The sequence below is a fragment of the Micromonospora craterilacus genome (assembly GCF_003236315.1).
Classification (GTDB): domain Bacteria; phylum Actinomycetota; class Actinomycetes; order Mycobacteriales; family Micromonosporaceae; genus Micromonospora; species Micromonospora craterilacus.
In genome coordinates, this window is sequence record NZ_POTY01000017.1 from 1 (window position 1) to 46,443 (window position 46,443).

37 protein-coding genes and 2 pseudogenes are annotated in these 46,443 nt (G+C 69.1%); 17 read left to right on the forward strand and 22 right to left on the reverse strand.

Going from position 1 to position 46,443, the window contains the following annotated elements:
- Positions 1-1,114, forward strand: a 1,114-nt coding sequence (locus tag C1I95_RS04865) for a ferritin family protein (RefSeq protein WP_199523609.1), incomplete at its 5' end; no start/stop codon positions are given.
- Positions 1,115-1,163: 49 nt separating this feature from the next.
- Here the strand turns inward: C1I95_RS04865 and C1I95_RS04870 are convergent.
- A complete protein-coding gene (locus C1I95_RS04870; RefSeq protein ID WP_111212559.1) occupies positions 1,164-3,290 on the reverse strand; it encodes an MMPL family transporter in 2,127 nt (708 codons plus the stop codon).
- A gap of 97 nt (positions 3,291-3,387) precedes the next feature.
- Positions 3,388-5,253 carry a class I adenylate-forming enzyme family protein gene (locus C1I95_RS04875; RefSeq protein ID WP_199523610.1) on the reverse strand — a complete coding sequence of 622 codons (1,866 nt, stop codon included), beginning with the start codon at positions 5,251-5,253 and terminating at the stop codon, positions 3,388-3,390.
- 315 nt (positions 5,254-5,568) lie between these two features.
- On the opposite strand from C1I95_RS04875, the gene C1I95_RS04880 reads away from it, so the two are divergent.
- The 6 genes from C1I95_RS04880 (at position 5,569) to C1I95_RS04905 (ending at position 12,098) form a co-directional block, all read left to right on the forward strand.
- Positions 5,569-7,119 (forward strand): ISL3 family transposase, encoded by a 1,551-nt coding sequence (locus C1I95_RS04880; protein ID WP_111212561.1) that lies wholly within the window; start codon positions 5,569-5,571, stop codon positions 7,117-7,119.
- Positions 7,120-7,295: 176 nt separating this feature from the next.
- Entirely contained in the window at positions 7,296-7,862 is a 567-nt protein-coding gene (locus C1I95_RS04885; RefSeq protein WP_158566288.1) for an RNA polymerase sigma factor, read from the forward strand.
- An 89-nt stretch (positions 7,863-7,951) separates the two neighbouring features.
- Positions 7,952-8,425, forward strand: coding sequence for a hypothetical protein (locus tag C1I95_RS04890; protein ID WP_146605630.1), 474 nt, complete (start codon positions 7,952-7,954; stop codon positions 8,423-8,425).
- Between the two features lie 93 nt (positions 8,426-8,518).
- Positions 8,519-9,289 (forward strand): P-loop NTPase family protein, encoded by a 771-nt coding sequence (locus C1I95_RS04895; protein WP_111212564.1) that lies wholly within the window; start codon positions 8,519-8,521, stop codon positions 9,287-9,289.
- Positions 9,290-9,720: 431 nt separating this feature from the next.
- Positions 9,721-10,923 (forward strand): hypothetical protein, encoded by a 1,203-nt coding sequence (locus tag C1I95_RS04900; RefSeq protein WP_233513367.1) that lies wholly within the window; start codon positions 9,721-9,723, stop codon positions 10,921-10,923.
- Entirely contained in the window at positions 10,920-12,098 is a 1,179-nt protein-coding gene (locus tag C1I95_RS04905; RefSeq protein WP_111212565.1) for an ankyrin repeat domain-containing protein, read from the forward strand. Before C1I95_RS04900 ends, C1I95_RS04905 begins: the two co-directional genes overlap by 4 nt.
- 120 nt (positions 12,099-12,218) lie before the next feature.
- Here C1I95_RS04905 and C1I95_RS04910 read toward each other — a convergent pair whose 3' ends face one another.
- Positions 12,219-13,679 carry an SDR family NAD(P)-dependent oxidoreductase gene (locus tag C1I95_RS04910; protein ID WP_111212566.1) on the reverse strand — a complete coding sequence of 487 codons (1,461 nt, stop codon included), beginning with the start codon at positions 13,677-13,679 and terminating at the stop codon, positions 12,219-12,221.
- A 795-nt stretch (positions 13,680-14,474) separates the two neighbouring features.
- Here C1I95_RS04910 and C1I95_RS35695 point away from each other — a divergent pair.
- On the forward strand, positions 14,475-14,786 hold the full coding sequence (locus tag C1I95_RS35695) for a hypothetical protein (protein ID WP_199523611.1): 312 nt from the start codon (positions 14,475-14,477) through the stop codon (positions 14,784-14,786).
- 338 nt (positions 14,787-15,124) lie between these two features.
- Here C1I95_RS35695 and C1I95_RS04920 read toward each other — a convergent pair whose 3' ends face one another.
- Positions 15,125-16,915, reverse strand: a complete 1,791-nt coding sequence (locus C1I95_RS04920; RefSeq protein WP_111212567.1) for an RNA polymerase sigma factor — start codon at positions 16,913-16,915, stop codon at positions 15,125-15,127.
- 66 nt (positions 16,916-16,981) lie between these two features.
- On the opposite strand from C1I95_RS04920, the gene C1I95_RS04925 reads away from it, so the two are divergent.
- Positions 16,982-17,926: a hypothetical protein gene (locus C1I95_RS04925; protein WP_146605631.1), complete on the forward strand. Its 945-nt coding sequence runs from the start codon at positions 16,982-16,984 to the stop codon at positions 17,924-17,926.
- A 431-nt stretch (positions 17,927-18,357) separates the two neighbouring features.
- Positions 18,358-19,207 (forward strand): annotated as a pseudogene (gene istA, locus C1I95_RS04930) (IS21 family transposase); the annotation flags it as partial.
- Positions 19,208-19,849: 642 nt separating this feature from the next.
- On the opposite strand, the gene C1I95_RS04935 reads toward istA, so the two are convergent.
- The 11 genes from C1I95_RS04935 to C1I95_RS35705 all read right to left on the reverse strand — a co-directional run bounded on the left by C1I95_RS04935 (position 19,850) and on the right by C1I95_RS35705 (position 29,815).
- Complete coding sequence (locus C1I95_RS04935) at positions 19,850-21,343, reverse strand: glycoside hydrolase family 130 protein (RefSeq protein WP_111212589.1); 1,494 nt, start codon at positions 21,341-21,343, stop codon at positions 19,850-19,852.
- A complete protein-coding gene (locus C1I95_RS04940; protein ID WP_438941284.1) occupies positions 21,340-22,392 on the reverse strand; it encodes a glycosyltransferase in 1,053 nt (350 codons plus the stop codon). The genes C1I95_RS04935 and C1I95_RS04940 overlap by 4 nt, the downstream gene beginning before the upstream one ends.
- Positions 22,389-23,525 (reverse strand): glycosyltransferase, encoded by a 1,137-nt coding sequence (locus C1I95_RS04945; protein ID WP_111212569.1) that lies wholly within the window; start codon positions 23,523-23,525, stop codon positions 22,389-22,391. The genes C1I95_RS04940 and C1I95_RS04945 overlap by 4 nt, the downstream gene beginning before the upstream one ends.
- Before the next feature lie 151 nt (positions 23,526-23,676).
- Positions 23,677-24,681, reverse strand: a complete 1,005-nt coding sequence (locus C1I95_RS04950) for a glycosyltransferase family 4 protein (protein WP_111212570.1) — start codon at positions 24,679-24,681, stop codon at positions 23,677-23,679.
- Positions 24,678-24,851 (reverse strand): hypothetical protein, encoded by a 174-nt coding sequence (locus tag C1I95_RS35700; RefSeq protein ID WP_199523612.1) that lies wholly within the window; start codon positions 24,849-24,851, stop codon positions 24,678-24,680. The genes C1I95_RS04950 and C1I95_RS35700 overlap by 4 nt, the downstream gene beginning before the upstream one ends.
- 232 nt (positions 24,852-25,083) lie before the next feature.
- Positions 25,084-25,584 carry an inorganic diphosphatase gene (locus C1I95_RS04960; protein WP_111212572.1) on the reverse strand — a complete coding sequence of 167 codons (501 nt, stop codon included), beginning with the start codon at positions 25,582-25,584 and terminating at the stop codon, positions 25,084-25,086.
- A gap of 316 nt (positions 25,585-25,900) precedes the next feature.
- Entirely contained in the window at positions 25,901-26,458 is a 558-nt protein-coding gene (locus tag C1I95_RS04965) for a DUF5994 family protein (protein ID WP_111212573.1), read from the reverse strand.
- A complete protein-coding gene (locus C1I95_RS04970; protein ID WP_111212574.1) occupies positions 26,455-26,865 on the reverse strand; it encodes a lipopolysaccharide assembly protein LapA domain-containing protein in 411 nt (136 codons plus the stop codon). Before C1I95_RS04970 ends, C1I95_RS04965 begins: the two co-directional genes overlap by 4 nt.
- Before the next feature lie 249 nt (positions 26,866-27,114).
- Positions 27,115-27,846, reverse strand: a complete 732-nt coding sequence (locus C1I95_RS04975; RefSeq protein ID WP_111212591.1) for a GAF and ANTAR domain-containing protein — start codon at positions 27,844-27,846, stop codon at positions 27,115-27,117.
- A 377-nt stretch (positions 27,847-28,223) separates the two neighbouring features.
- Positions 28,224-29,267 carry a fatty acid desaturase family protein gene (locus C1I95_RS04980; RefSeq protein WP_111212575.1) on the reverse strand — a complete coding sequence of 348 codons (1,044 nt, stop codon included), beginning with the start codon at positions 29,265-29,267 and terminating at the stop codon, positions 28,224-28,226.
- Between the two features lie 374 nt (positions 29,268-29,641).
- On the reverse strand, positions 29,642-29,815 hold the full coding sequence (locus C1I95_RS35705; protein WP_199523613.1) for a hypothetical protein: 174 nt from the start codon (positions 29,813-29,815) through the stop codon (positions 29,642-29,644).
- Positions 29,816-30,388: 573 nt separating this feature from the next.
- On the opposite strand from C1I95_RS35705, the gene C1I95_RS04985 reads away from it, so the two are divergent.
- Entirely contained in the window at positions 30,389-31,570 is a 1,182-nt protein-coding gene (locus tag C1I95_RS04985) for a low temperature requirement protein A (RefSeq protein WP_111212576.1), read from the forward strand.
- A gap of 710 nt (positions 31,571-32,280) precedes the next feature.
- Here the strand turns inward: C1I95_RS04985 and C1I95_RS04990 are convergent.
- The 3 genes from C1I95_RS04990 to C1I95_RS05000 all read right to left on the reverse strand — a co-directional run bounded on the left by C1I95_RS04990 (position 32,281) and on the right by C1I95_RS05000 (position 35,076).
- Positions 32,281-33,069: a hypothetical protein gene (locus C1I95_RS04990; RefSeq protein WP_146605632.1), complete on the reverse strand. Its 789-nt coding sequence runs from the start codon at positions 33,067-33,069 to the stop codon at positions 32,281-32,283.
- Between the two features lie 8 nt (positions 33,070-33,077).
- The gene (locus C1I95_RS04995; RefSeq protein ID WP_111212578.1) at positions 33,078-33,833 is read right to left on the reverse strand and encodes a hypothetical protein; all 756 of its coding nucleotides are present in this window, start codon (positions 33,831-33,833) and stop codon (positions 33,078-33,080) included.
- A gap of 97 nt (positions 33,834-33,930) precedes the next feature.
- Positions 33,931-35,076: a PucR family transcriptional regulator gene (locus C1I95_RS05000; RefSeq protein WP_158566290.1), complete on the reverse strand. Its 1,146-nt coding sequence runs from the start codon at positions 35,074-35,076 to the stop codon at positions 33,931-33,933.
- 49 nt (positions 35,077-35,125) lie between these two features.
- On the opposite strand from C1I95_RS05000, the gene C1I95_RS35130 reads away from it, so the two are divergent.
- Complete coding sequence (locus C1I95_RS35130) at positions 35,126-35,398, forward strand: hypothetical protein (RefSeq protein WP_158566292.1); 273 nt, start codon at positions 35,126-35,128, stop codon at positions 35,396-35,398.
- Positions 35,399-35,613: 215 nt separating this feature from the next.
- Positions 35,614-36,030, forward strand: a complete 417-nt coding sequence (locus C1I95_RS34725; protein ID WP_146605633.1) for a hypothetical protein — start codon at positions 35,614-35,616, stop codon at positions 36,028-36,030.
- Between the two features lie 841 nt (positions 36,031-36,871).
- Here C1I95_RS34725 and C1I95_RS05010 read toward each other — a convergent pair.
- Complete coding sequence (locus C1I95_RS05010; protein WP_146605634.1) at positions 36,872-37,576, reverse strand: hypothetical protein; 705 nt, start codon at positions 37,574-37,576, stop codon at positions 36,872-36,874.
- 320 nt (positions 37,577-37,896) lie between these two features.
- Here C1I95_RS05010 and C1I95_RS36160 point away from each other — a divergent pair, with 320 nt between their 5' ends.
- Positions 37,897-38,220 carry a hypothetical protein gene (locus C1I95_RS36160; RefSeq protein ID WP_233513368.1) on the forward strand — a complete coding sequence of 108 codons (324 nt, stop codon included), beginning with the start codon at positions 37,897-37,899 and terminating at the stop codon, positions 38,218-38,220.
- 179 nt (positions 38,221-38,399) lie between these two features.
- Here the strand turns inward: C1I95_RS36160 and C1I95_RS37195 are convergent.
- Positions 38,400-38,501, reverse strand: a pseudogene (locus C1I95_RS37195) (hypothetical protein); the annotation flags it as partial.
- A gap of 532 nt (positions 38,502-39,033) precedes the next feature.
- Here C1I95_RS37195 and C1I95_RS05020 point away from each other — a divergent pair.
- Entirely contained in the window at positions 39,034-40,968 is a 1,935-nt protein-coding gene (locus C1I95_RS05020; RefSeq protein ID WP_111212582.1) for a plant Invertase/pectin methylesterase inhibitor family protein, read from the forward strand.
- A gap of 534 nt (positions 40,969-41,502) precedes the next feature.
- On the opposite strand, the gene C1I95_RS05025 is transcribed toward C1I95_RS05020, so the two are convergent.
- Positions 41,503-42,588, reverse strand: a complete 1,086-nt coding sequence (locus C1I95_RS05025; RefSeq protein ID WP_111212583.1) for a sensor histidine kinase — start codon at positions 42,586-42,588, stop codon at positions 41,503-41,505.
- Positions 42,588-43,250 (reverse strand): response regulator transcription factor, encoded by a 663-nt coding sequence (locus tag C1I95_RS05030; RefSeq protein ID WP_111212584.1) that lies wholly within the window; start codon positions 43,248-43,250, stop codon positions 42,588-42,590. The genes C1I95_RS05025 and C1I95_RS05030 overlap by 1 nt, the downstream gene beginning before the upstream one ends.
- Before the next feature lie 120 nt (positions 43,251-43,370).
- Between C1I95_RS05030 and C1I95_RS05035 the strand changes: the two genes are divergently transcribed.
- Both C1I95_RS05035 and C1I95_RS05040 read left to right on the forward strand, forming a co-directional pair.
- Positions 43,371-44,258, forward strand: coding sequence for an ABC transporter ATP-binding protein (locus C1I95_RS05035; RefSeq protein ID WP_111212585.1), 888 nt, complete (start codon positions 43,371-43,373; stop codon positions 44,256-44,258).
- Complete coding sequence (locus C1I95_RS05040) at positions 44,255-45,244, forward strand: ABC-2 membrane transporter-related protein (protein ID WP_111212592.1); 990 nt, start codon at positions 44,255-44,257, stop codon at positions 45,242-45,244. Before C1I95_RS05035 ends, C1I95_RS05040 begins: the two co-directional genes overlap by 4 nt.
- Positions 45,245-46,443 lie beyond the last annotated feature (1,199 nt).

The following is a 46,443-nucleotide window of genomic DNA, read 5'->3' on the forward strand; positions in this document are numbered from 1 at the left end:
ACCCACCCCCGAGGCAGAGAACCCGGTCGGCGCCCCGACGCCCGTCGTCAGCCCCGCCCGGGACACCGTGCCCGCGCCTCGGCAGACCGCGCAGCGGACAGTCGTGTCGTACGACCCGCGGCCCGTCGAACCGCGCCCGGCCGGGCGGACCTCAACGGCGACCGCGAACGACGCGGCCGACTGGGACCAGGCCATGTCGCTCTTCGACGGGGCCGAGGGGGTCCGCCTGACCCCGGCCGACTGCGACCTACGCTACTGGTTCGCCAACGTGCCGCAGCGCACCCTGCGCGGCAACATCGTCGGCTATGGCCCCGAACTGGTCACGCCGGACTTCCTCCGCGAGCCAGGGCCGCTGCGCGAGGCGCTCGTTCAGGAGGTCGCGTTCCGCGCGCTGGCCGAGGAGCGGGCCGCCCGAGCGATCGGCTACCTGGTGGCCTGCGCGCCGGACTCCGCCACAGTCGAGTTCTACGCGACCCAACTTCTCGACGAGACCCGGCACGCCATGATCTTCCGCAACCACCTGTGCAACCTCGGCGTGGACCCGAGCGACGTGGATGCCGTCATCGCCCGGGAGACCGCAACGGACCGGGCGACGATCCTCGACCCCTTGGAGGAACTGGGCATCCCCATCGTCCGGGACCGGCGGGACTTCCTCGGTGGCGTGGTCCTGCTGACAATCCTGATCGAGGGGTTCCTCGCCCCGTCGTTCGAACTGAGCGAGCGCAAGTGGCGGCCGATCGACCCGCGGATGGCCGACATGGAGAAAGGCGCCGGGATCGACGAGGTACGGCACCTCGCGGTCGGCACGTCGATCATCCGCGACCACATCCAGCAGCACCCGGACGAGCGTGACCGGCTCGTGGAGATCATTCGCGACGGGATGCGGCTGTGGGAGCGGCTGCCGGTCGGCGACCAGCTGACCCGGTGGGAGACCTGGTTCCAGGAGGGCATCGCCGCGCACCACGACCTGATCGGCGACTACGAGGCATGGGATGGCCGCCGGCTGATCGACACGACGGCGCAGGAGCGAATCCAGAAGGCGCTCGAGGTGACCAGCACCGTGCACTCGACCCGGCTCACCGACATGGGGCTCGGCCGGGCACTCATCTTCTGAGCCTGGACACAGGCCGCCGAAGCGCTCCCGGAACCGGCTTCGGCGGCCCTCAACCGTTCTCGCGGATGCCCCAGCGACGGTAGAACGGGCGCAGCGGTCCCGGTAGCCACCAGTTGAGATCGCCGAGCAGCCGCATGGTCGCCGGCATCAGCAGCGCCCGGACGATCGTGGCGTCGACGATGACCGCGATCGCCAGCCCCACTCCAATGATCTTCACGACCAGCACGCTGGACGTCGCGAACGACGCGATGACCACCACGAGCAGCAGGGCGGCGCTGGTGATGATCCGGCCCGAGCGTTGCAGTCCGATCGCCACCGCCTCGGTGTTGTCGCCGGTCAGGTCGTACTGCTCGCGGATTCGGGACAGCAGGAACACCTCGTAGTCCATGGAGAGCCCGAACGCCACCGCGAAGATTAGGATCGGTTGTACGACGTCGATGTTGCCGGTGGAGGTGAACCGGAACAGCTCGACGAGGTGACCGTCCTGGAAGATCCACACCACCGCGCCGAACGCCGCGGTCAGGCTGAGGATGTTCATCAGAATCGCCTTGACCGGCAGGACCAGGGAGCCGAAAGAGAAGAACAGCAGCACGAAGGTGCTGACAATGACCAGCAGCGCCATCCAGGGCAGCCGCTCCGCGAGCATGTCCATCAGGTCGGCGAAACCGGCCGCCTCGCCGCCGACCAACACCACGCCGCCCGGGGGTGCCTCGACTTCCCGGACCGCGTCGACCAGCTCCCGCCCCTCGGCGGAAATCGGCTCAACATCGGACCGGATGGTGATCCGAGCCGTGTCACCGTCGGCACCGGTCACCTCGGCCCGCCCGACACCGGGCACGGCGGTCACCCGCTCCAGGTAGCCGGCGACCTGCCGCTGTCCGGCCGGCTCGCCAACGGGCACGGCCAGCGTGACGATCGCGTCGATCGGGCGGGTGACGCTGTCCGGGAAGGACTCCTCAAGCGCGACCTGGACCTGCCGGCTCTCGGCGCCGGTCGGCAGCACACGGGTGTCCAGCCAGCCATACGAGATCCGCAGGAACGGCAGGCCGAGCAGCACCAGGAGGGTGACGACCGTCGTGGCCACCAGGATCGGCCGGCGCATCACGGTCCGGGCGATCCTGGCCCAGGCGCCCGCATCGGGGTCGCGCACGGCGGTCGTACGGCGACGGCGTTCCCGCAGCCGCGGGCCGAGCAGGGCAAGCATGGCAGCCATCGCGGTCAGCGCGAAGAAGCCAGCGAGCAGCACCGCCGCCACCCCACCGATGGCGATGGAGCGCAAAAAGACCTGGGGAAAAACGGCGAGGCTCGCCAGGGCGAGGGCAACCGTGACCGCGGAGACCACGATGGTCCGGCCGGCGGTGACCATGGTGCGGCGCAGGGCCTGCGGGACCGGCTGTCCCGCGCCGAGTTCCTCTCGGAACCGGCTGACCATGAACAGGCTGTAGTCGACGGCGAGGCCGAGGCCGAGCAGCGTGACCACGTTGACGGCGAAGATCGAGACATCGGTGAACTGGGCCAGCAAGCGCAGACCGGCCAGCGATCCGACGATCGCGAGCACCCCGACGAGCACGGGCAGCAGCGCGGCCAGCAGGCTGCGGAAAATCAGGACGAGCAACAGGAACAGCACCGGGACGGCCAGCGCCTCGGCGCGGATCAGGTCGGTGCGGCTCTGCGTGTTGACGTCGTCGAAGACGGCGAGCGGCCCGCCGACCGAGACGTAAAGGTCGGGACTGGTCAACTGCTCCTTGATGGCCAGAAAGTTGGTCAACCGGTCGTTCTCGGTCTCGCCGGCGACCTGCACCGCCGCGATCATCGACCGCCGGTCGGTGCCGACCAGGGCGCTCTCGCCGGTCCGCCAGTAGTCCGCCACCCCCTCGATCCGGTCCGCCGGAAGCCGGTCGAGGACGTCGCGAACCGCGGCACGGTACGCCGGGTCCGTGACGCTCCAGCGGTCACTGCGGAAGAGCACCACCACGTCTGCGTCGTTGCGGCCGAGCCGATCCCGTTCGACGTCGGCGGCCCGCGAACTCTCGCTGGCGGCGTAGGTGAAGCCACCACCGGCCAGATCGTCGAACGCGTTCGCTCCCCAGGCGCCGGCGGCGACCAGGAAGACGGCCGAGGTGCCGATCACCCACCAGCGCGCCTGGTGCGCGAGCCGCCCGAGCAGATCCAACACGGATGTTCCCTTCGCTCGACCGGCTACGGTCGCCGGAACGCTGTGGCACCGGCCATACCGACCGGCGCCACGGCGATGTCTCGATGTTCGGCGGTGCTCAGGTCCAGCGGCCGATGCCGATCGCCTGGGAGCCGGAGAACAGCCGCTCCCGCAACGCCACCCGGCGGATCTTCCACGTTCCGGTGCGCGGGAACTCGTCCCACCGGATCTGGATCGGCTCGGCCATCGGGCTGAGGTCCGCGACCGCCCGCGTCCAGTCCTCCTTCGATAGCGGCACGTCGTCGAGGGTGCTGACCACCGGCACCGGCAGTTCGCCGGCGCGGGGCAGAACGACGACCTCGGTCGTGTAGTCGATCCGGTCCAGGATCAGGTCCTCGAACTCGATCGCGCTGCCGCCGGGAATCCGGTCGATCTCCCGATCCACGATCCGCACGGCGCCCCACTTGTTGATGATCCCGAGGTCGCCGGTGTTCCACCAGGAGCCGTTGACCTTAAGGTCGTGCCGGTCCTGCTCGCCGACGTAGGCGAGGCACCGGCCCGGCTGGTCGATCTCGATCAGGCCGACCTCGCCACGCGGCACCTCCTTGCCGGTCACCGGGTCGATCGCCCGCATCTTGGCGTGGAACGGCATCGGCCAACCGATCAGCTGGGTCGGCGGCGGCCGGTGCCCCTTGCGCCTGACTACGAAGCGGAAGAACGGCCGGATCGCCAGTGCGCCGTTCTCGGTCTGGCTCCACGACTGGACCCAGATCGGGAACCTGCGCTTGGTCGCCGCCATGAAGGTTCGGATGGTCCGGGTGTGGATGGCGTCGAATGAGTTGACGTACTCCCGGACGTTGCTGAACAGGCCGGCGGGATCCCGGGCCAGCGGCTCCCAGGCAAGGTAGATGTTCGGCAACGCCTCGACCAGGGTCGGCCGGTGTTCCGCGATCAGTTCCCTGACCCGCGGTGAAAGCGGATCGGACAGGAAGATCACCTTGGGTCCGATCGCCGCCATCGCAAGCTGCATCGTCGCCAGCCGCTCATGCGTGTACGGGTCGCAGAACGCCACCGTGTCGCTGCGCTTGAGCGCGAACCCCGGCCACCGCTCGACCTCGAGGATCGCCAGCGAATAGATGGACTCGGCGGAGTGCATGACCAGCTTCGGGATGCCGGTGGTGCCGGAGGTGTGTGTGATGACCATCGGCTCGGAGAACTCGCGCATGTTCGGCTGGACCGGCGGCGCGTCCTTGAAGTCGTCGAGCTGCACGACGTCCGGCCGATCGGCGACCGGGTCCACGCTGATCGTGCGCACCGTCAGGTCCGCCGTCACCTCGGCAGTTATCCCACACTTGTCGATATGATGCCGGTCAGTGATCAGGAACGCCCGCTCCAGCCGCTTCAGCATCGGAATCATCGCCTCCGGACCGTACGATCCGGAGAACATGCACGGGATGGCGCCGATCCGGGCGATGGCGCACTCGAGGATGACGATGTCCATGTGGTTGGCCTTGAGGACCGCCACCCGGTCCCACGGCCGTACACCAGCATGGTGCAGCCAGGCCGCGACCCGGTCGACGAGCGCGGCCCATTCGGTGTAGGTGCGGCTCGCCGGCCCGTCCCGGTCGATGTCGAGGGCGCGGTCGGCGATGACGAGCTCGTCCGGGGCGGTCTTGGCCGCCACGTGCCAGGTCTCGCCTATCTTGGAGTGCTTTGGCAGCCGGGAGAAAGGACTTAGCCGGCGGCGGTAGCGGGTCGGCGTGAAGTGCGTGAGGAAGCGGGGTATCGGCCGTTGCGACTCGACGTCGTCACCGGCGGCTGCCTTCTCGGCAGATGAAGTCACGGGATCCTCCGTTCTGCGGGGGCAGAGGAATGCCGGCGGCCCGTCGGTTTCACCGGCAGCCAACTTGCCGGTAACCATATCGATATAGTCCTGTGTAGACCACGGCTGGCCGGCGACATTCCTGGCCCGGCCATCGAACAACGAGCACCAATGTAGACAATTGATCGCAGCTGGAAGTCGGCGGAGCCCGGCCGAGGCACGCCTTCGTCGCCTGCGGGGACACACTGCCGCGCTCGTTGCGGTAGCTGGCGAGGTGGGCGAGCTTCGTGCCGAACGCTGGGCCGAGAGCTCATCCCCGCACGCGCTGATCCCGTTGCACCCGAACAAGGTCGCCATGATCCTCGGGATTGTGCGGGCTCTGGCACGAAGTTGGTGAATCGGCCCTGACCCCGGTCTCCGGGGGGCATCCGATGTGGATGATCATCTCCGCGGTGTGATGATCGTGGCCTCGAAGGATTGCTGCCCCATCTTGCGGCCCTGCGGATCGGGCACGTACGGGCCGATGGACGGTCGGTCCGGCTGGATGCCGATGTTTCGGCTGATGATGCGCGGTGTCCCGGCCGCGGGTCCAAGTCGGCGCGGGTGCATAGTCGGTACCAGCGGACCCTGGCGGACCCGGCGATCGGTGGCAGGCAGACCCTGCTACGGATGCGTATCCGGCGGTTCTTCTGCGACAACACCGCCTGTTACCGGCGGACCTTCGCCGAGCAGGTGCCGGATCTGACCGCACCATATGCCCGCCGCACCCCGTTGCTGCGCGGCATCCTGGAGAAGGTCGCCCTGGCTCTGGGTGGCCGGCCGGGTGCACGGATGACGCGTCTGCTGGCCGTGGAGGTGTCCCGCACGACCCTGTTACGGCTGGTCCGGGCGCTGCCGGTGCCCGAGGTCGGCACGGTGGCGGTGCTCGGCGTCGACGATTTCGCGTTCCGCAAGGGCCGTGACTACGGCAGCATCGTGGTCGACATGCACACCGGCCGGCCCGTCGACCTGCTGCCCGACCGCCGCTGCGACACCTTCGCCAACTGGCTGCGCGCCCACCCGGGTACCGAGGTGGTCTGCCGCGACCGGGCCAGCGGCTACGCCGAAGGCGCCAGGCTGGGCGCGCCGGACGCGATCCAGGTCGCCGACCGGTTCCACCTGCTCTACAACCTCACCCAAGCCGCCGACCGGGTCGTCCCCGCCCACCGTAAGTGTCTCAAGGACCGGCCCGAAGCCGAAGCCGTCGCGCAACCGCGCCCGTCAACCGATGGCGAGCAGGGCCGCCGCGCCGAGGTGACCCGGCAACGGCACGCCGAGATCCATGCCCTGCACGTCAAGGGCATCGGCACCACCGCGATCAGCACAACGTTGAACCTCGACGGCAAGACCGTGCGCCGCTACCTACGCGCGGCGACCACCGACGAACTGCTCACCGAGACCGTCCCCCGAGCGCGTGAACTCGACCAACACGCCGCTTACCTCGCCGAGCGCTGGGAGCAGGGCTGTACCAACGCGGCCTGGCTGACCACGGAACTCCGCGACCGCGGCTACCGGGGCAGCGAACGTTCCGTGCGCCGGCTGCTGCATACGTGGCGGGACGGCACGATCAAGCCGGCCGCCATGACGGCAGTCGCGCCGAAGCCCCGGGAGGTGACCGGCTGGATCATCCGGCCCGCCGCCGAGCGGACCGAACGTGAACACGCTGACCTGGCTCGCATCCTGCAGCGATGTGAAAGCCTACGCACCGTCGACCGCCTGGTCAGCGACTTCGCCGGCATGCTGCGCCAACGCCAAGGCCAGCACCTGGACACCTGGATCACCCAAGCCCAGGCCAGCGGAGTCGCACAGCTCGCCGGCTTCGCCGCCGGCCTGCTCAAGGACTACGACGCTGTCCGCAACGGGCTCACCCTGCCCTGGAGCAGCGGAGCGGTCGAAGGCAACGTCTGCAAGCTGAAAGCGATCAAAAGGCAGATGTACGGCCGAGCGAACTTCGACCTCCTCCGCCGCCGCGTCATCCTCGCCGAGTAACCGCCACGTGGCAGCAGCGATCACGAACTTCGTGCCAGAGCCACGTCCCAATGACCGTTGACATTCACTCTGTGGGAGCCCAGGGGTGAATCCCCCGGACGACCCGACCTAGGTGGCGGTAATGATTTCGTCGTCTGGCGACAAGTGTGGGTGTGAAACCACCATCTGGAGGTTCGGTGCAGGACGATCAAGGGGCGGCCGCAGACCGTCAGCGCCTGACCGAGGTGTTTCGGCGGCATGGCGATGCGGTCTTGGCCTACACCAGTGCTCGGTTGGACCGGGAAGATGCCCAGGATCTGGTGGCCGAGGTGTTCACCGTGGCGTGGCGGCGGCTGAGGAGCATCAGGGAAGGCCAGGAGCGGCCGTGGCTGTTCGGGGTCGCCCGGCGGCTCATGATGCAACACCAGCGAACCCGCGGAACTGCTGCGGCGCTGCGGGATCGGCTGCGCGCGTACGCCGATCGTGACGACGACCCTCTCGGCCAGGTCGCCGCACAGCGGGTAGACGTTCTCGCGGCCTTGGCGGCCCTGAACGAGGGGGACCGTGAGGTGCTGCTGCTGCGCTACTGGTACGACTTCAGCGGCCGTGACGCAGCTTCCGTGCTGGGCTGCTCTCCCGCGGCCTTCGCCGTCCGGCTGCATCGAGCCCACCGCCGCTTCAAGGCGGTCCACGACGAGAAGCCAGTGGCTCAGCAATCGCCATCCGCGGCAAGCCTGACGGCATACATGAGGGGGCTTCAGTGAAGCGACACGACAGCGACGCCGGCCAGTTGATCCGGGGCGTCCGCCCCGAGAGCCAGGCCGGCTTCCCGGCCAGCCGGCAAGGAGAAACGATGCTCGCTCGGATCCTCGACACGCCACGGCAGCCCCAACGGCGGTCACGACGTACGGCAGCGCGCGTTGCGGGCGCGGTGGTGCTGGGCGCCCTTTTCGCTGGTGGCGCGACCGCCGCGATCGGCGCCTACAACGCGCCCACCGCTCCCTTCGAAGCGCTGCCCGCCAACGGCGACGCCTTCGTGTGCGCCACGGCCAACCTGCAAAGGATGGGCGACGCCGCGTCGACCGCAGGCGAGTCCCCGGTCGACGCGTGCCGCAGGTCGTGGAGCCGAATCTTCGGCGACGAGGCACCCAATCATCTGTACCCGTGCGTGAAGGCCGAGGACGCCAGCCCTTCTCCCGGCGCCAGCGCCTCCCCGTCCTCGACCCAGTGGAACGGACTGATCTACGTTCTCGACGGCCAGCAGTTCAAGAACGCGCCGGAGACCTGCGGATCCGTTGGGATGTTGGTAGCTCCTACCGTCGACTGACACGCGTGATCTGGGAGAAGGATCTCCCTTCTCCCAGATCTCCGCGCCGACGCTGCGGCCAGAATCAACTCCCAGCTGAACGGCCGAGTCGAGGTGGCTATCGTCGCGCACGGCGACCGGCACCGATTCATCGAAGACCTACGCCACCTGCTGCAGGGCAGCGGCGCCAACGGCGCCGCGATCGAAGCGATCGCCATGACAGACGGAGTCGACGGCAGCACCATCGCGTCGGCAGTCACCGCAGGCCCAGCCGAGCTGAGCCAGCAGTTCGATGTGACCACCGCGCAGGCAAACAAGATCTGGACCTGGCTGACCGACGAGAACGCTGACCGCACCAGGGAGCTCGAGATCCTCGCACCCCGTGACCGAGTCGACATCCGGCTGCGCGTCGATGGCGAGGTCAAGACCCTCGACCGCCTATCGGCTGGCCAGCGCGCTACCGCGATCCTGCTGCTCATCTTCGCGATCGACGGCCGATGCATGATCCTCGACCAGCCCGAAGACGACCTCGACAATCGGTTCATCTTTGACGACGTGGTCCAAATGATCCGTAGCCAAAAGGCCATCTCTCCCAGCGGAGGCAGCCGGCAGATCATCGCCGCCACGCACAACCCGAACATCCCTGTGCTCGGGGACGCCGAACTCGTCGTCGTTCTCGACGCAGGCAACGACCAAGTACGAGTGCTTGCCCAGGGTTCGATCGACGCCGAGGACATCCGCACGCACATCCGACAGGTGCTCGAAGGCGGCGAAGAGGCGTTCCTCCGCCGGTACACCAAGTACGGCGGCATCCGCCTAAGTCTGCCGTCTTCGCGTACCGCTCTGGTAGCCATTGCGGAGCAGCCGGTGGCGTTGGCGTCGTAGACACCTCATGACCCGACAGGCGGGTCAGCTATGGGAGTACCGGGTCAAGGCGGGCCCCGGCGGCCAGCCCGGGACCCGCCTTGACCAGCTTTAGTGGCTATCCGCCGAGCGCGATGGCGCCCCGTAGGCACAGGCCGCGTTGGAAATTGGTTCGTGTTGATCCCGACACACGCCGGAACCCAACACCCCAGGTCAAGCCTCGTTTCGAGGAGTTGAATTCCGAAGCGACTCGAACCCAACAGGCTCTTCCTGCGTCGTGTACGAACGGCGACTGGACTGGTTGCCGCTCGTGGCCCTGTCCGCCGGGGTGTGTTGCCATCTTGTCGAGTGGGTCGTCAGGCCGGCGCCGCAGCTCCGCCTCGATCGGCTCGATCTTGTGTTCGGCCCGTTTGCTCGCTCTCCTCTGAGGCAGTTCGCTGGAGGCGGAGTGCTTGACGCGGCGTGCGCTGCTTGCCTTGGCGAGTCCGGGCTGGCATTATCCCGGCCATGATCGAGAGAATCGAGTCTTCCGTCCGCCGGTGAGCGTGACGACCGAGCCTGGATCGCTCGGACCCCGGACCGGCCTGTTCGAACACGCTCTGCGCCTGCATCAGCGCTATCCGGACTCTCCTCTTCCGCGTGACGGTGAGCCGTATCCGGACGGCGACCTTCATCGCCGACGTCAGCGACCGCGGACCCGGAAAGACCAGCGGCTCAGGGGTTCTGATGTTGCCGTCATCCTCGACGTGCACTTCGGCAAGGCCGATGCGCCACCGAGCAAACTCGCCGACGCGTTTCACGATGTCGAGGTTCCGATCCACTACAACGAGCACATCGCCGCTGCGGCGCTGCGCGCGGACCGGCAGCGGGTGCGGCAGACCGGCCGGTGGCTGGTGCGGCACAGCACGGATCGATGCTCCGCGACGGTGGGGCTGGCGCTGCTCGCCACGGATTGGGCGGAGGAAGACATTCCGCTGATCCAAACCATCGGCCTGCTGTCGGACCGGTTCGGGGCGTTGGCCGCCGAGGCGCTGCGGCGGCGCCGCGGAGGCGAGGAAGCGTTGTTGTGGCTGGCTCAGCGTGTTGAAGGTTGGGGACGAGTTTACCTCATCGAGGCGCTGTGCCGAGGCGGTGTCCACGCCTCCCGCCGGTGGCTGCTGCGCCATGCCTGCGACGGCGACTTCCTCAACGGCTACTTCGCCGGCAAGGTGGCCACCGCAGCCCACCTGCACGAGGCGATCGTCGGGACCGAGGTCGACGATGACCTGGTCGATCACACCGGCCGGCTACTGAAGATCATGGCTGGCTGCGGTGGCATGGGCATGACCCTTGAGCACTATCCGCCGGCGCCTGTCGTCCTCGCCGCGCATGTCGCTCACCTCGATCGGCAAACACCGACCGTGAACAGGTACGTAGACGCCGCGGTCATCGCCGACCACCTGGCGAGCGACAAGCCGGAGCGATCTGGATGCACCACCGAGCAGCGAGACCAACTGGTACGGCAGTACCTCGCGGTGCTCGACCGGCAGGACTGGTGTGACGAAGTCCGTGCGGGCCTCGATGAAGACGGCGAGTTCTTCGCCTGGTTCACCGCGAACGTGGCAGCGCGACTGCACCTGCGGGCGTTCACCGACGTGACGGGTGGTGATCGATGACCGAGGCTGCCGATCAGCGCCTGGTCGAGGCGGTGCACGCTGGTGACGAGGTGGCTGTCGGGCAGGCCCTGGCCGACGGCGCGGACCCGGACGTCACGGTAGGCCGGTTCCGGGGGTCGGTCCTGGCCGGCGCTGCGGGCAGCGGCTGGCTGGGAATCGTGGGCCTGCTGGTGGATGCCGGCGCGCGCATCGGTCCCGCCGATCCCTACACGGGCTCGCCGCTGCGTGCCGCGGTGATCGAGGCGCGTGCGGATGTGGTGCAGTTCCTGGTCGGCCGTGGGGCGCTCGCGGTGGAGCCCGCCACCAGGTCGAGCGTGCTGGCCGAGGCGGTGTCCTGCGCCTCGTTCCGCCCGACGCCGGCTGCTCGTGCGACGCTCCGGGTCCTGCTGGAAGCGCAGGCGGCCCCAGGTCCGAGCGAGGAAGCACCTCTGATCACCGCGGTGATGCGACCTGCCGCACCGGCAGTGCTGCGCCTTCTCCTCGCCTACGGTGCGGACGCCAACCATGAGCGTTCCGATGCGACACCGGCGATCGTCGTGGCCGCCCGGCGAGGCGATCACGCCGCGGTGGACGTGCTTCTGCAGGCCGGCGCCGATGTGGACGCCGCCGACGGGCGAGGGCGGACAGCGTTGATGCACGCGGTCGAACGCAACGAACGACGTGTCATTGCGGCCCTGTTGCTGGCCGGCGCCGCGATCGACGCCGTCAGCGCCGACGGCATGACCGCGTTGCGACTGGCCCGAGGGTGGCAGCGCCAGAACGTCCAGTTCATGCTGGGGGAGCGCCACGTCGGCCTGGACGATGTGCCGATCACTCGCACCGTTGTGCGGGCCGTCCCGACCGGCGTCCGGCTCGCCGGCGACCCGCAGATGCTCCACCTGCTGGCGAACGTCATCGACATCGCCCTCGACGACCTGGGCGACGACGAATGGAACACTCGGACGGGTACGCACGCCGACACGGCACGTGCCATGGCCGTGCGGCTGCGCAACGAGATCGTCCCAGCAGCCAACGCATCCTGGCATCAACTGGACGCCACCGCAGACGAACTCGCCGCCGCGCGTTCCGCTCTGGTCGAACTCGCCTACGGCACCACGCGCACCATGCCGACCGGCACCAGCAGGCTGAAGATCATCGACGTGCTTGAAGAACTCAACCGACAGCTCGGCCGCTAGATGATCTATTCCGGACCAACTCCCGCCTTGCCGGATCGCCGCCTGGACTCCGCCTCGGCTCGACCGAGGACTTCGACAGAGGGCCTAGCGCGGATGAGGTTTCGGCAGGGACAGCGCCGATCACCAGGCGCAGGGTGTGTAGTCCTTGAGGAAGCAGCCGTACAGGTCTTCGCCCTGTTCGCCGCGGACGATCGGGTCGTAGACCCGGGCCGCGCCGTCGACCAGGTCCAGCGGGGCGTGGAAGCCGGCGTCCGCCAGCCGCATCTTCGTCGGGTGAGGCCGCTCGTCGGTGATCCAGCCGGTGTCGACGCTGGTCATGAGGATGCCGTCGGCCAGCATCTCCTGGGCGCTGGTCCTGGTCAGCATGTTCAGCGCGGCCTTGGCCATGTTGGTGTGCGGATGCCCTGGCCCCTTGTAGCCGCGGGCGAACTGGCCCTCCATCGCCGACACGTTCACCACGTACTTGCGGCGGGCGGTCGCGGCGGCCATCGCCGGTCGCAGCTGGCTGACCAGCACGAACGGCGCGGTCACGTTGCACAGCTGCACTTCGAGCAGCTCGACCGGGTCCACCTCGTGCACCCGCTGCACCCAACTGTTGACCGGGTCGAGGTCCGGCACCAGACCGCCCGCGTCGATGGCGCTGGCTGTCGCGATCCGTTCCGGCGAGGCGGAGCCGCTGGTCAGCGCCAGCGCGGTGAGCGCGTGCGGGGTGAGCGCGGGCGAGTTCAGTGGGGCGATCAGGCTGCCCGCCGGGTCGCCCCGGCCGGCCGGTTTGGCGAACGTGATCATCTCCGGCAGCGGGCCGTCCGGCAGGGCAGCCGCCTCCGCGGCGACGAGCTGCGCGTACGCCGCGGGCGTGCGGCGGACGGTCTGCGCCGCGTTGTTGATCAGGATGTCGAGTGGTCCCTGGCCGCTGACCGAGTCAGCGAGGGCGATCACCTGGGCGGGGTCGCGCAGATCGATCCCGACGATCCGCAGGCGGTGGAGCCAGTCCCCGCTGTCGGACATCGCGGCGAATCGGCGGACCGCGTCGTGGGGAAACCGTGTGGTCACCGTGGTGTGCGCGCCGTCGCGCAGCAGCCGCAGCGCGATGTACATGCCGATCTTCGCCCGGCCGCCGGTGAGCAGCGCGCGCCGACCGGTCAGATCGGTGCGGGCGTTCCGGCGCTCCCGGTTGAGCGCGGCGCAGGGCGGACAGAGCTGATGGTAGAAGGCGTCCACATCGCGGTAGCGCTGCTTGCAGACGTAGCAGCCGCGCGGCTTGTGCAGGAAGCCGGCCGTGGCACCCACGGTGGGGGAGGCGAGCGGGTTGCCCTGGGTCTCATCGTCGATCCGGCCCGGGGCGCCGGTGGCGGTGGCCGCCGTCACCGCGCGGTCGGCCGCCGCGATGGCATCCCGCCGTTCCTCGCGTCGCCGCTGCTTGATCACCTTGTAGAGCTTCGCGGTGGCCCGCTGCACCCGCACCACGTCGGGATGATCGGGGGGCAGGTCCTCCAACGCCTCAAAGACGCTGAGACAGGTCTCCAGCCGGGTCGGGTCAATGCCGTATTGACCGGTTTCCGCAATGTTGTCCGCCGTCATGCCGTCGCTGTCTCGTCCCGTTCCCTGCGCCGGATCTACCCGGCCCACCCCAAGTCCGACCCGGAACTGTACGCACCGCACGGCCTCCGACGCATCCCGCGCCTGTTCATCAGCCCGAAGACCGTCGAGGCCAACCTCGCCCGGGTCTATATGTTCAGGCCAGAAGCCCGTAGCCGGTACGCCGGTAACGGGCTTCTTGCCGTTTGCCCCGCCAGACCTGGTGCGTCACCCGACCAGCCATCGGCACCCTGATTACTCCGACGGGCAGTGGGTTCCACTTGATCAAGTACGAGCGAACCGCGAGGGGGTTGGAGCCGAAAAGCACTCTGCCCCGGGCGGCCGACGAACGGGCGGCTGCCCGGAAGGTCGAGCCCCCACAGGGGGTCTGTCAAGTTAACTTGACAGACCCGATCCGGATTCCTCCATGCAGCAGTGAACAGGCCTCTGGAATCATGGCAGCGTGGCCGGGTTCGGTTATAAGACGTCGTGGCTGGCGGTCCGAGACCGAACCCCTGACGAGGTCGCGGATGCGCTTGAGCTGCACGGCCGGGAGGTCCTCGATTGGGCCGCCGGCACCGACCGGGCATATCGGCACGGCGTGTATGTGGCCGCGCCGGTACCAGGCTGGACCCTCGCCCACGGCCGGCTGCACTGCCGACGGGGTTCGACGCGACCGAGCCGCCCTTCCCCGACTGGCTTAGGAGACTGAGCCGCGATCTGGGCGAGGTGTAGTTCTTCGCCAACGAGCGAGTCCCGGACTATCACGCCTGGGCCCGGGCGCTGGATGGTGAGCTGTTGCGTGCGTACTGCTTTATCGGAGAGCGGGGCGAGGTGCCGCTGTTCCTCGGTAATCCGACAGCCGGTGAGGTCGAGTTGGGTATCGGCATACGCGGTATGGAGCCCGGGTGGGAACACTGGTCGGACGAGGAATGGGCGGCCTGGTACGCCACGACGCCGTCCGAGTCCGACGTGATGGCGATGGCCGGTCGCTGGAGCATCGATCCCACCACGATCAACGATGCCGCCGTGGCCACTGCTGGCATTCACGGGCTACCACCATCGGCCTCCGGCGAGTGCGGGCATCGCCCTACCTCCCATTGGCTATGACCGGGTAGCTTCGGCGCCGCGCCCGGTTGCTAGGCGTGGCGCCCGACCCGCGGCAGAAGAGTGGTCCGTCAGAACCCCATGCAACTTTGATCTACCGCTTCTTATGGCCACCGAGTTGATAAAGCGCAAGGTCGATCGAGGTGGACCGTGTTCCCGAGCAAACCGACCTCGACCTGTTAATCCCGATGGCCGCACGGACGGCGAACGCGAGTTGAAGCAGTGCGTCCATTTGCGCGGCGGCGGCCCGCGTCCTGCCTTGACCCTGCCAACGCAGCGCCTCAGCCTGACCGCCGCCAGCCTCTTCAACCTGCGCCGCAGACCGCCCACGGCCGTCCTGGCTATCCCGGCTGGACGCAAGGGTCGGTGACCGGGTAGCTCGGGCTCTGCGCCGTGCGGCCGTCCACAGCCGTCGCCCGCACCGACCAGGTCAGCGCCGGCGCGCGTAACTGCCAGACGGTCACCCGCGCGGCCGATCCGTCCACAGTCAGGGCCCGGGCCGACGTCCTGCCCCCGGTGGGTGTCCAGCGAACCTCGGCGCCGCCGAGTGCGGCACTGCCGGTGGCCTGCACTACGAGGCTGTACATGTCCAAGCCGCACCGCACGTGAGCGGTGGCGGAGACCGTGAACGGCGCGGCGATCTGCGTCGCGGCCGTCGGCCGGGGCGCGGTCGGAGGTCTGGTCGGTGCCACGGTCGGTGCCGGTGCGGCGCCACCGGGCACGACAGCCCTGGTCGCATCGGCCCGGGTGGCGCCGGCGCCATCCGCCGGCACGATCCCGGTTCCGGACGTCGGACCGGCGGCAGCGGTCGGTGGCGGATCGGCAGCCAGCGTGCCGGCTCCCGTGGCCGCGGCGGACGGCGGCGCGGAGGCGGGTGCCACCTTGCCGGCCGGTGATCCGAGCGTCTCGGACGCCGGTTTGCCGGATCCGTCCGGCGCGGCGGTCGAGCGTTCCGATAGCAGTGCCCAGGTGCCGAACGCGGCGAGAAGGGTCAACAGGGCTGCCGCCCCGGCCAGCCGCCGACGGCGCCGGTCGCGCTTCGCCGACGAGGTCGCCCATACTGGGTGCGCCGCACCACGCGGCACCGCCGCACCGTCCGAGGCCCCCACCACATCTTCCGGCACGACCGCCGCACCTTCCGCGGCCACCGCCCCGCCGTCCGTCGGCGTGGGCCCCTCGCCCGCACCAGCCGCCGGCCCGGCGACTCCCGACCCGGATGGTTCGTCGGCTACCGGCGCCCGCTCGGTCGCCGGGCCAGCGTTTCCCGACCCGGATGGTTCGTCGACCGCCAGCGCTTGGTCGGCCGCCGGGCCGGCCGTGACCGTACCCGCCGGATCGGCCAGGACATCGGTCGCGTAGACCTCTGCCAGTCTCGGCCACACCGTGTCGGCGACGACCAGGAAGGCCGGTGCCGTGTACGCCGACAGCAGGGCGGCAGGGCTGAGGTGTTCCCGCCGGAGCAGCCCACACACCGTGCAGCCGTCGATGTGCCGCGAGACCCGCTTGCGCAGGGTCGGGGTGAGCCGGCCCTGCCAGCCGTCGATCAGGCCGGCGAGGGTCGGACAGTCCCGGGCTCCGGTGCGGGCCACCAGCAGCGCCCCCAGCGCTCGTTCGAGTTGCGAACGGGCGCGCGACAGGCGGGCGTGCGCGTGGTTGGCGGGCACCCCGAGGGCCGCGCCGATGTCGACGGTCGACAGGTCGTGGCGGATGGCCAGGTGGACCACCTCCCGGTCGCCCGGGTTCAGCGCGGCGACCGCGGTGTGCACCAGCGCGCGTACCTGCTCGGCGTTGACGCCCGTGGCCGGGTCGGCGGCTTCGGCCACCGGCTCGCCGGCCTCGTCCAGCGGCAGGGAGCGGGACCGCTCCCGGAGCTGCCGGAGACATTCGTTGCGCACGATCGCGTACAGCCAGGAGCGTAGCCGATCGGGCTCCCGAAGCTGGCCGATGCGCTGGCTGGCCGTGAGGAATGCGTCGTGGACGGCGTCTGCGGCGGCCTCCGGCTCGCGCACCATCGTCCGGGCGTACGTGTAAAGCCGGTCGGCGTACCGCCGGTACATGCCCTCCAACCCGGCCCGCTCACCGCGGCGCACCGCCTCGACCAGTGCGGTGTCGTCGCGCGCCGCCGTGTCCATCCGTGTCTCCCGCTGCTCGTCGACCGGTCAATTAGAACCGCAGAACTTTTTTCTTCGAGCTTTCTGTTGGCATCCCGACCCGACGGCGCTCCTACCGATGTCAATCGCAACCGAACAGCCTCAATTAAGGAAGACACCATGCGAAACGGATCGAACCGGAACCCGTGGTCGCGTCGGACGGCCGCCGCCGGCGGGGCCGCGCTGAGCGCGCTCGTGCTCGGCCAACTGGCCCTCACCGGACCGGTGGCGGCGGTCCCCGGCCTGAGCATCAAGACGACGACCGGCCCCAGCAACAGCGTCGCGAAGTCGCAGAGCGCGACCTGCCCGGCCGGTACCAAGGTCATCGGCGGTGGCGGCGCCATCACCGGCTCCGGCCTCGGTCAGGTCGGCATGGACATCATGCGGCCGCTGATCGGCGGGGACGCGTACTCGGTGACCGGCCGGGAGGACGAGAACGGCGTCGCCGGCAACTGGGCGGTCACGGCGAGCGCGGTGTGCGCCACGCCGCCCGCGGGCCTGGTGACCGTGTCCGGCAGCTCGACGCCCAGCTTCGGCACGTCGAACTGGTTCGAGAAGTCCTGCCCGACCGGCAAGCACGCCATCGGGGTCGGTGGCGCGGTCGTCGGGGCGTCGAACAGCGAAGTTGTCCTCGAGGATCTGCGCATCAACCAGAACAGCGTCGTGGTGGCAGGGGCCGAGGACGGCACCGGCTTCAGCGGCACCTGGTGGCTGGACGCCACCGCGATCTGCGCCGACCCGCTGCCCGGCGAGCAGCGTGTGATCAACGACAGCGTCTACAGTTCCGCCTCCATCCAGTCGGTCACCGCCACCTGCCCCCCGGGCACGCGCGTGCACGGGGTGGGCGGCGAGATTCTCGGCGGCGATGGCCAGGTGCGCCTGACCGAGATGCGGGCCACGACCTCGACCGTCGTCACCGTCCGCGCCATGGAGGACGAGGACGGCTTCGGCAGCAACTGGAAGGTCCGCGCGTACGCCGTCTGCGCGAACTGACCCGGCCGGTACCCGTGGTCCCGCGCCGGCCGCCCGGCGCGGGACCGGGGGGCCGCCGGGCTGCTTGGTGAACGACCAACCGGAACGGGTCGCCGGTCATCCGGCGGCCCGTCCGCGTGCTGGTCGGTGTTTGGCGCGGTAGCTTTCGTGCATCCCGCCGATGCAGTCATGAATGGCAGCGATGCCGCAACGCTCGTTGGTATGTTGCCGACCATAAAGTCGCGGGCCTCGGCATCGATGGTGTCGGTCTTGCCGCGGCGGCGCCCGGTGGGCCTTGTCCAGCTGGTTGACCTCGATGACTGTCGGCGGCCAGTGAAAGATCCCCATAGGCCGCCAATTACCGCCCCGCTGATGGCCGGGGTTCTCCCCGTGGATGGCCAGTTATCTCCCCGCTGATCATGACGAGACGCTGGTCGGCGAGGGTCGGCGGCGTGAAACGCGGCAGGGAGATCGTGGAAATCTTGGAGGCGTACGACCTCACGGGCAGTTACCGTCCGGCAGCCGAGTTGGCCGGGTGTGACCACCACACCGTGGCCCGGTATGTGAAGTTGCGGGCCGAGGGGCGCAGCCCGGAGGGGCGGACCCAGCGGGCCCGGCCGATCGACGAGTTCATGGACAAGATCGAGGAGTTGGTGGCCCGCTCGGGCGGCCGGGTCCGCGCCGATGTGGTGCACCGGCGGATCACCGCGATGGGCTTCGCCGGCGGGGAACGCACCACCCGCCGGGCCGTCGCCGCGGTGAAGAAGTCCTGGCAGGCCGGGCAGCGGCGGGTGTTCCGCCCGTGGATCCCGGAGCCGGGGCTGTGGCTGCAGTTCGACTGGGGCGAAGGGCCCACGCATCGGCGGCCGGCGCACGACGTTGTGGCGCGCGTGGCTGCCCTGGTCGAGGTTCCGGATGGTGATCCCGGTGCTGGACAAGACCCTGCCGACGGTCGTGGCCCGCCTGGACGCCACCCTGCGACGGTTCGGCGGGGTGCCGGCCTACGTGCTGACCGACAACGAGAAGACGATCACGGTGGAGCACGTCGCGGACATCGTCGTCAGAAATCCGGAGATCGTGCAGGTGGCCCGGCATTACGGGATGACGATCCGCACCTGCGTGCCGGCGGACCCACAGTCCAAGGGCGGCGCCGAGAACACCGTGAAGATCGCCAAGGCGGACCTGGTGCCCACCAGCGCGAACCTGCTCGGCCAGTACCGCACGTTCGCCGAGCTGGAGGCGGCCTGCCGCGACTTCACCGACGAGGTCAACGCCCGAATCCACCGCGACACCCGACGCCGCGGTCCATGGGCCGCTGGCGCCACAGGCGTCTGCTGCGGGTGATCCGCTGGGCGGAGGTTCGCCGCCGGTGATCCCGGTGACCAGCAGGAGGGTCTGTGGATCTAACGGCTCTGTCTCACATTCGACACACTCCCACGGCTTTGCACCAAAGTACCGAAGGTCGGATGGCCGTGAGGGGGCCTACCTTCCCGGCAACCAGACCGAGGGAGGTTGCGCGGCGCTGATGCGCCGTTACGCCCTATGCTTTGAGGGTCCGCACACGCAGTGGCCGTCGGGGCGACAAGGGGGAGCGGGAAACTTCCGGGACGGTCAGCTCAGGACGGACCAGTATCGCCTTCTGCAGGCTGTATACGAGCACTTCCGTTGCCACGGGTACCTGGCCGACCTTCGACGAGATTGACCGGCAGCTCGATCGCGGGCGGCGGCCGCTCGACGCCGGGAAGCTCGCGCGGTCCGCCAGTTGAACACATGACCAGCGACCCGGCTGCTTGCCGTGGCGGCACCTCGCCGATCACGACGCCTGAGCCGCCGTCCCTGGCCGTCCACACCTGCGCAGGATTCCGCCGTCCTGTCGCCGCAACGTGCGACGCGGTCGCGCGTACGCCGGCACTCGCCGTCCGGACTGCCGTGGCGGCGGCCGAATCATCGGTCCCGGTCGTCCGGTGCTGGCGGGGATTCCACCATCCCGGCGAGAAGCGTGGCCAGCGGCACGGTGGCGAATCCGACCCGGGCGTCGCTGGCCCCGTATGGCAGCCACAGCTCGCCGTCGTGGATGAGGCCGCCGCAGGAGTAGACGACGTTGGGGACGTATCCGTCGCGGTCGGCGTTGTCGGGTGTCAGGAGTGCGCCGGGGAGCCGCGCGACGACTCGTTCCGGTCGATGCAGGTCGAGCAGGAGCGCGCCGATGGCGTACCGGCGCATCGGGCCGACCCCGTGGGTGAGTACGAGCCAGCCGGCATCGGTTTCGATGGGCGATCCGCAGTTGCCGACCTGGATCAGTTCCCAGCTGTCGCGGGGGCCGTGCAGGGGCAGCGGATCCTGCCATCGGTTCTCGGCGTCGAGGCAGGTCAGGCCGATGGTCTCGCCGTCGGCGCGGCACAGGGCGAGGTGCCGGCCGCCGATGGTACGGGGAAACAGTGCGACGCCCTTGTTGCGGACGCCCGGCCCGCGCATCGGGGTGATCTCGAAGCGGCGCAGGTCGCCGCTGGCTAGCATGCGGGTGGCGATGCGACGTCCGTCGTAGGCGGTGTAGGTGGCCCGGTACACCGGTCCGGACTCGTCGAGGAACCGGACGAACCGGGCGTCCTCCATGCCGTTGCTCTCTGCCGGGGTGGCCGGCCAGAGCACCCGTTGGTGCAGGGCGGTGTCGGCGGGGAAGGTCGTGGCGTAGCTGGCGGCGTTGGTGCGGCGCAGGTGTTCGAGGGTGCTCCCTCCGGTGCTGCGGTAGAGCAGGTCCGGTGGCAGGTCGCCGAGCACCCGCTCGAAGGTGGCCTCGTCGTAGCGTTCGGGCAGGGCGTCCAGCACGGTGGCGGTGATCTCGTTGTCGCAGTCCACCTCGGTCAGGCCGGCGGCGAGGAGGTCCCGACGGTGCCGTACGCCGGCCCGCTGCCCGACGACCAGCGGGCCGGTACGGTCGGCGACGGTGAGTCGGCGCTCGGGTCCGATGACCGCGGTGGCGAACCCGATGGACGACAGGTGGCCCTCGCCGATCTGGCGCAGGCTGACCGCGACGCGCAGTTGCTTGCTGCCCAGGCCGGTCTGGTCGGGGTGGGCCACCATCGACGGGTTGCACAGCGCGGCCGCCTCGACGGCGTATTCGTGGCTGAAGTAGGCGCCGATCAGGAGGCGGGTGGTGGGGGACAGGTCCCGGGTTCGCGCGGCCCGGTGTCGGACCAGGTCGTGGTGGTGGTGGAAGGTGCCGTCCAGGTCGCGGTGCCGGACGCCGAAGCGGCGGAACGTGTCCCTCAGCAGCCTGCCCGTCTCCTCGTCGTCGAGGTGCGCGACACGGTCGATGAGCGCCCCCGCGCGGGTGCGTACCACAGCCGCGTCCTCACCTGGAACGAAGAGCTTGACGATGACCCGGCCCGGATCCGGGGCGAGGGTGACACCGTGCCGGACGGCTAGGGTGCCGGTCACGACCACCGCCGGGCGTGCTGCAGCGTGGAGATGAGCGCGAGGGTGGACTCGGCGCCCTGATTGAGGTTGGGGCCGTGCGGGGTCAGGCCGTCGTAGCCGCCGCCGGTCGCCGGATCCCACATCCGCGTGCCGATGTCATTGTCGCCGAGAAACCAGCCGACCGCCTGCTCTACTCCGGCCTCCCAGCCGGGGTCGCCGGTGATCGTGGCGGCCGTCGCGCAGGCGTCGGCGAAGGCGGCGACCTCGATGGGCTGCTGGTCGTGGCGGAGCCGCGCCGCGCCGCATGCCCACCCGGCGGCCGGCACGACCGACAGCCGTCCCCTGCGTTGTTGTACGTCGCGCAGCCAGTTCAGCATCCGCAGCCCGTCGTCGAGCGGTGGGCCGTCGTGGCGGAGCTGGCTGGCGGCGATGACGACCTCGGCGAGGGCCGCGCTGGCGTAGGTCAGCCGCTCCTGCGGCCAGGGCCACTGCGGGTCGGGTCCGGGGGCGCCGATCGTGGTGGCCGCGTCGGCCAGCAGCGCGGCTGCGGCGGCGTGGGCCGGGTGGCGGCGCAGTACCTCGGCGGCGCCGAGTCCGGCGAAGGCCATCGCGTGCGGGGCCCGGGAGCGCCGGGTGGCGCCCCGGCTGAAGGCGACGAGCGCCTCCTCCCGGATCCAGGCGGCGGGACTGCGGGCGGCGGCGGTGCCCAGCCCCCACAGTGCCCGGCCCCACCAGTCGCCGAGGCCGGGCTGGTCGGTCCAGCGCCGGTCGTGACCGAGCCGGTTGCGGAAGGCGCCGGCGGCGTCCTGCGCGTGGGTCAGGAAGGCGAGGTAGCGCTCCGCGAGCCGGAGCACCTCCTCGGTCGGCTCCGGCTGGCGGCTGGTGACGACCAGGCCGCGCGCGACATCGTCGGTGCAGTAGCCGTGCTCGCGGCGGACGATGGCGTGCCGGGCGTGTTCGAACAGGCCGGTGTCGTCGCTCAACCGGCTCAGGTGCGCGAAGCTCGGTCGGGGCACCGGCTGCCGGAGGCCGCTGTCCGGCATGCTGGGTCGGCCGGTGGTCGCGGTCACGCCGACACCGCGCCGACCACGGAGGCGCGGGTGGCGATGAGCCGCTCGGCGAGGCTGCCGTAGCGGGCCGCCACGACCGGCCAGCGCAGGTCCGCGGCCAGTGGCCGGATGCGGCCGGCCAGCCGGGCGGCCAGGCCCGGTTCGGTGAGGATCCGTCGGATGGCGGCGGCCAGCGCCGCCGAGTCCCGATGGGGTACGACCAGACCGGGGCCGCCGGTGAGCAGTTCGACGGCGTGCGGGAACGCGGTGGCCACCACGGGTATCCCGGCGGCCACCGCCTCGATGAGCACCCCGGAGGTGACCTGCTCGCGGGAGTCATAGGGCAGCACGACCACGTCGGCGGAGCGGATCAACCGGCCGAGGGTGGGCCGGTCGTGGTAGACGTTCTGGTAGTCGATGGCGTGCGCGACGCCCAGCTGCGCGCCGAGGCGGTGCAGTCCCGCCCGGTACGCCTCCCCCTGGTGCGCGACCACCTTCGGGTGGGTCCGGCCCGCGAGGGTGTAAGTGGGGGTCGGGTCGAGGTCCTGCAACCGCGCGAGCGCCCGTAGCGACCATTCGACGCCCTTGCCGGGGCCGAGCAGCCCCCAGGTCAGCAGATGCGGGCGGGTACGGCGATCGGCGGGTACGCCCACGTGCTCGGCGACACCGTGCGGGATGACCGTGACCTTGTCCGGGGGCACGGTGTAGCCGACGAGTAGCCGGTCGCGGGCGGTGTCGGTCATCGTGACGACCGCCCCGGCGACGGCGACGATCTGCTCGAGCAGGGACTTCTGCCGGGCGGTGGGCTGGCGGAGCACGGTGTGCAGGACGACGATGCTCGGCACGGTGAGCCGGCGCAGCAACGGCAGGATGTCCTCGCCGTCGGCGCCCGGGTAGATGCCGTATTCGTGCTGGACGACGGCGACGTCGAAGGTGTTCAGGGCGGCGGCGGCGTCCCGCCATCCGACCGGGGTGCGCGTCGACCAGGTGTGCACGACCTCGGGTCCGGTCCGCTGGTCGTCGCCGTTCTCGCTGACCCGCACGATGCCGCCATGGGTGCCGTCGGCGCTCAGGTGGGCGGCGAGGGCCGAGTTGAAGGTGGCCAGTCCGCACCGGGTCGGCGGGTGGGTGCTGAGAAATCCGTAGCGGGGCATGGATTATGGGGCCTTCCGGTTGTCGACCATCGCCTGAGTACAGCGGCGGTCTCACGCGGTGACGGCGCACGCCGGCCAGCGTGTGTGGCCGGCGGAACGGATTCGAGGGCGGGCCGTTGCAAAGTCAGCAATCGACGGTCGCCCGGCGGGTTCAGCGGTGCGCGAGGTGGTCGTAGACGGACAGGTAGTCGGTGACCATCCGGTCCGCGCCGAAACGCTGCCGGGCCCGCTCCCGGCAGCCGGCCCGGTCGAGCCCGGCGGCCTCGGCGACCGCGTCGACGGCCTGCTCGACCGTGTGCGCGAGAAACCCCGTCACCCCCTCGTCGACGACCTCCGGCATGGACCCGCGCGCATACGCGACGACCGGCGTGCCACAGACCATCGACTCCACCACCGACAGTCCGAACGGCTCGTCGAAGGCGATCGGGTGCAGCAGGGCGGTACTGGCGCCCAGCACCTCCGCGCGCCGTCGAGGGCCGACGGACCCGAGGAAGATGACCTGCTCACCGTCGATGTGTGGGGCCACCTGTTCGGCGAAGTACCGCTCGTCCTGAACGATGCCGCAGATAGTCAGGGGCCGGCCGGCGCGGCGGGCGATCTCGACGGCGGTGTGGGTGCCCTTGTCGGGATGGATCCGGCCGAACGCGGCCAGTCCGGGGCCGGCGTCGCGGGTGAACGGCAGCCCGGTGAGGTCGACGCCGTGGTGCACCGTGGCGATGTAGTCGAGCTCGGTGCTCCGGTCGGCGTCGGAGATCGACACGTAGGACGAGCGGGCCCGGGCGTACGCGGGGAGGATCCCCGCGCCGGAGAAGCCGTGGACGGTGGTGAGCAGTGGGGCGCGGCAGTGTTCGGCAAAGGCCAGCGGCAGCCAGTCGAGGTGGCTGTGCACCAGGTCGAACTGCCCGGAGCGGGCCATCGCGTGGGAGACGTGCATCGCCTCCCACACCCGGCCGTCCATGTCCGGATCGTCGGCGTACCCCCGTGGGGACACGCCGTCGAGGGCGGCGGTGGTGACGGAGTCCAGCGTCGCGAAGAGGGTCACGTCCACGCCACGGGTGACCAGCCCTTCGGCGAGCAGGCCGGTCACCTGCTCCCAGGGGCCGTAGTGGTGTGGTGGTGTTCGCCAGGCCACCGGTCCGAGCAGGGCGACCCTCACGGGGACGGCGCGTCGGCGAGGTCGGCCGGATCCAGACGCAGGGTGGCGAGCAGCCCGACGTGCTCCTGGAGGTCCACCCGCTCTGGTAGTTCGCGCTCGACCCAGTCGGCCCTGACCTGCTGGCCGCGGTCGCGAAGAACGCTGACGATCCGGTGCCTGGCAATCCTCATCGAATACTCCTCGTAATGCCGTCCGCAACGGTCATGCTCGCGGACGGCGGTGTGGACGCGCCGGTCGAATCCCACCACCGGCCGTCGGGGTGACAGTGAGTGACCTGTCGGTTGCCGGGGGTCGGAAGCGGAACGCCGACCGCACTGCCCGTGCGGCATGAACGGCGTGACCGAACGCCGGTCCGGACGGCGAGTACGCAGACGAGGGCTCCGACGGTTCGTCCTGGTGTGGTCATCCGACAGAGGTCGGCTGGGAGGCGCGTTCCTGTGAACGTCCGATCTCCGCCTCGGCTTCGGTCCAGCCCGCCCAGATCCCGTGTTCGACGTCGACGCTCTTGCTCGGCTCCAGGTCCTTGTACACGTCGAAGAAGTGTTGGATCTCCCGCCTGTGGAAGGGCTCCAGATCCGTGATGTCGCCCAGGTACGCGAGGCGGGGGTCAGCTGTGGGAACGCACAGCACCTTCGGGTCGGGCCCCTTCTCGTCCTGCATCCGGGACATGCCGATGGCCCGGCATCGGATGAGGCAGCCGGGAAAGGTCGGCTCCTGTACCAGCACCAGCGCGTCAAGGGGGTCGGTGTCTTCGCCGAGGGTGTGTTCGATGAAGCCGTAGTCGGCCGGGTACTGGGTAGCGGTGAACAGGGTGCGGTCCAGCCGGATGCGGCCGGTCTGGCGATCCATTTCGTATTTGTTGCGTGTTCCCTTGGGGATCTCGATGGTGACGTCGAACTCCATGCGGTTGCTCCGCTCTTCGGACCTTCAGTCGGTGACCGGCCGTCGGTCTGGTCGGTGATGAACACGGCAATCTCGCTGCCGGGTGCGTGTCGAACACCGACAACGACACGACCGGTCGGTAGCGGTGGCGGCTGGCTCGGCGAGGCAAACGCAGGCACCTCGACAACAGATGAGTGGAGTCGGCCGCGTCCGGCGTCCCGATGTCCTTCCCCGATTGTTGCCTCTTTCGCGTCTGGTGGACCGCGGTCAGTGATGGCTCCGGGACCTCGAACCGAGGTCCCGGACCCGCGCCCCCGGCCCGGGCCGGTTGGAGCTGTCAGTTCCGGGCCGGCGCTGTGGGTTGTCGATCGGGTCGGAGGTGCCCGCCTTCGGTCTCCCAGACAGCGACATCGTCGCCGTCTCGTACCGCTGCTGGCGAGCGAGGGCCGGGCGGTACAGGCAGCGCACCGGCGGCGCGGGTGGTGTTGGTGGGGCGGGAAGCCGCGAGCATGGCCGCCGTCGCCACGGCGTCCGCAGTCTCCGGCGCTATCACGACCAGGTCGATCCGCAGATCCTGCCGGCCCGTGATGATCACCACCTCGGCGTCTAGGCTGGTAAACCAGCCCACCCGCACCACGGCGCCGTCGACTCCGATCCGGTACGGGTGCCTGTCCCAGGCCGTGGGCTGCAGCATGATCCGTTCGATCACGCCGCCCCGCTGGGCGCTAAGCGCGGTGACCAGGCTGCACAGTTCGACGACCGGGTCGCGCGAGGTCGGCCACCAACCGCCGTCGCGGATCGCGCGTCTGGACGGCGAGGGGGTCAGCCGCAGGCGTGCCGTTGGCGGCTTACGGGTGCAGACCCACGTCATGCGCTGCTCGGCAGAGCGGATCATGGGTTCCGTTCCTCGGGTACGTCGGCGCGCGGGTCGGTGGCGCGCGGGTCGGTGGCGGCGCGGTCTGGACGGGTGATGGTGGTGGAGGGGGTGCGGCGCCCATGGTTGAACAACCGCAGTTGGATGATGCGCCGCATGGTGGCGTGCACGGTCACCAGCAGCACTCCGAACACCACGGCGAGCAGCAGCGCGACTCCCACCGGCAGTTGGCCCTGCGCGCCGAACAGGCGCACGTCCATGCGCTGACCGTTCTGCAGGATGAAGACCAGTAGCAGGAGCAGCAGCGCGGACGTCGCGAGCGCGACGTGTGGTCTCCCGGCGCGGGTACGCGGCACAGCGCGGGACCGGCCGTTGATCTCGGGGCCGGACTGCACGGGGGTGGAGCGGGCAAGGCCGAACCTGGCCATCTTGTGGACCTCATTTCGACGGTGGCGCGCGAAGTTCGCGGGCCGACGCCGCCGGGGTCCAGGACGACATCCTCAGCCTACTCCCTGGGCCGGGCTGCTCCGTGCCGCGAGATGTCCGATCCACCGGATTTGCGCAAACACTTCCAGCCGGGACACACGCGGCTGCGATATTCCGACCTCGGTGGCGATCCGCGCTCGGGTCAGGTGGCCGTAGCACCACTGGCGAGAATCCGACGCTCACGTGGCCGGTCAGGCGGACAGGTTGGCTGTCGTTCCTGGCGCGAGTTGCTCGGAGCCGTCGATTATCGCCTGAGCCAGGTCGGACAGCCGCCGATTGTGGCTGCGGGCGCCGTTGCGCAGCAGCGCGAAAGCTTCACCCACGTCCACCTGAAGGCGTTCGGCGAGGACACCCTTGGCCTGCTCGATCAGAACTCGGCTGTTGAGTGCGGCCTGCAGTTGCTCGGCGAGGATGTCTCGGTGCTGGATGGCGCGTTGCTGGAGCAGCCCGATGGTGGCCACGTCCGCCAATGCCTGCCCGATCCGGACCTTGCCTTCGTCGAGGGCGCCCGGGTGGGTGTCGAAGAGGTTCAGCGCGCCGATGACCTCGGAACGCAAGCGCATGGGCAGGGCGTGTATCGCGGCGAAGCCGACTTCGGCCGCGGCGGCGGTGAAGCGGGGCCAGCGGTGGCCGGCGGTCCGCAGGTCGATGACCGACACGGGTTGGCCGGTACGGAAGCAGTCCACGCCAGGCCCCTGATCGGTCTGCAGTTGGAACAGCTCCAGCAGCCGGGTGCCTTCGGAGGAGGCCGCCACCACCTGAAGGTTGTCCTGCTGGTCGGTCACCAGCAGCCCGGCCGCCGAGACGCCCAGCAGTTGAACACACCGGTCGGCGAGCACATGCAGGAACTCGATCACGTCGAAGTCGTCGACCAGTGTGTCAGCCAGTTCCACGAACACGTCGGACAGCTGGATCTCGGCCATGTCGATCACCCTCGGAATACGATAGTCCCACTCGGAATGTGCGGCGACGCGGGGCGACCGACCGGTCGCACAATGGGGCCGGGTCCCGGCTTTCCTCCTGCCCCATCGCCAGCTGGGCCGGGGAGTCGAACCGCGGGCGCTGGGTCACCACGTCGTCAGTGTCGGCCTGGGCCGGCCAGTTCTGCGCGGTGTCCGGAAAGCCGGGGAAGTTCAGCACTGATTCGGGTAGCAGACTGACGGCCCGAATCGCGCCGCCACGGACGGCCGCCTCCGTCGAGCAGATCAACGAGGTATGCGAGCACGCCGCCGGCACCGACGGCGCGCACGGTACGCGCCCAGTAGGGCGCGCCTCAGCTCCTGCCAGGTGACATCGCAGCTCAACGCGTGGCGACGCCGGGCGGAGGTGCGGGGGATCCGATGTCGTGCAGGTGGCGCAGTGTTTCGACCCAGGAGCGGCCCAGGGTGGTTTCGTGGTAGTCGATGTCGTGCTCGGCGCAGAACCGCCTGATCAATGGTCGGGCGCGGCGCAGGTTGGGGCACGGCATGCTCGGGAACAGATGGTGTTCGATCTGGTAGTTGAGGCCGCCGAGCACGATGTCGAGGAACATTCGGCCACGGACGTTGCGGGAGGTGAGGGCCTGCCGCCGTAGGTAGTCGAGGTTGTCGTCGGCACCGAGGATGGGCATGCCTTTGTGGTTCGGGGCGAAGGAGCAACCGAGGTAGAGGCCGAGCACGCCCTGGTTGACGAGAATGAACGCGACCGCCTGCGCGGGGCTCAGGACCAGGAACACGGCGGTGAGGTATCCGCCCAGGTGCAGGGCCAACAGTCCGGCTTCGACGGGTCGGCGGGCGATGTGGCGTGGGCCGAGAACGGCCCGCACGCTGTTGGCGTGCAGGTGCATGCCCTCCAGCAGGAGCAGCGGGAAGAACAGGTATGCCTGGTAGCGCATGAGCAGCGCGCTGAGACCACGCCGCCGTCGGGCCTGGCCGGCGGTGAAGGACAGAGGTGCCACGGTGATGTCGGGATCCTTGCCTTCGGTATTGGGGTGGGCGTGGTGCCGGTTGTGCTTGTCCACCCACCAGCCGTAGCTGATCCCGGTCAAGAGGTTGCCGTGCACGATGCCGATCAGGTCATTCGCCCGGCGCGAGTGGGCTATCTGCCGGTGCCCCGCGTCGTGGCCGATGAACCCGGCCTGCGCGAAGGCCACCGCAAGGGCCACCGCGACGCCGAGCTGCCACCACGATTCACCCAACCAGCCGAACAGGGCCCACACTCCGGCGAGGGAACCGACGACGAGGCCGATACGCACTGCGTAGTAGCCTCGCCGCCGCCCGAGTAGACCCGCTGCGCGGACCTGCCGGGAAAGGTCGGCGTAGTCGCTGCCCCGTTGACGGTCGGCGCCGAGGCTGGTGTCGCTCACGACGGATGCTCCGGCTGCTCCTTCTTCATCAGCTTGTCTCAACGGCGGCGGCTTGACCAGCCGCTCAGGTGGGCCATGAGCTGTTGAAGCTTCCCCTGCGTGCCGGGGCTGTCCGCGCCGCGGCGGCCACGCCGCATCAGGCCGCGCCCTCTGGGGCTGTTGAGCAGGCCCTTGAACCGTCGGCTCACCGATTCCGATGTCACGGCGCACTCCCTTCCTGGTCGGCCCTGCGGCGGCTGACTCTCTCGTGCCGTCACGTTCGAGTTTCGATGATCGACCAGCCCGTTGCAGCGGATTGGCCTCAATAGCACCGGAGCATGGGGGCGCCACGGTGGGAGATGTGGGCTTGGCGAACGGTCCGAGCGGATCGCCTTTCACGGGGACGGCGCATCGACGAGGTCGGCCGGATCGAGACGCAGGATGGCGAGCAGCCCGGCCTGCTCCGTGGGGTCCACCCGCTTAGGTAGCTCGCGCTCGACCCAGTCGGCCCCGACCTGCTGGCCTCGTTGGGGACGAATGCTGACGATGCACTGCCTGGCGATCTTCATCGGATGCTCCCTTGTGAGGTCGTCCGGAAGCGTCGTGCTCACGGGCGGCCGTGCGGACGCGCTGGTTGGATCCCACCACCGTTGGGGCGCACGGCAGTCCTGAATGTGTCGCGGCCGGCGGATCGGGCGGCCGGGACGTGGTCGGCGATCAGCCAGCACGACCAGCAGGCTGCCACGATGGGAGTGACGATTGGGCAACACCCGAGCGGGTTGGCGGCGACGGCACGTCGCGACCACCCAGGGAATCGGAGGACACGCTCACCGTACGCCGCGCCGCGCGGATCTGCATCCGCACCGGGCCGGCTTGCACGCGCACGACGAGGCCCCCCGGAAGCGATCGCCGACGTCCCGGGCCTCATCCTCACCAACGGTGGCACCACGAAGGGCCAGGATTCTCGGGCCAGCCCGGAGCGCTGGGCACCACCCAAACCGGTGACAAAACCCCATTCTGCCATATTGATTTTGCTACTGCCGTAAATTCCCCCAGGGCTTGCTCGCCAGCGACTCGGCCGCGCCCCCTACTGCGAAGCTCTCGCCGGTCCTGAAGACCCGGCGTCAGTAGATGGGGACCTGATGACGAGCGACCGCGCGGTAGGGCTGGACCGGGAGGGTGAGGGGCCCCAGCGCGCAACCCTGCTGGAACTGTTCCTCGATCTGGTTTTCGTCGCCGCGCTCGCACTGACGTCACGAAGCCTGGCGCAGCGTCTCGACTGGGTCGGGGCCTTCCAGACCGTGGTGCTGCTGTTGGCGATCTGGTGGGTCTGGTCCGTCACCGCGCTGGTGACCGACCTCTACCACGCGCAGCGGCCCCCCATCTTCCCCATGACGCTCTGGGTCATGTTCGGCACCATCCTGCTTGCAGGCACGCTGCCCACCGCCTTCGCCGACGATGCCCTGCTCTTCGCGGGCGCATACGTGGCGATCCAACTGGGCCGTGGCATCTTCCTCGTCGCCGCACTGCATCGTCACGCGGCGCGAGTACACGCCACCCGGTTCATCTTCTGGTTCGCCGTGTCCGCCGTACTCTGGCTCGCCGGCGGTCTCGTCGCAGGCCCCACCCGGGGCCTGCTGTGGGTCGCGGCGCTCGCCATCGACTACGGATCAGCCTGGCTCCGCTACCCCACGCCCCGGCTCGGACGGATACCCACATCCCAGTACACGGTGGCAGCCGACCACCTCGCGGAGCGCTACCAGCAATTCTTCACCCTCGCCCTCGGCGATCTCATCCTCCTCACCACCCTGGCCTACGCCGACAACGACACGACACTCGACCGCACAGCGGCGCTCCTGCTCGCCTTCGCCGCCACCGTGCTGCTGTGGCAGATCTACGTCCACCGCGCCGGGGCCTTATTCCAGGCCACCATCGAGTCCTCCCGAGATCCGGGTGGATTCGTGCGGTCCACACCCAACACCCACTTGCTCATGGTGGCCGGCGTTGTCGCCGCCTCCGCCGGCTTCGAAGTCGTCATCGCCCAACCCACCGACCACACCACACCCTGGCTGGCCGCCGTCATCCTCGGCGGCCCCGCATTGTTCCTGGCCGGACGAGCCCGCTTCGAGTACGAAGTGTTCAGCCGGGTGTCACCGCCCCGGCTGGTCGCGGTGCTCATCCTGATCGTCGCCAGCCCCGCCCTAATGCTCGCACCCGCACTGGTGGCCGGCCTCACCGCCACACTCGTCCTGGCGGGCGTTGCCATCGCGGACAACATCCGGGCCCGCGGGAACCCACCCGAGCAACCAAACCCCTCCACGTAGCCGTAGGGGGCGCACGACCACTCAACTAACCGGCTCCACTAGAAGGTCAGTCGGCTGTGTCGTTCATGGTGAGGCCGGCGTTCTGGAGCGCTTCCGGCCGGCCCAGCCGATTTTCGGACGTGTGGGGTGGCCTCCACTCTGCGGGTGCCTTCCGTGACGGGACGATCAAGCTCTCGACAAGCCCCTATCTTCCCTGATCGGGAAGCACTTCTACGGATCCAGCCAGAGGCTAGATAGGACGAAACTTCCGGTAAGGCGGCAGTCGACCAAGATGCACTGCTGTCTGCTGGTGTTGCTCGGCGCGGAGCCGTTCGGCCTGGGTTTCGGCTATCCAGCCGGCGACGACGGCCGGGTCGGCGCCTGCGTCCAGTGCCGCTCGGTAGCGGTCGAGTTTCGCGTCGCATTCGGCGACCGTTGGTCCCAGCGGAGTCGCTGGTAGGGCGGCGGGTACGCCGAGGGCGAGTTGATTGAGGATCTTGGCGGCGGTGTGGCGGCGTTGCAGTGGTCCGAACTCGCCGACGAGCCAGGTGTCGGGACCGGAAACCGATACGTTCGGAGCCGGCGTTAGCGCCTTTTGAAGGTTCTGATTCTGTAGACGTTACCCTCGCCGCGCAGGAGCTCTAGGACATGATGAGGCCGGCACCGGCTGACGGGGCGAGGCCGGGCCGCACGGCGCCGGTGGGCGGCCGTGCGGCGCCGGTGGGGGTGGGTCAGGCTCCCAGGGCGCGGAGCTGAGGCAGGGCGGACTTGGCGGTGGGGCGGCTGGTCCTTCTGGTGGCCCAGTCTTCGGCCTGGGTGCGGTTGGGTTCGCGGAGGTTGCCGACGACGGAGTCGGAGATGCCCTTGTCACCGTTGTAGGCGGTGCACTCCCACCACTTTTCGACCGGGTAACCGGGGTCGCGGGCTAGTTTTACCACGCAGTCGGTCGGGGTGAGCTTGGCGACCACCGCTTCGTAGCTGCGGATCTGGTCCTGGATGACGAGGTTGATGCCGTTGGTCAGGCCGGCCTTGGTGCGGGCGGCGATCACTATCGCGAACAGCGACGGCAGCACATGGCCGATATTGTCCACCGCCGTCGGGGTGGTGACGGTGTTGACATACGATGTCGCCAGTGTGGCGCAGCCGGTGGCGTTCTGCGCCCACAGCTGGCGCACGCTGGCGCCCATGTTGTCGATGTCGCTGAACTCGATGGTGTGCTGGCGGGCGCATGCCTGCACATCGGCCGCGGCGATCAGGTCGGTGTGGGCGATGATGTCGTTCTTCGACTGCTCGACGGCGGCGACGATCTGGTCGACGGCCGCCTGCAGCGACGGTGCCCCAGAGCTGCCACCGGCCAGCAGGTGCCCGGCGACCGCCGCCACGAGGCTGGTCCAGTCGAAGAACATTACCCGCATGTCACCGGTGCGGGGCGTGGCCTGGGCCGGTGCGGCGGTCGGTGCCACCGCGACGGCCACCGCCACGCCGGCAGCGATCAGGCAGTTGCGCAGTCTTCTTCTCACAACGCCTCCTACTGTTCCTTCTTGGCGAGGGTTTCCTTGGCTGCCAGCCAGGCGGAGTCCTTGGCAGCCTCGATCTTGTGGGCGGCCTCGTCGGGCGGTCCACTGATCAGGATGCCGCCGCGGACGACTTCGTACTTGGTGACCTCGTTGCCGTTGGCCGCTGTGCAGGTATGTGTGACGATCCTGTCCCGCGGGGTGTTGTCCGGCGCGGGCACATGGGTGCACGTTGGTTCCAGGTCCCTGACGATGTGCTGCATGAACGTGACGTAGTCGGCGTCGGCCCTGGCCATCATGTTGTTCAGCCCGGCGTCCGTGGCGACCGACAGCAGGGTCGAGTAGAGGCTCTGCCCGGCCAGGCCGATCTGGTCCTTAGCCACGCGCGACTGGACCGCGTGGTACTTCTCGAAGGCGTTTGCCGCGTGGCCGGAGAGCGTGGTCGACGGGTACGACTCCCGCCAGAGCTCGTTCTCCCGCAGCACCGTGTAGTCGGCCATGGTGTACGTAAGCCCGCGGAGGTTTGCCATAACGGCGGCTGCCTCGAGGCCGTCGATGTGGTCCCTGACCGCGACATCGGTCGCGCTGATCGCGCCGAGCACCAACTGGACGAACTGCGTGATCTGTTCGGGCGTGAAGCCGCGGGCCTTGAAGGCCTGGTAGGCGAGCAGCGCCAGCTCGGTGACGTTCTTGCTCGCCCCGTCGGCGTTAGCGCGAGCCGGTTGTGCCGCCCCGGATAGCAGCATCGCGAGCGCGACGGCGGACGCCACGATGCCCCGTCTCAGTGTTCTCCTCATGGTCGGGAGTCTTTCGGTCCCGAAGGGCGCGCGTCTTCGTGAACGGTACGCAGGCGGGCGTTGACGTTTGTCAGCCCGCGTAATGGTCCATGGCGAGCGTCCGCGCTACCGTCGCACTCAGCAGCCGCACGCCTGCGGTTGAGCCGGGGTCGATGCCGGTGACCTCCCGCACGCGGCGCAGCCGGTAGTCCAGCGTGCGCGGGTGGATATGCAGCCTGGCTGCGGTGCTCGCACGGTTCATGTCGTTCACGTAGTAGGCGCGCAGGGTCGCCACCAGGTCCGGACCGGTGGCAAGCGCCTTGGCGTAGCTGCGTAGCCAGCCGTCGATCGCCGGCGTGTGCGCCACCGCCATCTCCACGAACAGGTCCTTGATCTCCGGCAGCCGCTCCGGGCGATCCTGCGGCGGTGCCACCCGGCTCGCCTCCCGGGCCCACGCCAGCGTCTCGGCCAGCCCGCCCACCGCGCCCTCTGCTGAGCCGATGCCGCAGGGCTGCCCGATCAGCGCCGTCGCATGGCGTACTCGCTGAAGGATCCTTGCATTCGAATGATTGCCAGGCGTGAGGATGGCAGCCTCGTCGGCGGCGAGCCAGGTCACCGGAAGTCGGTCGGCGGCGAACCCGGCGACCACCTCGGCCTGCGTCTCCGCGGTCACGGGGCGCGCTGTTTTCAAAATCGTGACGTGGTACTGCACGGCAAGGCGCAGATCGGCGACGAAGGGCTCCACAGGCTCGTCGGCCAGCAGCGCCCGAGCCAGGATCTCCAGGCGCGTCGACAACACCCTCGCGGTGCCCACACCGCGGGTATAACCGCGCAGGTAGGCGCTGCGCGCGCGGACGCCCTGGATACCGAGCCAGCCCACGATGCGCAGCAGGTCGGTGACGTCCTCGGGGCGGGTCACATCGTGTACCTCGCGCACCATCATCGCCGTGTGCAGGCCGAGTACCTGCTGCTGCGAGGGTACCGACAGTCCCACCTCGGCCCGCTGGCGGCCAATTGCGCCGATGCCGGCCAGGTCCTCCTCGTTCAGCGGCAGCGAGGCCGCGGCGAGGTCGAGCGACCGGCGCCGGATGAACACCGCGAAGTCGTACATCCCTATGTGGTCCTCGACAGCGGGCGGCATCGCCTGGTACTCGCTGACCTCGTTGGTGAACGTCTCGACCGCGTGCCGCGCGTTGACCTCGACCCGCTCGCGCAGGGCGTTGAACAGGGCACTCATCAATGCGATTCCTCCCGCCGCAGACATCTGAGAGCAGTGACGGTTATGGATGGCCCGCTACGACGTCGACCGTAACAGATATCCCAATCCGTTCCGGGCGTCCGCGACAAGCCCTTCGCACCGAGCGGTCGTCGATTTCTGGCCGGACCAGATTGTTGCGGTTGGCAAGTTGCTGGTCGTCATTAGCGGCGAAGACCAATTCTTCGACCATGGCGTCGAGATGCGGCCCCGCTCGTCACGCCCGGACGGCAAGATGCCCGACGAGGGACGCGACCCGCCTGCAGATCCGGGCGAACTGCTGGGCGGCGCAGTGCTCGCATAGCCATGCGGCGAGGGTGTCGGCGGTGACGTCGGGCAGGACGTTGATCGGCCAGCGCGTATGCATATCGAGCAGCAGGGTGGCGTACCGGTGCCCACGCCGGTGGGCGAAGTCGTCCACTGAGCACCATCGGCGTCACCGGCGGCGCGTCGGCCTCGACCGGCCTCGTCCCTTGGCGGAGAGTATTTCGTTCTGCAGTGCATCCCGGTGTACCCGCCATGGCCGACGCCGTGTTGGCCGGCGTTCGGCTGGAAGCCGAATGGGTTGTTCCGCCCGCCCAGCCCGGCGACCTCGTCAATGTCGAGTTCGACATCGACGACATGCTCGGATGGGGCGACACGATCGCGATGGCCGGCGCCGAGTCGACGCTGCACGAAGGGCCCCGAGTCCGGGGAACCGTCGAAGGCCATGAGCAACAACTCCTGACCATACGGATCGCCGGACGGACTGCTGCAGGTCGAGCTCCACGACGGCCCCGTCGACATTCCGCCCGGCACGGCAGTTCTCGTAGTGGTCGAGCATCTCAAGCTGTACCCCACGGGCATATGAGCCCTGACGAGACCATCGATCTTGACAGCCTTCGCGTGGCTTCGTGCGTGACTGCCTTGGCGCAGGGCTTGAGGCGATCGCCCTGACCGAGGCGGACTGCCAGCCGCTGGAACGCAGCTGGCGAAGCATCCTCGACGACGCAAGCCATTCCGCGGTGATCTTTCCACCAGCTGAAGATTTGCTGAAGATTGCTTTGGTGAGCGTGTCGGCCGGGTGGTGTCGGCGAGGGGGCTTGGTGCGAACTTTGTGACGGTAGCGGGCGGCGGCAGCGACGGGCGTTGCACCCCAGATACGTGCGCAGGGTGATCGTCTCTTGTAGACCTGCTCCTCGTGCGGCCGGCCGCGCTCTTGTGCCGGTGTCTCGGGGTGTCTAGCGTGTCGATCACTTTTATTGATCGACGGGGAGTGTTGTCATGCTTGCTGGCCGTGGGGGCTGCCTTCGACCGTTTCGGTGCGCGGGGGAGGTCCGGGGCTGGGGTCCTAGCGGTGGCGGTGCTGGCGGGATTGTTACCCGTGGTACAGCTGCAAGGCCCGGCGGCCGCGGCGGCAGCGGCGTTGGTGCCGGGTGATTCCAGGTCGGTGGCGAGCGTGGCGGTGCGGCAACAGGTGCAGGATCCGGATCCGGATGACGAGGTCACGGTGACGGATCCCCTTCCCGCAGGGACGTTCCCCGCCAGCGGCGAGGCGGTCCTCGACTTGCAGGGCGACGCCGAAGACCGGGCAGCGTTCGGGTTGGCGGTCGAACCTGCCAGCGAGGCGCCTGTGGGTGAGGGTGTGGCGGGGCGAGGCCTTCCGGCTGTCGAGGTTGGGTCGGTGCGGGTGCGGTCGTTTGACCGGGCGGCGTCGGTGGCGTTGGGGAACTCGGGGCCGCTGTATTCGCTTTCTCGAGCCACGCCCCCCGTGGTTGGCGGCATCCCTGGTCTGTGCCTACCGCTGTGTAGTGGTGCGGCGCTCGCTGAGCTCCCGCATCGTGAACCACGTCAGCGGCCCAAGGGCGCTCGCCACGAAGGCCAGCACCGGCACCCACGGAATTCCGTCAATGAACAGTGCTACGAAACCGGCCCCAAAGGCCAACAGCGCGGCGGAACGGGTATACGAGAAGGAGTTGTCATCGAAGGGATACTTTGGCGGCGCCCTCCGCAGCCGCCACACCCGGTAAACCTGGAGCACCATGAGTACGAACGCTGCCGGCAGCAGCGGGAACACCAACGCGGCTCCCGGCGTCCATGGATTCCGCACATATTGGCCCTCGACAGTGACGAGGTGCCCGTGCCACAAACCCAGCATGGGGTACTCTCCCTCATTGACGTTGAGGTAGGCATCCCGTCGCTTTACAAAGGACATCACTTCGCTGCCGCCCGACAGGCGGTACCGGACCTCCTGCGAGTTGGCGTTGCCGCCGTATCCTCCCACAGCGCTGGAGTAGCTGACCTCCAGAACCTTCCCCGGCTCCAGCACCAGCATGCTCGCGCGATGTGCTGAGTTAGCTGCCGATTCCACGTACACGCGGTGTCCGAAATAGGCCATAAGGACAGCCGCGAGCAGACCGGATATGACCGCCACCCAGACCCGGAACCGGACCTCGCCCGGATCGATCGGCGGTACAGCACCACGCCGCCTTGCTGACGTCATGCCCACCATGCTAATGAACAGCCGCCACCACCCAGATCGGTCAGATGGCTACTGCGGCTCGCCGTTACCGGACGGCTGTCATGGTCACGGCTGGAACCTGGACATGATCCTTGTGACGCGCGTGTCACGGCGCCGGACACCCCGCTGCGTGCAAGATTCTGTCCGCGTTGACAGACAGTGCAGATAATCCGCGATCTCCTTCAATTTATGGGACGCCGCTTCCCGGCAGTGGGGACACGGTGCTGTGCCGCGAGGCGTCCGAGCGGCCGGGGCGACGACTTGCCGGGAAGGCCCGGCAGGCGTTGACCCTGTCGAGGGCGGTGCCGATGCTGCTCATGACGACCATGCCAGTACTTTCGGGCGTGCCCATCGATGTACGGCATTCGGCAATCGGCCACGACCTGAGCAGTGCGGCCCTCGACCTGGCCGAGAAGCCCCTGCCCGCCCGACAGGTCCACGAAGCCGACGTGCCAGCGGTCGACGGTGCTCTCCCACGTGCCGGTGGTCTCATCGAAAACGAACTTCGGTCGTCCCCGGCGGATCTCGTCGATGCCCAACGCCTCGACAGGTTGCGGCTGGACGGCAGCACCGCAGCGGCATGCGCGACGAACGCGGCAGCGACCACCGGCCACGACATGTCGTGATCCCGCGCCGACTGCACCACCGTGCGTCCACCGTCGGCGACCGCCCCGCCAGCCGCCGCCCGCAACCGGGTAGTCAACCGCTTACGAGCCGGCACAGCAGGCAACGCCTCAGTGAACGACCCGCGCCCGCAGCCCGGCTCATCACAGCGCCAGCGCCGCTTGCACCACCGCAGACCCGGCCGCCGGTCTCCCATCGGCAGGTCACGAGGCCGGGTCACCCGCCGGCCCTTCGACCGGCGCGGCCAATGTCCCGTACTCCGGACACCGCCGTGCCCGCTCATCCGCCGTGACCAGGTCCACCACCAGACCGACCGGCCCGTCCGCGACCCCGACGACGGCCAGACCGGCAAGGCCCAGCAGCCGGTTCGTATCTCAGGAGCGCGGCGAACGAGCCGATGAAGCCGGCCAACGCGGTCATCTGTGGTCTTCGGCTGACCGGGCTGGGCGTATCGGGTGTACCTGATGTCGGATGAGTCGGTCGGACATGGCAAAGCCCAGTCGGGCGGATGTTCGGCTTACGGCCGATCTTGTTCAGGTCGGTGAGGTCGTCGTTGGAGAGGCGAGCCGCGAGCCCGGCGACGATGTCACCGCTGTCTCCGACGACGGAGCGGTGTTGATGCTCATCCCGCGCTGACGGGGGAGTGGGGTGTGGCTTCGGCCAGGTCGACGACTTGATCGCTCACGCCCGGAATTGGATGCCCGCGGGAAGTCGCGATTGCCGCGGGCTGTTACTTCTGCCGCACGCCTCGCGGCTAGATCCGGACACCCCAGGCGAGCGGCCACCGTCACCTTCCTGGGCGGTTAATATGCGGCGTGGCTGGGCTGCTGGACGGGGTTTCCGAGATCGACTGGTCGGCGCTAACGCACGCGTACGGCTCGGCGGATGAGGTGCCGGGCTGGCTGGCGGCGATGACCAACCCGGAGACCTGCGTTGACGCTCTCGGCGATCTCGACGCAGCGGTCTATCACCAGGGCGGTGCGGTGTACCCCGCAGGCGCCGCAGTGGTGCCGTTCCTCATTCGCTTCGCCCTGGCCCCGACGGTTCCACATCGGGCGGACATCCTCGACCTGGTATGCCGCTTCGCCGCGCTGCACCACGAGATGAGGGAGCCATGGCGATCCCAGCCTCCGGCCCAGACCTGCCGCAAGGGTCTGCTCGGAGCTTTCGACAGTCTGCGGCAACTGCTCGACGATCCGGATCCCGCCATCCGGTGCGGCGGCGTGGAAATCCTGGTCGAGCTGGTCGAGCGCGCCGACGACCTTGCCGATGAGCTGATCCGCCGTCATCCCGGCGAGGCGGATCCCGACGTCGCGGCCGACTACATTCTCGCCCTGGCTGGCGCGGCAACGCAGGGCACCTTGACGCCCGAAAAACGAGCAGCTATTGCCGGGTGGCTGTCCGACCGTACCCCGCCGGCCGGCGATTCGCGGCGGCTAACCTTTCTGGTCGCCGCCCGCCGAATCGGCCACAGAGCCGGGACGGCCGAACACCTCCTCGCGGCGTACCCGCACTCCGTGCCGAGACGCACCGCCGGCTGGCTGAGCCGTGAACTCGGCGACGACCGCGAAGCGCGGATCGCCCTGGCCCAGGTCGCGATCGGCGAAGCAGCTCGGGCACAGGACGACCGGCCGCTCGCCGAGGTAGGCACGGTCATGCGGAAGTGGCGCTCGGCCACCACCGCGCTCATCCCGGACATCGGTGCCGCTCTCGAGGGCCCACCCCCCATCCGGGCAGCCGCTGTCCACCTACTCGCCGCCTCGGGAGATGCCGGGCGTGCCTGGTCGAACCGCATCGCGGAGCTGGTCAGCCAACCGGGCCGTACGGGAGCGCTGGCGGCATGGGCCCTGGCACGGTGGGGAGACCGGCGAGCGGTTCCGGCCGTCGAGCGGTCGCTGCGCCGTGATCCAGAAGTCTTCCGCATGGGTTCGACGCATTACGGCGACGACTTCTACTGGCTGGACCAAGACCCGGGCATCGCCGACGTCTGCCTGCCGCTGACCGCGTACGCCGACGACCTCGTGCCCGCGATCCGATGGCGACTGCGCAACGATCCCGGCACATCAACGGCCTACCAGCTCACACAAGTGCTGAAGGCCTACGGACCAGCAGCCGCGGCAGCAGTACCCGAACTGGCCGCCATGCTCGACACGCAACAGCCCATACCGGCCTGCACTGTCCTCGCCGCGCTCGGCCCCGCGGCCGCAGCGGCGCGCACCACACTGACGCAGCTGGCCACCGGCGACGGACCCGACGCCCTCACCGCCGCCTGGACCCTGTTCCGGATAACCGGCGACCCCGAGCCGTTCCTGGCCCGCGACGACGTGCTCGATGGACAACGCATCAATGCCTCAGCTGCCCGAATGCTAGGCGACCTCGGCCCGCTGGCGACACGCTACTTGTCAGACATCGAACGGCAACTCGCGGAGCAGCCAAATTACTGGCCAACCTGGGACGGTGTCGAACTGGCCTTCGCGCACTACCGCATCACCAGCGACCCGGCCCTCTGCCTGACCGTGTTCGATGCGGCCCTCGACCCCCTACGGCACAGTCGACAACTGCCGGTCAGCCGCCAGGCACTGCGCTACCTCACCCCCCTCGGTCCGGCCGCCACCACGTTCACGCACCTGCTGCACCGCGCCGCCGAACAAGACGAACGACTGCTCTACAGCGGAGGATGGCGCGGTATCAGCGAAGACGACGAGGCGCGAGACTTGGCGACGCAAGCACTGGCCGCAGCCACACCCTGACGTCGCCGCGCCCGCCGTATCCAGTTCCGCTCATCGGCTACGAGCCATGAGCGCGCACCGAGTCAGGTCGTGGAGGTGCGTCCGGCTGAGGGAAGCTCGCGCGAAAAGACGGGTCCCGAACGCCTGGCTCAGGACCCGTCAAGCACGCTGATCTTCAGCCGAGCGGGATGATGCCGATCAGACCCAATCCAGGCTGGAAATCGGTCTGTGTCGATCCCGGTACAAACCCAAACCCAACCGCCCACGTCAGCGGAGGTTTGGTGCCTTCCAGCCGTCCGCCGAGTGGAACCCCAACGTCGACCTTGAGGCGGCTTGACGGGCGGGTGCTGCTCGCGACCGGTAGTGGCGTCGAGCCGGATTTCCGCTTTATGCCGATGTTCGTCCCCGACGGCTGCTTCGCCAATGATCGTGAGTCACGTGCGCAGTGACAATCATGATCGTCACCACCGGTGACGTGCTGATCTGTCGATGAGCGTGCACCCGATCTTGCTTGGCTCGCATCGACCAGGCACGCATCGGCTGACTGCGGCTCATTTATCCGGGGAACCCGATTTCGATGTCGAGACCGCCGGTGGTTCGGGCCTGGGCGTCGAGGGTCGCCCCATGCGCCTCGGCGATCGCGCGGACGATGGCCAGACCGAGTCCGTGCCCGTGTCCGTCGGGGTGCCTGGTCCGACGGTTGCCGACCTGCCGGAACGGCTGGAACAGCGCGTCGACGTCGCCGGGCGGCACTACCGGGCCGGAGTTGCTGACCCGGATGGCGGCGCCGGTCGCGGTGGTCGTCGTGCTGATCTCGACCCAGCCGCCCGGCGCGTTGTGACGCACGGCGTTGTCGACCAGGTTGACAACCAGACGCTCGATCAGGTCGGGGTCGCCGGTCGCCGGTGCCCGGTCGAGGGCGGTGTGCATCCGGATGCCTCGCCGGCCGGCATCGTGATGGCGGGCGGCGACCACCTCGGCGACGGTGTCGGCGACGTCGAGCGGGGTGTGCAGTTGGAGGCCCTGTTCGCCGTGTGCCAGGGTGAGTAGCGCCTCGATGAGGCGTTCCTGTTGGTCGCTGAGCGCGAGGACCTCGTGGCACGCCGACCGCAGTGTCTCGGTGGTGGCATCCGGGTCGGCGAGCGCCACCTGGAGCACCGTCCGCTCCGCGGTGAGCGGGGTACGCAGTTCGTGCGAGGCGTTGGCGATGAAGTGCCGCTGCGACTCGAACGCGGCCTGCAACCGCTGGAACAGGTCGTCGAGCGTCTCGGCCAGATCGGTGAACTCGTCGTGTAGACCGGTCCGGCCGAGCCGGCGGTGCAGGTCGCTGGCGGAGATCTCCCGGGCGGTGGCGGTGATGGTGCGCAGAGGGCGCAGGAAGCGGCGGGCGACGAACCAGCCGAGCAGCAGGGAGACCACTACCATGCCGGCTATGGCCCACGCCGAGGTGGTGAACTGCCGGTCCAGGTGGCCACCGTCGCCGGGGACGCCGGCGGGGTCGGCGACCGGGCCCGCCGGGGTGGCCTGCTTGTTGCCCAGCAGCGGAATCGCGAGCAGCACGACGCCGGAGATCAGGAAGGGCACGGCGTAGAGCAGCGTGAGCTGGACGTGCAGGCTGCGCCGGGGAATCCGGACGCGCATCACGGTTCGCCGATGCGGTAGCCGCCCTCGCGAACGGTGTGGATGATCGGAGGGTCGCCCAGCTTGGTCCGCAGCCGGCGGATGGTGGTCTTCACCGCCGTGGTGAACGGGTCCGCCGCCTCGTCCCAGACCCGTTCGAGCAGATTCTCCGCCGACACGAGCCGGCCGTGCGCGGCGAGCAGGCATTCCAGGACGGCGAACTCTTTCGGGCTGAGGTCCAGTCGGCGTCCTTCGCGGGTCGCGACCCGGCGGCCGGGGTCGAGCGTGAGTTCCCCGTACTCCAGGATCGGTGGCACGGCCGTGCCCGGCCGCCGGCCGAGCGCCCGTACCCGCGCGACCAGCTCGGCGAAGTCGAAGGGCTTGGCGAGGTAGTCGTCGGCGCCGAGGCCCAGGCCGTCGACCCGCTGTTTGACCGACGAGGCCGCGGTCAGCATCAGCACCCGGGTCGCCGAGTGCTCGTCCACGATCCGCCGGCACACCTCGTCGCCCGGCACGCCCGGCAGGTCGCGGTCGAGCACTACCACGTCGTAGCGGGTCACGGCCAGGTGATCGAGGGCCCCGTCGCCGTCGAGGACCACGTCGACCGCCATGCCCTCACGGCGTAACCCGATACCCACCGTACGGGCCAGCACCTCGAAATCCTCGACCACGAGCACTCGCATGATCCCACCATGCCACCGCGCGGGTGTCAGAACGGTGTCACCCGGCGGCACCGTCTTGACACCGGCGTGCGCGTAGAACCGAAACCTGCAAACCGCGTCAGCAGGACGGAAGGGCTATGGATGGACATCGTTCTCGAAACTGACCAGCTCGGGAAGAGGTATGGCAGAGCCTGGGCGCTGCGGGACTGCTCGCTGCGACTTCCGGTCGGGAGGGTGGCCGCGCTGGTCGGCCCCAACGGAGCGGGCAAGAGCACCCTGTTGCACCTGGCGGTCGGTCTGCTGCGGCCGGACGCCGGCGCCGTACGGGTCTTCGGCCGGACGCCGTACAACGACATCGCCGTCCTGTCCGAGGTCGGCTTCGTGGCCCAGGACACGCCGCTGTACCGGGACTTCACGGCGGACGAGATGTTCACTATGGGCGCCAAGCTGAACCGGCGCTTCGACACGGCGCTGGCGCACCGCCGGCTGGCGCAGATCGGAATCCCACGAGACAAGCCGGTCGGCAAGCTGTCCGGCGGACAGCGGGCCCAGGTCGCCCTCGCATTGGCGATGGCCAAGCGCCCACAGCTGCTGCTGCTCGACGAGCCGGTCGCCAGCATCGACCCGCTGGCCCGGCGCGAGTTCCTCCAGGCGCTGATGGGCGTCGTCGCCGAGACGGGCACCACGGTGCTGCTGTCCTCGCACATCCTGGCGGACCTCGAACGCACCTGCGACTACCTCGTTGTGCTGCACGCCTCGCAGGTGAAGCTCGTCGGCGACGTCAGCGCCCTGCTCGCCGAGCACCGGCAGCTGGTCGGCTCCCGAGACGGCGGCCCGCTGCCCGCCGGGGTCGCGCAGGTCGTGCGGGCCGAGCACACCGATCGGCAGTCCACGCTGCTGGTCCGCACGAACGCTCCACTGCGAGATCCGGCATGGAAGGCGTACGACGTGACTTTGGAAGACCTCATCCTCGCCTACCTCGGCGACGGCGACTCCCGGCCGCGCGCCGGGTGGGAGGTGCCGGCATGATCTGGCTCGCCTGGCGGCAGCACCGCAAGCAAACACTGTTCACCGCGATCGGCCTCGCGCTCCTTGCCGTGTTGATGGTCCCCACCGGTCTGGCCATGCGGCACACCTTCGCCGACTTGGGCCTGGACGACTGCGTCCGCGCGCTGGGTACCGCCTCGATGATCCCGGCTGACGCCGACACCTGCGGCAAGGCGTCCATCCAGTTCAACGGCCAGTACGGCGTGATGACCATGATCGGTGTGCTCTTCCTCGTCCTGCCGCTGCTGGTCGGGCTGTTCTGGGGTGCGCCGCTGGTCGCCCGCGAGATCGAGCAGGGCACCCACCGCATGGTGTGGACCCAGGGCGTCAGCCGGCGACGCTGGGCACTGGTCAAGTTCGGGGTCGCCGGCGCCGTCGCGCTCGTCGCCTCGGTGGTCTACGGGCTGGGCGTCTCGTGGTGGCTGACACCGATGAGCCAGGCCGGGCAGCACGGCCGCTTCAACATCTTCTTCTTCGACATGCAGGGCACGGCCCCGATCGGCTACACGATCTTCGCGGTCGCGCTCGGCATCTTCGCGGGCACCATCTGGCCCAAGGTGCTGCCGGCGATGTCCGCCACGCTCGTCGGGTTCCTCGGGCTGCGCATCGCCCTGACGACGCTCGCCCGGCCGCACTACCTGCCCGCCCGCGTCCTGACCTTCCCGATCAAGGACGCCACCGAGCAGACCAACCCGGCCGCCGGCGACTGGATCCTGTCCTACGGCATCCGCGACGCCTCCGGCAAGATGGTCACGGCCAACGCACAGATCGCCTGCGCGCCCGACGCCACCGGACCGGGAGCCGCGTGCGGCGCCGACCTCGGCATCACCTCGGGCGCCTACAACTGGCAGCTCTACCAGCCCGGAACCCGGTACTGGCTGTTCCAGGGCATCGAGACCGGCGTCTTCGTTACCGTGGCCGCCCTGCTGCTCTACCTCGCCGTCCGCCGCATCCGCCGCGTCGCATGACCGCGAAGCCGTCCATGGAAGGCCCCATGCGCAAACTCGCCTACGCCGTCGGTCGTTCCGTTCGCGGGAACCTGGCTGGGCCAAATCGACGCCTCATACTTCGAGTCACGCCCTGGGCAGCCCCCCGCAGCCAAGGGCTACCCCGGCGTCGATGCCTACCTCTACACCGGCCACCGGGCCCTCATTCTGCGACAACAGATCGCCGCCTCCACGGTCCTGGACACGGCCTACCTCGCGGAACTCCGGCGACGAGCCGCCGCCGTAGAGGATCCGCCCGGCGGCCTCATGCACCCAGAAACGTTCTTCCAACACGAAAACCCGCTGGCGACAGCGGTGCCCAAGCATCCCAGCTTGTGCTGTGGCTTCGAACCTGACTTGACGGCTCGCGGGAGGTGAACGGGCCCGACAGCTCGGGATCGACTGTCGGGCTCACGATGATTCACCGTCGCTGTTTTGTTAGCTGACCCGTCGGCGAATCGCTGTCAGACGCCGCAGTGCCACGTGGAGCCACCATCCTTGAGATACCCGTCCCATACCCAGCCGTATTTTGTATTTGCGGTGCGCAGGTACGTCCACGTGCTGAAGTCCGCAGCCCGGACCCAGCAGTGGTAATCAACGAGATTGCTGGTTGTGGCGGTGGCTACGACAGCGCATCCCCACCCTGGGCCTTCGCGAAGGCTGACGTTCTGCTTGAAGTGATATCCGTACTCGTTGTGGTCCCTGTCGGGTGCGCTACCAATCTCGCAAGCCTGTGCGACCGAGCTGGCTGATGCGGGTGCGGTGCCAACTCCTGTGACAAGCGTGGCAACCGTCGCCCATGCGACGGCGGTTCTTACCAGCGTCACTCCCGTTCTCCTTTCGTCAAGGTGAGGATTAATCAACGCTCTTCAGAGCTGACCACGGCAGCCAGCCCGTAGTAGATGGCCTCTTCGGCGGGCTGGTGCCCTCGCCGCCGGCTCAGCGTGCTCGAACCTTTGTCAGCGATTGTTGATTACGCTGGCGCACCGGCCGGCGCCGTGCGAGTCGATGAAATAGAAGCTGATTCGACTTCCCCGGCCCTGCTTGGCGTTAGCCTCGGCCCTTCGTTAAGGGTGTCCAAGGACTGGGCTGGAAACGAAGAAGTGCCTTCTGATCAGGGAAAATGGGACTTGCTGAGGGTCCGAGTTTCCTGTCACGGAAGGCACTTGCTGGGTGAAGGC

Coding starts and splice junctions, on each gene's coding strand:
- C1I95_RS04890 (WP_146605630.1), top strand. CDS start 7,952: ATGCTCGCTCGGATCCTCGACACGCCACGGCAGCCCCAACGGCGGTCA.
- C1I95_RS04905 (WP_111212565.1), top strand. CDS start 10,920: ATGACCGAGGCTGCCGATCAGCGCCTGGTCGAGGCGGTGCACGCTGGT.
- C1I95_RS04910 (WP_111212566.1), bottom strand. CDS start 13,679: ATGACGGCGGACAACATTGCGGAAACCGGTCAATACGGCATTGACCCG.
- C1I95_RS04920 (WP_111212567.1), bottom strand. CDS start 16,915: ATGGACACGGCGGCGCGCGACGACACCGCACTGGTCGAGGCGGTGCGC.
- C1I95_RS04945 (WP_111212569.1), bottom strand. CDS start 23,525: ATGCCCCGCTACGGATTTCTCAGCACCCACCCGCCGACCCGGTGCGGA.
- C1I95_RS35700 (WP_199523612.1), bottom strand. CDS start 24,851: ATGAGGATTGCCAGGCACCGGATCGTCAGCGTTCTTCGCGACCGCGGC.
- C1I95_RS04960 (WP_111212572.1), bottom strand. CDS start 25,584: ATGGAGTTCGACGTCACCATCGAGATCCCCAAGGGAACACGCAACAAA.
- C1I95_RS04965 (WP_111212573.1), bottom strand. CDS start 26,458: ATGATCCGCTCTGCCGAGCAGCGCATGACGTGGGTCTGCACCCGTAAG.
- C1I95_RS04970 (WP_111212574.1), bottom strand. CDS start 26,865: ATGGCCAGGTTCGGCCTTGCCCGCTCCACCCCCGTGCAGTCCGGCCCC.
- C1I95_RS04975 (WP_111212591.1), bottom strand. CDS start 27,846: ATGGCCGAGATCCAGCTGTCCGACGTGTTCGTGGAACTGGCTGACACA.
- C1I95_RS35705 (WP_199523613.1), bottom strand. CDS start 29,815: ATGAAGATCGCCAGGCAGTGCATCGTCAGCATTCGTCCCCAACGAGGC.
- C1I95_RS04985 (WP_111212576.1), top strand. CDS start 30,389: ATGACGAGCGACCGCGCGGTAGGGCTGGACCGGGAGGGTGAGGGGCCC.
- C1I95_RS05000 (WP_158566290.1), bottom strand. CDS start 35,076: ATGAGTGCCCTGTTCAACGCCCTGCGCGAGCGGGTCGAGGTCAACGCG.
- C1I95_RS35130 (WP_158566292.1), top strand. CDS start 35,126: ATGGCCCGCTACGACGTCGACCGTAACAGATATCCCAATCCGTTCCGG.
- C1I95_RS34725 (WP_146605633.1), top strand. CDS start 35,614: ATGGCCGACGCCGTGTTGGCCGGCGTTCGGCTGGAAGCCGAATGGGTT.
- C1I95_RS05010 (WP_146605634.1), bottom strand. CDS start 37,576: ATGACGTCAGCAAGGCGGCGTGGTGCTGTACCGCCGATCGATCCGGGC.
- C1I95_RS05025 (WP_111212583.1), bottom strand. CDS start 42,588: ATGCGCGTCCGGATTCCCCGGCGCAGCCTGCACGTCCAGCTCACGCTG.
- C1I95_RS05030 (WP_111212584.1), bottom strand. CDS start 43,250: ATGCGAGTGCTCGTGGTCGAGGATTTCGAGGTGCTGGCCCGTACGGTG.
- C1I95_RS05035 (WP_111212585.1), top strand. CDS start 43,371: ATGGACATCGTTCTCGAAACTGACCAGCTCGGGAAGAGGTATGGCAGA.
- C1I95_RS05040 (WP_111212592.1), top strand. CDS start 44,255: ATGATCTGGCTCGCCTGGCGGCAGCACCGCAAGCAAACACTGTTCACC.